Source organism: Brachybacterium sp. GCM10030252, assembly GCF_042666535.1.
In the GTDB taxonomy this organism is placed as follows: domain Bacteria; phylum Actinomycetota; class Actinomycetes; order Actinomycetales; family Dermabacteraceae; genus Brachybacterium.
The window spans coordinates 110,715-166,717 of the sequence record NZ_JBHTDM010000003.1; the positions used below are offsets into that span (position 1 = coordinate 110,715).

50 protein-coding genes, 1 tRNA gene and 1 pseudogene (2 of these 52 cut by a window edge) are annotated in these 56,003 nt (G+C 70.9%); 34 read left to right on the plus strand and 18 right to left on the minus strand.

The features are described from left to right. Nucleotides 1-235 carry the 5' end (the start) of a 5'-methylthioadenosine/S-adenosylhomocysteine nucleosidase gene (mtnN, locus tag ACFQRJ_RS00530; protein WP_377015923.1) on the minus strand. It extends 497 nt beyond the left edge of the window, so 235 of the gene's 732 nt are visible here — the first part of the coding sequence; the start codon lies at nt 233-235; its stop codon lies beyond the left edge, outside the window. A gap of 124 nt (nt 236-359) precedes the next feature. On the opposite strand from mtnN, the gene ACFQRJ_RS00535 reads away from it, so the two are divergent. After that, nucleotides 360-1,259, plus strand: a complete 900-nt coding sequence (locus ACFQRJ_RS00535) for an alpha/beta hydrolase fold domain-containing protein (protein WP_377015925.1) — start codon at nt 360-362, stop codon at nt 1,257-1,259. A gap of 133 nt (nt 1,260-1,392) precedes the next feature. Here ACFQRJ_RS00535 and ACFQRJ_RS00540 read toward each other — a convergent pair whose 3' ends face one another. Continuing rightward, nucleotides 1,393-2,100 (minus strand): lysoplasmalogenase family protein, encoded by a 708-nt coding sequence (locus ACFQRJ_RS00540; RefSeq protein ID WP_377015927.1) that lies wholly within the window; start codon nt 2,098-2,100, stop codon nt 1,393-1,395. 281 nt (nt 2,101-2,381) lie between these two features. Continuing rightward, nucleotides 2,382-4,166: an arginine--tRNA ligase gene (gene argS / locus ACFQRJ_RS00545; protein WP_377015929.1), complete on the minus strand. Its 1,785-nt coding sequence runs from the start codon at nt 4,164-4,166 to the stop codon at nt 2,382-2,384. Between the two features lie 68 nt (nt 4,167-4,234). On the opposite strand from argS, the gene ACFQRJ_RS00550 reads away from it, so the two are divergent. The 9 genes from ACFQRJ_RS00550 to ACFQRJ_RS00590 all read left to right on the plus strand — a co-directional run bounded on the left by ACFQRJ_RS00550 (nt 4,235) and on the right by ACFQRJ_RS00590 (nt 13,225). Next, the gene (locus tag ACFQRJ_RS00550; RefSeq protein WP_377015931.1) at nt 4,235-4,654 is read left to right on the plus strand and encodes a YccF domain-containing protein; all 420 of its coding nucleotides are present in this window, start codon (nt 4,235-4,237) and stop codon (nt 4,652-4,654) included. 8 nt (nt 4,655-4,662) lie between these two features. Next, nucleotides 4,663-5,748 carry an alpha/beta hydrolase gene (locus ACFQRJ_RS00555; RefSeq protein WP_377015933.1) on the plus strand — a complete coding sequence of 362 codons (1,086 nt, stop codon included), beginning with the start codon at nt 4,663-4,665 and terminating at the stop codon, nt 5,746-5,748. Continuing rightward, nucleotides 5,745-7,325, plus strand: coding sequence for an alcohol acetyltransferase (locus ACFQRJ_RS00560; RefSeq protein ID WP_377015935.1), 1,581 nt, complete (start codon nt 5,745-5,747; stop codon nt 7,323-7,325). Before ACFQRJ_RS00555 ends, ACFQRJ_RS00560 begins: the two co-directional genes overlap by 4 nt. Further along, the gene (locus ACFQRJ_RS00565) at nt 7,322-8,077 is read left to right on the plus strand and encodes a DUF6320 domain-containing protein (protein WP_377015937.1); all 756 of its coding nucleotides are present in this window, start codon (nt 7,322-7,324) and stop codon (nt 8,075-8,077) included. Before ACFQRJ_RS00560 ends, ACFQRJ_RS00565 begins: the two co-directional genes overlap by 4 nt. Before the next feature lie 164 nt (nt 8,078-8,241). After that, on the plus strand, nt 8,242-10,098 hold the full coding sequence (locus tag ACFQRJ_RS00570; protein WP_377015939.1) for a hypothetical protein: 1,857 nt from the start codon (nt 8,242-8,244) through the stop codon (nt 10,096-10,098). A gap of 94 nt (nt 10,099-10,192) precedes the next feature. Beyond that, on the plus strand, nt 10,193-11,491 hold the full coding sequence (locus ACFQRJ_RS00575) for a uracil-xanthine permease family protein (RefSeq protein ID WP_377015941.1): 1,299 nt from the start codon (nt 10,193-10,195) through the stop codon (nt 11,489-11,491). 56 nt (nt 11,492-11,547) lie between these two features. Continuing rightward, on the plus strand, nt 11,548-12,081 hold the full coding sequence (locus ACFQRJ_RS00580; protein ID WP_377015943.1) for an AAA family ATPase: 534 nt from the start codon (nt 11,548-11,550) through the stop codon (nt 12,079-12,081). Nucleotides 12,082-12,114: 33 nt separating this feature from the next. Then, nucleotides 12,115-12,651, plus strand: coding sequence for a transglutaminase domain-containing protein (locus ACFQRJ_RS00585; RefSeq protein WP_377015945.1), 537 nt, complete (start codon nt 12,115-12,117; stop codon nt 12,649-12,651). 37 nt (nt 12,652-12,688) lie between these two features. Continuing rightward, complete coding sequence (locus tag ACFQRJ_RS00590; RefSeq protein WP_377015947.1) at nt 12,689-13,225, plus strand: ATPase; 537 nt, start codon at nt 12,689-12,691, stop codon at nt 13,223-13,225. A gap of 119 nt (nt 13,226-13,344) precedes the next feature. Here the strand turns inward: ACFQRJ_RS00590 and ACFQRJ_RS00595 are convergent, their stop codons facing one another. The 3 genes from ACFQRJ_RS00595 to ACFQRJ_RS00605 form a co-directional block, all read right to left on the minus strand. Then, nucleotides 13,345-13,866 carry a GNAT family N-acetyltransferase gene (locus ACFQRJ_RS00595; protein ID WP_377015949.1) on the minus strand — a complete coding sequence of 174 codons (522 nt, stop codon included), beginning with the start codon at nt 13,864-13,866 and terminating at the stop codon, nt 13,345-13,347. Nucleotides 13,867-13,996: 130 nt separating this feature from the next. After that, nucleotides 13,997-15,007 (minus strand): Gfo/Idh/MocA family protein, encoded by a 1,011-nt coding sequence (locus ACFQRJ_RS00600; RefSeq protein ID WP_377015951.1) that lies wholly within the window; start codon nt 15,005-15,007, stop codon nt 13,997-13,999. A gap of 70 nt (nt 15,008-15,077) precedes the next feature. Beyond that, nucleotides 15,078-16,052, minus strand: coding sequence for a Gfo/Idh/MocA family protein (locus ACFQRJ_RS00605; protein WP_377015953.1), 975 nt, complete (start codon nt 16,050-16,052; stop codon nt 15,078-15,080). Between the two features lie 256 nt (nt 16,053-16,308). On the opposite strand from ACFQRJ_RS00605, the gene ACFQRJ_RS00610 reads away from it, so the two are divergent. Then, nucleotides 16,309-16,821 carry a hypothetical protein gene (locus ACFQRJ_RS00610; RefSeq protein WP_377015955.1) on the plus strand — a complete coding sequence of 171 codons (513 nt, stop codon included), beginning with the start codon at nt 16,309-16,311 and terminating at the stop codon, nt 16,819-16,821. 151 nt (nt 16,822-16,972) lie between these two features. Beyond that, entirely contained in the window at nt 16,973-18,682 is a 1,710-nt protein-coding gene (locus tag ACFQRJ_RS00615; protein WP_377015957.1) for an NAD-dependent epimerase/dehydratase family protein, read from the plus strand. Nucleotides 18,683-18,695: 13 nt separating this feature from the next. On the opposite strand, the gene ACFQRJ_RS00620 is transcribed toward ACFQRJ_RS00615, so the two are convergent. Beyond that, the gene (locus tag ACFQRJ_RS00620; RefSeq protein ID WP_377015959.1) at nt 18,696-21,560 is read right to left on the minus strand and encodes an FAD-binding and (Fe-S)-binding domain-containing protein; all 2,865 of its coding nucleotides are present in this window, start codon (nt 21,558-21,560) and stop codon (nt 18,696-18,698) included. Between the two features lie 386 nt (nt 21,561-21,946). Between ACFQRJ_RS00620 and ACFQRJ_RS00625 the strand changes: the two genes are divergently transcribed. From ACFQRJ_RS00625 to ACFQRJ_RS00635, 3 genes are all read left to right on the plus strand, one after another. Beyond that, nucleotides 21,947-22,777 (plus strand): DUF5926 family protein, encoded by an 831-nt coding sequence (locus tag ACFQRJ_RS00625; RefSeq protein ID WP_377015961.1) that lies wholly within the window; start codon nt 21,947-21,949, stop codon nt 22,775-22,777. Further along, entirely contained in the window at nt 22,774-24,498 is a 1,725-nt protein-coding gene (locus tag ACFQRJ_RS00630) for a glycosyltransferase (protein WP_377015963.1), read from the plus strand. Before ACFQRJ_RS00625 ends, ACFQRJ_RS00630 begins: the two co-directional genes overlap by 4 nt. Nucleotides 24,499-24,688: 190 nt before the next feature. Continuing rightward, nucleotides 24,689-25,594, plus strand: coding sequence for a phosphotransferase (locus ACFQRJ_RS00635; protein WP_377015965.1), 906 nt, complete (start codon nt 24,689-24,691; stop codon nt 25,592-25,594). On the opposite strand, the gene ACFQRJ_RS00640 is transcribed toward ACFQRJ_RS00635, so the two are convergent. Further along, entirely contained in the window at nt 25,572-27,626 is a 2,055-nt protein-coding gene (locus tag ACFQRJ_RS00640) for a hypothetical protein (RefSeq protein WP_377015967.1), read from the minus strand. The two genes, ACFQRJ_RS00635 and ACFQRJ_RS00640, sit on opposite strands and share 23 nt — an antisense overlap. 270 nt (nt 27,627-27,896) lie before the next feature. On the opposite strand from ACFQRJ_RS00640, the gene ACFQRJ_RS00645 reads away from it, so the two are divergent. From ACFQRJ_RS00645 to pheA, 3 genes are all read left to right on the plus strand, one after another. Then, nucleotides 27,897-28,337, plus strand: coding sequence for a GntR family transcriptional regulator (locus ACFQRJ_RS00645; protein ID WP_377015968.1), 441 nt, complete (start codon nt 27,897-27,899; stop codon nt 28,335-28,337). Further along, nucleotides 28,334-28,855 (plus strand): GNAT family N-acetyltransferase, encoded by a 522-nt coding sequence (locus ACFQRJ_RS00650; RefSeq protein ID WP_377015970.1) that lies wholly within the window; start codon nt 28,334-28,336, stop codon nt 28,853-28,855. Before ACFQRJ_RS00645 ends, ACFQRJ_RS00650 begins: the two co-directional genes overlap by 4 nt. A 93-nt stretch (nt 28,856-28,948) precedes the next feature. Continuing rightward, nucleotides 28,949-29,923, plus strand: a complete 975-nt coding sequence (gene pheA, locus ACFQRJ_RS00655) for a prephenate dehydratase (RefSeq protein WP_377015972.1) — start codon at nt 28,949-28,951, stop codon at nt 29,921-29,923. A gap of 18 nt (nt 29,924-29,941) precedes the next feature. On the opposite strand, the gene ACFQRJ_RS00660 is transcribed toward pheA, so the two are convergent. Further along, on the minus strand, nt 29,942-31,162 hold the full coding sequence (locus ACFQRJ_RS00660; RefSeq protein WP_377015974.1) for a diacylglycerol/lipid kinase family protein: 1,221 nt from the start codon (nt 31,160-31,162) through the stop codon (nt 29,942-29,944). Nucleotides 31,163-31,221: 59 nt separating this feature from the next. Between ACFQRJ_RS00660 and serS the strand changes: the two genes are divergently transcribed. From serS to ACFQRJ_RS00680, 4 genes are all read left to right on the plus strand, one after another. Then, a complete protein-coding gene (serS, locus tag ACFQRJ_RS00665) occupies nt 31,222-32,484 on the plus strand; it encodes a serine--tRNA ligase (RefSeq protein ID WP_377015976.1) in 1,263 nt (420 codons plus the stop codon). 141 nt (nt 32,485-32,625) lie between these two features. Beyond that, nucleotides 32,626-33,492: an HAD family hydrolase gene (locus tag ACFQRJ_RS00670; protein ID WP_377015978.1), complete on the plus strand. Its 867-nt coding sequence runs from the start codon at nt 32,626-32,628 to the stop codon at nt 33,490-33,492. Between the two features lie 96 nt (nt 33,493-33,588). Further along, nucleotides 33,589-34,950: a TrkH family potassium uptake protein gene (locus ACFQRJ_RS00675; protein ID WP_377015980.1), complete on the plus strand. Its 1,362-nt coding sequence runs from the start codon at nt 33,589-33,591 to the stop codon at nt 34,948-34,950. Next, the gene (locus tag ACFQRJ_RS00680; protein ID WP_377015982.1) at nt 34,943-35,641 is read left to right on the plus strand and encodes a potassium channel family protein; all 699 of its coding nucleotides are present in this window, start codon (nt 34,943-34,945) and stop codon (nt 35,639-35,641) included. Before ACFQRJ_RS00675 ends, ACFQRJ_RS00680 begins: the two co-directional genes overlap by 8 nt. Before the next feature lie 75 nt (nt 35,642-35,716). Here the strand turns inward: ACFQRJ_RS00680 and ACFQRJ_RS00685 are convergent, their stop codons facing one another. The 3 genes from ACFQRJ_RS00685 to ACFQRJ_RS00695 form a co-directional block, all read right to left on the minus strand. After that, entirely contained in the window at nt 35,717-36,664 is a 948-nt protein-coding gene (locus ACFQRJ_RS00685) for an NAD(P)H-quinone oxidoreductase (protein WP_377015984.1), read from the minus strand. Between the two features lie 2 nt (nt 36,665-36,666). Beyond that, nucleotides 36,667-37,644, minus strand: a complete 978-nt coding sequence (locus ACFQRJ_RS00690; protein WP_377015986.1) for an MDR family oxidoreductase — start codon at nt 37,642-37,644, stop codon at nt 36,667-36,669. 150 nt (nt 37,645-37,794) lie between these two features. Then, complete coding sequence (locus tag ACFQRJ_RS00695) at nt 37,795-38,202, minus strand: VOC family protein (protein WP_377015988.1); 408 nt, start codon at nt 38,200-38,202, stop codon at nt 37,795-37,797. Nucleotides 38,203-38,481: 279 nt separating this feature from the next. Here ACFQRJ_RS00695 and ACFQRJ_RS00700 point away from each other — a divergent pair. From ACFQRJ_RS00700 to ptsP, 4 genes and pseudogenes are all read left to right on the plus strand, one after another. Continuing rightward, nucleotides 38,482-38,572, plus strand: a tRNA-Ser gene (locus ACFQRJ_RS00700). A 48-nt stretch (nt 38,573-38,620) separates the two neighbouring features. Continuing rightward, nucleotides 38,621-39,598 carry an Ldh family oxidoreductase gene (locus tag ACFQRJ_RS00705; protein ID WP_377015990.1) on the plus strand — a complete coding sequence of 326 codons (978 nt, stop codon included), beginning with the start codon at nt 38,621-38,623 and terminating at the stop codon, nt 39,596-39,598. Nucleotides 39,599-39,716: 118 nt separating this feature from the next. Then, nucleotides 39,717-40,715 (plus strand): annotated as a pseudogene (locus tag ACFQRJ_RS00710) (proline racemase family protein). Nucleotides 40,716-40,853: 138 nt separating this feature from the next. Beyond that, entirely contained in the window at nt 40,854-42,572 is a 1,719-nt protein-coding gene (gene ptsP, locus ACFQRJ_RS00715; RefSeq protein WP_377015992.1) for a phosphoenolpyruvate--protein phosphotransferase, read from the plus strand. A 337-nt stretch (nt 42,573-42,909) separates the two neighbouring features. Here ptsP and ACFQRJ_RS00720 read toward each other — a convergent pair whose 3' ends face one another. The 3 genes from ACFQRJ_RS00720 to ACFQRJ_RS00730 form a co-directional block, all read right to left on the minus strand. Further along, nucleotides 42,910-43,182, minus strand: coding sequence for an HPr family phosphocarrier protein (locus tag ACFQRJ_RS00720; protein ID WP_377015994.1), 273 nt, complete (start codon nt 43,180-43,182; stop codon nt 42,910-42,912). Between the two features lie 97 nt (nt 43,183-43,279). After that, nucleotides 43,280-44,422 (minus strand): mannitol-1-phosphate 5-dehydrogenase, encoded by a 1,143-nt coding sequence (locus ACFQRJ_RS00725; RefSeq protein ID WP_377015996.1) that lies wholly within the window; start codon nt 44,420-44,422, stop codon nt 43,280-43,282. Between the two features lie 7 nt (nt 44,423-44,429). Beyond that, nucleotides 44,430-46,505, minus strand: coding sequence for a PTS sugar transporter subunit IIA (locus ACFQRJ_RS00730; protein WP_377015998.1), 2,076 nt, complete (start codon nt 46,503-46,505; stop codon nt 44,430-44,432). Between the two features lie 271 nt (nt 46,506-46,776). On the opposite strand from ACFQRJ_RS00730, the gene ACFQRJ_RS00735 reads away from it, so the two are divergent. Then, nucleotides 46,777-47,109, plus strand: a complete 333-nt coding sequence (locus ACFQRJ_RS00735; protein ID WP_377016371.1) for an ArsR/SmtB family transcription factor — start codon at nt 46,777-46,779, stop codon at nt 47,107-47,109. Then, the gene (locus ACFQRJ_RS00740) at nt 47,100-47,780 is read left to right on the plus strand and encodes a cation transporter (RefSeq protein ID WP_377015999.1); all 681 of its coding nucleotides are present in this window, start codon (nt 47,100-47,102) and stop codon (nt 47,778-47,780) included. Before ACFQRJ_RS00735 ends, ACFQRJ_RS00740 begins: the two co-directional genes overlap by 10 nt. A gap of 14 nt (nt 47,781-47,794) precedes the next feature. Here ACFQRJ_RS00740 and ACFQRJ_RS00745 read toward each other — a convergent pair whose 3' ends face one another. Continuing rightward, a complete protein-coding gene (locus ACFQRJ_RS00745) occupies nt 47,795-48,106 on the minus strand; it encodes a putative quinol monooxygenase (RefSeq protein WP_377016001.1) in 312 nt (103 codons plus the stop codon). Nucleotides 48,107-48,350: 244 nt separating this feature from the next. Between ACFQRJ_RS00745 and ACFQRJ_RS00750 the strand changes: the two genes are divergently transcribed. Next, entirely contained in the window at nt 48,351-49,301 is a 951-nt protein-coding gene (locus ACFQRJ_RS00750; protein WP_377016003.1) for an ion transporter, read from the plus strand. A 61-nt stretch (nt 49,302-49,362) separates the two neighbouring features. On the opposite strand, the gene ACFQRJ_RS00755 is transcribed toward ACFQRJ_RS00750, so the two are convergent. Further along, on the minus strand, nt 49,363-50,307 hold the full coding sequence (locus ACFQRJ_RS00755; RefSeq protein ID WP_377016005.1) for a helix-turn-helix domain-containing protein: 945 nt from the start codon (nt 50,305-50,307) through the stop codon (nt 49,363-49,365). A gap of 91 nt (nt 50,308-50,398) precedes the next feature. On the opposite strand from ACFQRJ_RS00755, the gene ACFQRJ_RS00760 reads away from it, so the two are divergent. The 4 genes from ACFQRJ_RS00760 to ACFQRJ_RS00775 are packed head-to-tail and all read left to right on the plus strand — an operon-like array spanning nt 50,399 to nt 55,064. Further along, complete coding sequence (locus ACFQRJ_RS00760; RefSeq protein WP_377016007.1) at nt 50,399-51,895, plus strand: alpha-glucosidase/alpha-galactosidase; 1,497 nt, start codon at nt 50,399-50,401, stop codon at nt 51,893-51,895. Between the two features lie 46 nt (nt 51,896-51,941). Then, nucleotides 51,942-53,225, plus strand: a complete 1,284-nt coding sequence (locus tag ACFQRJ_RS00765; RefSeq protein ID WP_377016009.1) for an ABC transporter substrate-binding protein — start codon at nt 51,942-51,944, stop codon at nt 53,223-53,225. Beyond that, on the plus strand, nt 53,209-54,174 hold the full coding sequence (locus ACFQRJ_RS00770) for a carbohydrate ABC transporter permease (RefSeq protein ID WP_377016011.1): 966 nt from the start codon (nt 53,209-53,211) through the stop codon (nt 54,172-54,174). The genes ACFQRJ_RS00765 and ACFQRJ_RS00770 overlap by 17 nt, the downstream gene beginning before the upstream one ends. A gap of 5 nt (nt 54,175-54,179) precedes the next feature. Continuing rightward, complete coding sequence (locus ACFQRJ_RS00775; RefSeq protein WP_377016013.1) at nt 54,180-55,064, plus strand: carbohydrate ABC transporter permease; 885 nt, start codon at nt 54,180-54,182, stop codon at nt 55,062-55,064. Nucleotides 55,065-55,097: 33 nt separating this feature from the next. On the opposite strand, the gene ACFQRJ_RS00780 is transcribed toward ACFQRJ_RS00775, so the two are convergent. Beyond that, nucleotides 55,098-55,607, minus strand: coding sequence for a MarR family winged helix-turn-helix transcriptional regulator (locus tag ACFQRJ_RS00780; protein WP_377016015.1), 510 nt, complete (start codon nt 55,605-55,607; stop codon nt 55,098-55,100). 254 nt (nt 55,608-55,861) lie between these two features. On the opposite strand from ACFQRJ_RS00780, the gene ACFQRJ_RS00785 reads away from it, so the two are divergent. Beyond that, nucleotides 55,862-56,003, plus strand: partial view of an EamA family transporter gene (locus tag ACFQRJ_RS00785; RefSeq protein ID WP_377016017.1) — the 5' end (the start) only. It continues 704 nt past the right edge of the window; the window shows 142 of its 846 coding nt (coding positions 1-142); its start codon is at nt 55,862-55,864; the stop codon falls past the right edge of the window.

The window sequence follows — 56,003 nt, forward strand, 5'->3', positions numbered from 1 at the left end:
GCCGGTGGGAGAGGATCCCCCAGGTCGCGGCGGCGGTTGCGGCCGCGACGCCGATGCCCGTGGTCACCACCACGGTGTCCAGACCCTCCAGCGTGCCGCGCACCGCAGCGACGCCCCCGGTGAACGGTGTCGGCAGCTCGCGGGGCCCGGCGAGGCGGGCCGTGACGGGACTCGCCTCCTCCGGCATGGCCGTGAGCACCAGCAGCGGCCCGGTCGGATCACAGGAGGTCGTCATGACGGCAGGTTACCCGGCTGCCGGCCGGCACCCGCACCGGGCGCGGGAGCGGGGCTGCGGCCCGTTCGTTAGGCTGGCACCATCCGCAGCGAGGCGACCTCCGGGTCGCAGGTAGGAGGCAGTCATGGGTCGCGTCCGAGATGCAGTGGTGACAGGAGTCCGCGCGGTGCGTCGCATCCCGATCCCGTCGACGGTGTCCCATCAGGCGCTGCGGGAGGCCCGCCGCCCCCAGCCCCCGGCCCCGGTGCAGAAGGCCCACGCCGTCGAGAACGAGATGATCGGGCGCACGCGCACCGTGTGGCTCGACGGGCATCGCGCCGACAAGGGCATCATCGTCTTCCTCCACGGCGGCGGCTACGTCTCCGGTCCCTTCGTCAGCGACTGGGCGTGGCTCTCCCGCCAGGTCGACGACCACGGCTGCGCCGGGCTGATGGTCGACTACCGCAACGCCCCGGACCACCAGCACCCGGTCGCCCTCGATGACGCCGAGGCCGTGCTCACCTCTCTGGTCTCCGACGGTCGGCTCGCCGGGCAGCCGTGGGTGCTGGCCGGTCAGCACGCCGGCGGGGGACTGGCCTTCGCGATCGCCCGGCGTCTGCGCGAGCGCAGCGAGATCCCGGCACCGGCCGCGCTCGTGGCGATGTCCCCGTGGCTGGACCTCGAGCTGACCAACGCCGGCATCACCGAGACCGACCAGGTCGACCCCGTCCATGAGCGTCGCCTGCTGCGCGATGCCGCGCGACGCTATGCCGGCCGCGCCCGGCTGGATGACCCGGATCTCTCACCGATCAACGCGAGCCTGGAGGGTCTCCCGCCGGTCCACCTCAGCGTGGGCATGCGCGACCTGTTCCTCTCCGACGTGCGCGTGGCCCGGCTGCAGCTGGAGGAGAACGGGCTGGACCTGTCCTACCGCGAGATCAGCGGTCGCCTGGGGCTGCAGCTGATCCCGCGCCGGGGTGAGGACATCGAACGTCTCCACCGTGAGCAATCCGACCTCATCGGCAGGGCGCTCGGCTCCGCCTGAGCCCGCGCTCCGGTTCTGGGCGAGCATCCGGCCGTCCGCCGGTGCCGGCCGGCCCAAGCGCCGGTCGGCCGCTCGAGGCCTGGGCCCCTCGAGGCACTCGTGCCCCTTGACGAGCTCGGCCCCTCGGGGCCGGTCAGCTCTCGACGATGACGAGAGCCGCACCCGCCTGGCGGGGGCTCCAGCGGCGCGTCGGCACCGCCTGGATGATGCCCGCGATCAGCAGGGCGTGGCCGACCATGTAGGTCGCCATCACCCACACCGCGCTGTAGGCGATCGCCGCGCCCGGCAGGAACCAGTCCATCGCCAGCAGCGAGCTGGAGAGCATGAACAACGTGCCTCCGGTCCAGGTCAGCCCGTTGCCACCGGCGGACAGGAAAGCCATCGTCACCAGGGCCAGCCCGTAGACGGCCACCACGGGCAGCATGGGGCCGGCGCCATCCGCGCATGCGACGAACAACCCGATCATGACGCCGCCGTAGGGGATCGCCAGGGCGATGCGCAGGGTGTCCTTGGTGCGATTCCACATCGGGGCCAGCGCCACGGCGTAGCAGACCAGGGCCAGCAGGAAGCAGCCCACCGAGATCTGCTGGACCGCCTGCGGCGCCAGCTGGCTGAGACTGTCGCCCACCCAGGCGAACACCAGCCCGATCACCATCATCGTGGTGCTGCGCGTGCGATGCGGGATCGCTGTCAGCAGCACTGCGATCAGCAGCGGCGCGAGTATCGACTGCGTGCTGCGCCGCAGGAGCTCGGAGTCCGCCAGCAGGGCGAGGAGGTGCACCCCCGCGGTCAGGGCATACGCCACCCACAGCACGAGGTGGGCGGTTCGGATCGGCGGCACTGTTCCAGGTTAGAAACCCGGGAGGCTCCGGACCAGGAATATGACGAACGGTAGGGGCACGTTTAGGTAACGTCCTGACGCATTCGGGGCACAGGCCGACGGGGACGCCGTTTTCGAGCCGGGGACCCGCCCCGACCTGCACCGGAACCGGATGGAATTGCTGTCGGGTGTCCGGAAAGTATGTGCTCGTGGACGCGGTTTTCTCGCTCCGTGGATGCCGCGGCCACCGAAGCGCCGAGCCCCGCCCCCGCTGCACTCGGGAGCGGGAGGCGCGCCGCGGTTCACATCTGCTGGGGCGCGTTGACTCCGAGCGCTTCGAGGCCCTCGACGAGGACGCGCTCGGTCAGCCGCGCGAGCGCGAGCCGGCCGGCACGGATCTCGTCGTCGGGCTCCGGGAGGATGGGCGAGGCGTCGTAGAAGGACGTGAACGCCTGGGCGAGGGAGAAGAGGTACCCGCACAGCCGGTGCGGCTCGTACTCCGCGCCGACCTGGGCCAGGGTCTGCCCGAAGTCCAGCAGCTGCAGGGCCAGGGCCCGCTCCGCGTCGTTCTCGACGTGCGGCTTCGCGCCGCCGGTCACGCCCTGGGCCTCGGCCTTGCGGCTGATCGAGCGGATCCGCGCCACCGCGTACTGCAGGTACGGCGCCGTGTTGCCGGTCAGGGCGAGCATCCGGTCGAGGTCGAAGGTGTAGTCCGAATCGTGCGCCGTCGAGAGGTCCGCGTACTTGACCCCGCCGATGCCGATGTCGTGGGCGATCCGGCCCCGCTCGTCCTCGGGGAGGTCCGGGCGCAGCTCGTCGATGACGGTGCGGGCGGTGGCCACGGCCTCCTCGAGCAGTGCCATCAGGCGCAGCGAGGAGCCGGAGCGCGTGCGCAGGATCTTCCCGTCGCTGCCGAGCACGGACCCGATCTTGACGTGAGTCGCCTCGACGCTCTCGGGCAGCCAGCCGGCCTCGCGCGCGGCGGTGAAGACCATCTGGAAGTGCAGCTCCTGGGCGGAGCCGACGACGTAGGCGATACGGTCCGCACCCAGGTCGCGCACGCGGTGGCGGACCGCGGCGAGATCCGTGGTGGCGTAGCCGTAGCCGCCGTCGGACTTGCGGATGATCAGCGGCAGCGGCTGCTCGTCGCGGCCGGTGAAGCCGGCGGGGAACACGCACAGCGCGCCGTCGGAGATCCGGGCGATCCCGTCGTTCTCGAGGTCCTTGCAGACGATCTCGAGCTGCGGGTTGTACGTGGACTCCCCGGCGAGGTGCTCGTCTCGCAGGGTCACGTCGAGCATGTCGTAGATGCGATGGAAGTACTGCTTGGACAGTTCCACCAGATGCGTCCAGATCCGCAGGGACTCCTCGTCACCGGACTGCAGGGTGGCCACCCGGCGGCGGGCACGGGCGGCGAAGTTCTCCCCGTCGGCCGCAGCAGCCCCGGAGGCGCCGGTCGAGGTCTCCGCCTCGGCGGCGTCGAACTTGGCGCGGGCCGCCTGGTAGAAGGCGTTGGGGTCGGTGGTCAGCAGGCCGGCCTCGGCACTGTCCTCGCCGACGTCCAGCAGGTGCTCGATGAGCATGCCGAAGGGGGTGCCCCAGTCGCCGATGTGGTTCTGGCGGACGACGGTGTGGCCCTGCTTCTCCAGCGTGCGGGCGATGCTGTCACCGACCACCGTGGTGCGCAGGTGACCGACGTGCATCTCCTTGGCGACGTTCGGCGCCGAGTAGTCGACCACGACCGTCTGCGGCTGCTCGGGGGAGGGGATGCCGAGGCGGTCGTCGGTGGCGAGCTCCGCGGCCTGGGCGCCGATCCACTCCGTGCGCAGGCGGATGTTCAGGAAGCCCGGCCCGGCGATCTCGGGGGTCTCGGCGATGTCCTCGAGGTCCACGGCGGCGAGGATCTCGGTCGCGATGTCGCGCGGCTTCTTCCCCAGGCGCTTGGCCAGGCCCATCGCGGCGTTGCACTGGAAGTCCGCGAACTGGGAGGGACGGATGATCGGGTCCGCGTCGGCGTACTCGGGCCCGAAGGCGGCGGCGAAGGCGGACTGGAAACGCTCGGTCAGCGCGATCTCGGGAGCAGGCATGCGACCAGGGTAGCGGCGGTGAGGTCATCCCCCTGGTCGCGATGACGTCCGGTGCCTAGGCTGACGCCATGCGCACCCTCATCACCCTGATCCTGAACCTCATCTGGCTCCTGACCGCCGGCTGGTCCCTCTTCCTCGGCTACGTGCTGGCCGGGGTCCTCGCCTGCATCTTCATCGTCACCATCCCCTTCGGCCTGGCCTCGTTCCGCATCGCGGGCTTCGTCATCTGGCCGTTCGGACGTGAGGTGATCGACACCCGTCGCGGCGGCGCCGCGAGCGCGATCGGCAACGTGATCTGGTTCGTCATCGCCGGCTGGTGGCTGGCGATCGGCCACGTGCTGACCGCCGTGGCCCAGGCCATCACCATCATCGGCATCCCCCTGGCGTGGGCGAACATCAAGCTGATCCCGGTGACCTGCTTCCCCTTCGGCAAGGAGATCGTCGACTCGGAGTCGGCCCGGGCCGCCATGCTGCCCACCACGCGCTGACCGCCGCCGTGAATCCTCTGTTCCGGGCGGTGCTGCGCCTGTTCGCCGCGCCCCGGCTCGACATGCGCGAGGACTACCAGTGCGTGCGACGGATCCAGCGCCGGCTGGCCTCACTGCCCGGGCCGCGGTACCGCACCGCCTGGGAGACGCTCTCGGGCAACTCTGCTGACACCGGCGGCAGCGGCGATCAGGTGCCGGTACGGGTCTTCCCGCCGAAGGAGAAGCTGCACGAGGACGTGCTGCTGTTCTTCCACGGCGGCGGCTGGGTCACCGGCGACATCGAGAGCTACACCCCGGCGTGCGCCACCATGGCGGACCTCACCGGCTGCGTGGTGGCCTCCGTGGACTACCGGCTCGCCCCGGAGGACCCGTTCCCAGCGGGCCTGGAGGACTGCTACCGCCTCGCCCATCAGCTGCTGGAGGACCCTGGCCGGCTTGGGCTGGAGGACGCCGACCGGATCGTGCTGGTGGGGGATTCCGCCGGCGGCAACCTGGCCGCCGCCGTCTCGCTGCTGTTGCGAGAGAGGGGCCATCGTGGCGCGAAACGGCAGATCCTGCTGTATCCGGTGACGCACTGGGATCACGACCCCGAGACCTCGCCCTTCGCCTCGGTGCGCCGTCACGGTGAGGACTACCGGCTGACGAACACCGAGGTCCAGGACTACATGGAGCTCTACGTCCCCGATCCCGACCAGCGCCGCCACCGGCTCGTCTCGCCGCTGATGGCCGAGGACCTCAGCGGCCAGCCGGCCACACTGCTGATCACCGCCGAGCGGGACCTGCTGTGCGACGAGGGCGAGGCCTACGGGCGCGCCCTGCAGGAGGCCGGGAACACCGTGCGCCTCCACCGCGTGGACGGGGCGCTGCACGGCTTCATCACCCTGCCTCGCTTCTCCCGTTCCCTGCGCGAGGCCTATGAGGTGATCAACGACTTCCTGCGCGAGCATCCGGCCGACGGGGACGCGCCGGCCGGGGACGCGCCCGCCACCGGCTCCACCGACGGGGACGCGCCCGCCACCGGTTCCGCCGACGCGAGCGCGACCGCGGACGGTCCTGCCGCGGCGGACCCCGTCGGCCCGGAGGACCCGCGGTGAGCCGCAAGGCGTGGGTGCGGCTGGACAACGCCTCGAACATCTTCCTCGCCGCCCGCAGCGAGATCGATCCCAAGGTGTTCCGCATGAGCGCCGAACTCGATCACGACGTGGACCCGCAGCTGCTGCAGGACGCGCTGGATCTGACCTACGACCGCTACCGGCTGTACCACGCGGTGCTGCGGCGCGGCGTGTTCTGGTACTACCTCCAGGACAGCGACCTGCGGCCGGTGGTCTCCGCGGACGACCAGCCCACCTGCGCCCCCATCTACCAGGCCGACCGGCGCACCCTGCTGTTCCGGGTGGTCCACCATCACCGGCGAATCGTCCTGGAGGTCTTCCATGCCCTCTCCGACGGCACCGGCGCCCTGTGGTTCCTCTCCGACTTGGTCGCGGCGTACGTCCGCCTGCGCCACCGCGCTCAGGAGCGCTCCGCCGACGAAGCAGCTGCGGCCGGAGGAGACTCCGTGACAGGTGAACCCGCCGAGGGCGGTCGAAGCCCGGCTCCGGCCCAGGCCGCCGCTGTCGGCCGGGGCGTTCCCGAGCCGGCGCAGGAGCTGACCACCGACTCGTTCGCGCACTACTTCCGCCGACGCCGGCGCCACCACGGCAGCAGGGGCGAGAGCCCGGTCTCCGGCACCGGGAGCGCATCCAGCTCGCGGTCCGACGCCGGTTCCGGCAGCCCGCCCGGCTCCCGGTCCGCCTTCAGCCGGGCGGCGGCGCCGGCTGCGCTGACCGTCGCCGACATGGCACGGCGAGCACCCCGCGCGGCCTGGGAGCGAGGCCGCGCACGAGAACCACGGAAGCGGATCCACCGGGTCCGTGGCACCCGGACGCCGGACAACCGCACCCGCGCGGTCGAGCTGACCATGCCCGCCACACAGGTGCTCGAGCTCGCTCGCGCCGAGAACGTCTCGCTGACGGTGTACCTGACGGCCGTGTTCTTCGAATCCGTGCGCCGGGCCTCGGGCGGTCTCGGCAGGGCCCGCACCCTGGCGGCGTCGGTGCCGGTGAACCTCCGCCAGTTCTTCCCCTCCACCTCGGCGCGGAACTTCTTCGCCACCATCCGGGTCGAGCACACCTACGGCGAGGGGGCCGACGATCTCGGCGCGATCTGCCGGCAGCTGGAGGGCCAGTTCGCCGCGCAAGCCACTCCCGAGGCCCTCGAGGAGAAGCTGCGAGGCTTCATCCGGTTCGAACGCACGCCCGCACTGAGAGCCGTGCCGCGGCCGCTCAAGGACGCCATCCTGCGGGCGGTGAACTGGGGCAGCAATCGCGGTCTCACCGTCGCCGTCTCGAACCTGGGGCGCGTGAGCCTGCCCGAGCCGGCGGAGTCGGAGGTGCGACGGATGCTGTTCCACGTCTCGGCCGTCCGGCCGCAGTTCTGCGCCATGTCCCACGCCGGCCTGCTCACGCTCAGCTTCACCTCGCCCTTCGTCGAGACCGGCCACATCCGCGAGTTCGCCCGGCTGCTCACGAGCGCCGGGGTCGACGTGACCGTCGCCGCGGCGCGGGTGACCGAGGGCGAGCTCTCGGAGGCGGAGCAGAGCGGAGCCGACCTCGCGGAGGCCGCATCATGACGCGGTGCCCCGAATGCCGGATCCACATCGAGGGCGCATGGGACCGGTGCCCGCTGTGTGCGGCGCCCGTCGTCGCCGATGCACCCGTCGGCACCGGAGCGTCCGCCGGTGCCGGTGCCGGTGCCGGTGCCGGTGCCGACGCCGGGGGCGGTGCCGACGCCGTCACGCGCGCGCCGGACAGCCCGTTTCCCGCCGTGCCCCTGCGGTTCTCCCGCCGGCGTGTGCTCCGGGCGCTGTTCCTCACCTCGATCGCCGTCATCATCGCCTCGTTCCTCGCGCAGCTGCTGTTCAGCGCGGAGCTGGGCCGCATGGGAGTGCTGCGTTCGGTGTGGCTGGGCATCAGCGCCATGTGGCTCGTGGTGCTGACGGCGGTGCGCACCCGGCGCAATCTGGCCAAGAGCACCGTGTACTTCGTGGTGCTGGTCGCCCTGGTCTGCGTGTACTGGGACTACCTCACCGGGTGGCACGGCTGGTCGGTGACCTTCGCGGTCCCGATCGTCTGCGCCTCCTCCATCCTCGCGCTGCTGATCACCGTCCGGCTGATGCGGATCGCCGTCGGCGAGCACATCGTCTACAGCGGCCTGACGGTGCTGCTGGGCCTGGCCCCGATCGGGTTCCTCGCCTTCGGGTGGGTGACCACCCCGCTGCCCTCGGCCATCTGCGGCGCGCTGAGCGTGGTCGCCCTGGTGCTGCTCCAGCTCGCCCGCGGGCCGGACGTGCGCCACGAGCTCGCCAAGCGGCTGCACCTGTAGCGCGGTCGCAGCGCGTGCCCCGGGGAGCGGCGCCGGATATGTGTGCTTCGTGACCCGCGGCGCGCCGCGGACGGGTTCGGCCTCTGCGTCCCTAAGATCGAAAGGTCTGTGCGGGCCGGTCAGGGGGCCGCCCCAGCGCACCGGGAACCAGGAGAGCAGGTCAGATGAGCAGGAATCGACGGGGTGAGGAGAACCAGGACGCGGATTGGATCTTCGCGTCGGACGACCCCGGAACCCTGCCCACCGACCGGCTGCCCGACCGCGCGGAGTTCGACCGCTACGCGGCTCCGCTGCTCGCCCAGCGCCACGGCCGTCAGGCCCAGCCGCCGAGCGAGCACGAGACCGTGGACCTCAGCGATCTCGACGCCGAGCAGCTGCGCCGTGCGGGCGCCGAGCCCGACGCGAAGACCGGGGCCATCCCGGCGCTCGATGAGGAGGCCGAATCGGACGGCGTGACCGCGGACGCGGCGACCGGCCCGGCCACGGCCGGCCCGGAAGCGGCCGGTTCGGAGACGACGGGACAGAACGCCGCGGGCCGGGCAGGTGGAGCCGTCCCGGCAGGCAGTGCCGGGGCAGAACCCGCCACCGCTCCGCTGCGGCCTCCGCGCGATGTCTCCTACGCCCGCTCCGGCACCACGCCGAACGCCGAGCACGACGACGTCCCGCCCAACGGGTTCGTGCTGCCGAACCGCTTCAAGGATCTCGGCATCTTCGACGCGCTGCGGGACATACTCGCCCTGATCTGCATGGCCTCGTCCATGACCACGACCTTCACGGTCGCCCACAACTCGCTGGTGGAAGGCGTCGGCAAGGCCGCGATCGGGATCGGCCTGATCGCGCTGGTCGCCGTGCACCTGCTGCGCTGGATCCCGCAGGAACCACCGCTGGGGGCGGTTCGGATGGTGCGGGTGATCGGCCTGCTGCCCGCCCTGCTCGCCGCCGTCGGCGTCGTGCTCGCCGATCTGGTGCTCTCCCTGCCGGTGCTGTTCGCCTCCCTGCCCGAGGGCCCGCCCGTCGGCATCGGGATCGGGGTGCCGCTGCTGCTGCTCGGCGCCGTGATCGGTATCGAGCCCCGCGCCCACGAGGGCTACCTCCCCCAGGCCAGAGCCCGCCGCGCCGCCCGGATCCTGCTGGTCGCAGTGGGCCTGGCCGCCGCCGCGGCCCTGCTGCTCGCGCTGGTGATGATCATCGGCCGCATCGTCACCACCGGCTGGGCCTACTCCCTGATGACCTTCGCCGATGCCATGATCTCCGCGCTGCTGATGGGCATCGTGCTCGCCTCGGCGCTGCTGCGCGAACGCTCCTGGTTCGTGTTCTCCACTGCCGCGGCAGGCGGCCTGGTGATCGCCGCGCTCGCCGACAACACCCTCCAGCTGCAGTTCGCCGCGCCGCTCAGCGTCGCCACCGGCTTCGTGTACCTGCCGTTCCTGTTCACCGCGTTCGGGCTGATGATCTCCCGCTCGTTCGTGCGCACCATGCCGATCTCCTTCCAGCGCGCCGACTGGCTGGTCTACACCGTGCGAGCGTTCGAGTTCAGCGCGATCATGCACGTCGCCGCCGTCGCCTGGCACCTGATGGCCGCGATCGCCGCCACGGCGGGGCAGGGTCGCGGCGGGCCCGTGCTGCACCTGATCGACGCCGGCGTCTGCGTCTGCTTCGTCGCCGTCTCCCTGTTCGCCCGCACCGCCCTGCTGGCACGGCCGGCGGTCATCGCCCGCGCCAGCGGCGTGATCGCGGGCCTCGTCCTCGTCGTGGTCGGCTTCCTCGCCATCATCGTCAACTCCCTGGCGATGGGCGCCGGTGCAGGCCTGGTCACCGGCGGCACGGCCCTTGCCATCGGTATCGCCGCCGCGCTCATGCTCACCGTGCCCGCCCCGGTGCGCGACGAGTTCGGCGCGCCGGACATCGCCCAGATGTTCGCCGACTTCCGCAGCCGCGACACCGGAAGCACCTCGCTGCTCAGCCAGGTGCCGGACGTCGGCGAGGAGACGGCCCGCAAGAAGTCCTTCCCCGGTCACTGACCGCCGGCCGCACCCGGCCCCGATCCCCGTCGGCAGAGACCTGCCGGCCGCGCCCCTCGGCCGTCCGGCCGTCCGTCCTCACCCCGGGAGAAGCATGTTCCGCTGGACCCTGCACGGCAACGGCCGCACCATCGCGCCCGACGCCATCGTCACCCCCGAGCAGCGCCTCGCCTGGCCGCTGACCATCGGCATCGGCGCCCAGCATGTGGTCGCCATGTTCGGTGCGACCTTCTTGGTGCCGCTGCTGACCGGGTTCCCGCCCTCGACCACGCTGCTGTTCAGCGGCATCGGCACGCTGCTGTTCCTGGTCATCACCCGCAACAAGGTGCCCAGCTACCTCGGCTCCTCCTTCGCCTTCATCGCGCCCATCACCGCCTCCACGGCAGCGGACTCCATGGGCGCCGCGCTGGGCGGGGTGATGATCACCGGGCTGCTGCTGGCCGCGCTGGGGCTGCTGGTCTCCCGGGTCGGAACCGGCTGGATCAGCACGCTGATGCCCCCGGTGGTGATGGGCTCCATCGTGGCCCTGATCGGCTTCAACCTCGCCCCGACGGCGTACGAGAACTTCCAGGAATCGGCCGTGACCGCGACCATCACCCTGTTCGCGGTGGTGCTGTGCACCGCCGTGTTCAAGGGCTTGCTGGGCCGGGTGTCCGTCCTGGTCGGCGTGCTCGTCGGCTACGTGGTCGCGGTGCTGCGCGGCGAGGTCGACTTCGCTCCGGTGCGCGAGGCGGCCTGGATCGGCCTGCCCGAGTTCCACCACCCCGAGTTCAACCTGGGCCTGCTGCCGATGTTCCTGCCGGTGGTCCTGGTGCTGCTGGCCGAGAACGTCGGCCACGTGACCAGCGTGGGCCTGATGACCCACCGCAACCTCGATCACATGGTGGGCCGCACGCTGGCCTCCGACGGGCTGGCCACCGCCCTCTCCGCCGGGTTCGGCGGCTCGCCGACGACCACCTACGGCGAGAACATCGGCGTCATGAGCGCCACCCGCGTGTACTCCACCGCCGCGTACTGGGTGGCGGGCGTCGTCGCCATCGGGCTGTCGCTGTCGCCGAAGATCGGTGCCGCCATCTTCACCATCCCGCCGGGCGTGCTCGGCGGGGTCACCTTCGTGCTGTACGGGCTGATCGGCATCGTCGGCGTGCGCATGTGGGTCGACGGCAAGGTCGACTTCTCCCAGCCCAAGAACCAGTTCACCGCGGGCGTCGCGCTCGTGGTGGGCATCGCCAACGTCACCTGGGCCATCGAGGGCATTGAGCTGACCGGCATCGCCCTGGGCACCCTGGCCGCGCTGATCATCTACCACGCCATGAACCAGCTCGGCCGCGCGCGGGGCACCGACGCCGAGCACGTCGGCCCGCAGGTGGCTGAGGCCGGGCGGCAGGACTGACGCGTTCGGCGCACCGGGAGGACCCGATGAACACACCGGCCGACGGAGTGCCTGAGATGTCTCAGGATTCGCCGACGCCGACAGAGGCGCCGGTGCTGGTGATCCTGCGCGGGAACTCCGCCTCGGGGAAATCGACCAGCGCCCACCGCGTCCAGCGCTCCCTGCCGCGGGGACGGGTCGCCGTGATCGGGCAGGATCACGTGCGCCGGGAGATGTTGTGGGAGCACGAGCATCCACACGCCGACACCGCCGCGATTCTGCCGGCGATCGCGCGGCACTGCCTGGCGATGGGCCGGATCACGATCGTCGAGGGGATCCTCGACCGCGAACGGTACGGCGCCATGCTCGAACAGCTGCTCGCCGGGCACGACGGGCACGACCTGGTCTACTACCTCCAGGTGAGCCTGGAGAAGACCCTGCGTCGCCACGCCGTCAAGCCGATCGCCGGAGAGGTGAGCCCCGACGAGGTCGCCTCCTGGTACCGCCCCGCAGACCAGCTCGGAGTGGCGGGGGAGCAGACCCTGGGGGAGGAGCTCAGCGAGGACGAGCTGGTCGCGCGGATCCTCGCCGACCTCGCGGCACGGAATTGACCCGCCGTGAGACGTGACCCCGTGGAGGATGGCGTGACGATCCCCCGGCTCGTCGAACTGTACGAGAGCGTGCGTGGGCTGCCGTACGACACGGTCGCTGCGTTCGACGCCGCCGGACTGCGTGCGCAGGGACGGGGCAACTGCGTGGCGAAGGCCGCACTGCTGGCCGAGGAGCTGAGCAACGTCGGCATGCAGTGCCGAATGGTGTGCTGGGAGTACGAGCTGCCGGTCCTCGTGGACGTTCAGCGCGAGCTTCGATTCTTCTCGGACATCCACACGGCGGTCGAGGTGCACGTCGACGATCGCTGGGCCCTGGTCGATGCCACGCACGATCCGGCGCTGGCATCCCTCGGGCTCACGGTGGGGTCGTGGGATGGCGCGTCAGCGACGGAGCCCGCTTATCGGCCCGTCGGCCCCGTCATCCCTCACGATCGGCAGGGCCGGACTCCGGCCCTGGACGAGGCCGCGACGCGGATCGGCCACCAGGTGGAGCGCACCGATCCCGAGCTGGTCTCCCGGTACCAGGAAGATCTGAACCGGCTGTTCGAAAAGGCCAGGTCCTCTCCGTAACCGAGGTCGTGATAGGCAGGTGAGGGACGATTGCGCCATGTCGCATTCAGAGCTGCTTGTCATCGGCGGCGCGTCCGGGGTCGGGAAGTCGTCGGCGGCCTTCGCGCTCCACGACCTCCTCACGGCGCAGGACGTCTCCCACGCCGTGGTGGAGGGCGATGCGCTCGACCTCGCCCACCCGGCTCCGTGGCGCACGGGGCTGGCCTTTCGAAATCTGTCGGCGATCTGGGCGAACTATCGGGCGCTCGGTCACCGGCGGCTGATCTACACCAACACCGTCTCGGTACTCAAGGCGGAAGCGATCGCGGAGGCCATGGGGGATCGGCCGCGTACGAGAGCAGTACTGCTGCAGGCCACGCCGCGCACTGTCCGGGAGCGGCTCGAGACGCGCGAGCACGGCGAGAGCCTGGACGTGCACGTGGCCAGGAGTCGGGAGGCGGCGGAGCGGCTCGACGCCGAGGCCGCCCCGGCCGTGCACCGGCTCAACACGGAGGGCCGGACGCCCCACGAGGTCGCGGTGCAGATCAGCGTGGTGCTCGACTGGGCAGGACCGGCCGGGCGGGGTAGCTCCTGAGTGGCCGGACAGGCAGCAGAAACCGGCGGCACGGTGAGACCGGCCGGGCGCCCAGCCGGGTCCCGGGGCGTAGAGAGCTTTGTCGGGGTAGTCCGGCCGGTCCAAGCGGACAGACGCGCCTACTCGGCCGCATGCGATCGAGACGTGATCCAATAACGGCGCGTCACACGTCCGCCTGGTCCCTCGCGGAGATCCTCGAGCTGTCCGCCGCAACGCTCTATGAGCGCGGATGATGCAGCATTCGAGGCGTCGCAGGTGACCAGCACGTGGCGCACACCGTGAGCCGCCAGGCGGCCTACAGCAGCGCGCAGGATCTGCTGGCCGTAGCCCTTGCCTCGGAACTCCGGCCCCACGGCATACCCGACGTGTCCGCCGACCTCCAAGAGGGCCGCGTTGAGTCTGTAGCGGATGGAGACTCTGCCTATGGCGGTACCGGGTACTTCGGCGACCAGAAACTCCGCAGGGACTCGGCCTGGCCCCCAATCAGCGGCATCCCGCGCGTACTCAGCGAGGATGTCCTCCCACGCCCCGTCGGCCATCAGGAAGTCGAACCCCTCACGCGAGAGCTGACTGTGCAGGTGACGAAGTGCTGCCTCGTCGTCGAGTCGTGGGGGTCGTAGCTCTACCTGCACGAGCCTCATCCTAGGATCCCGGTCGCACGACCGCGCCGGGAATCGAGCCACTGTTGCGCCCACCTCGGTGCCTGGCCACAGCAGACCGGCCGGCCCCGACGAATCGGGACCGGCCGGCGCTGTCGAACGTTGCCGCGGTTCAGACCACCGGGACGTCGACCGCCTCGCCGGTACGTGCGCTCTCGTAGGCGGCGAGGATGATGCCGAGCACCGCGATGCCCTCGGCCTCGGTGTTCAGCGGGCGACGGCCCGTCTCGAGGCACTCGACGAAGTCGGCGATCTCGGCGGCGAAGGTGTTGACGGCCTCGTGCTCGAAGACCTGCTCCTCGTCCTCGCCGCGGATCTTGACCCGCAGCGTAGTGCCGTCCGAGCTCAGCGAGCCCTTCTCGCCGACGACGCTGAAGCGGTCGGTGCCCGGCGCGGCGTCGTAGGCCCAGGAGGTCACCAGCTGGCCCACGCTGCCGTTGTCGAAGCGCACCAGGATCTGCGCGGAGTCCTCGCCCTCCATGAACTTCAGGCGGTGGGTCGACATCATGGCGAAGGCCTTGACCGGCTTGGCGCCCGCGAAGTGCATCAGCAGGTAGGTGGGATGGTAGCCGGTGTCGATGTACTCGCCGCCGCCGCTGGTGGCGGCCTTGGCGCGCCATCCCATCGTGGAGGGATCGAAGTTGTTGAAGAACGAGTCGGTGGTGCGCACCTCGTACACGTCGCCGAGGGCGCCGGAGTCGATGACCTCCTTGGCCTTGGCCACGGCCGGCATGAACAGCTGGTTGTGCGCGCACATCAGCGTCACGCCCGCCTTCTCGACGGCGGCGCGCACCTCGGCGGCCTCGTCGGCGCTGAGGCACAGCGGCTTCTCGCACAGGATGTGCTTGCCGGCCTCGGCGGCGGCCACGATGGCCGCCTTGTGCAGGTGGTGGGGCAGGCAGATGTCGACGGCGTCGACCTCCGGGTCCTTCACCAGCTCGGTGAAGTCGGTGTAGGCGCGGGCGCCGGTCTCCTCGACGCGCTTGGCGAGGGTCTCGGGTACGGCGTCGGCGATCGCGGTGATCTTCACGCGCTCGGGGATCGTCGCGTAGCCGGCGATGTGGGCGTTGGCGATGCCGCCGGCTCCGATGAGGCCGATGCGGACGGGCAGGGAGATGGTCATGGTGTTCCTTGTCTGCAGAATATGGAGCCGCGCGGCATCCGGGGCCGCGCGGCGTGCGGGGTAGTGCGGCTCAGGCGCGGGCGTCGTCGTTCGCAGCGGCCACCAGTGCCGTCAGGGCACGTGCCCGGCGGAGGTTCTCCTCCATCGTGGCCTCGGTGCGGATCGACTCCACCCACTGGGCGAAGGGGATCGGGTCGTCGGCGGGCACATCGACCGTCGACCAGCCCTCACTGGAGCCCAGTCGCATCACGGCGTTGCCCTCGTCGTCGTTCTCGAAGCCGTACAGCACCGAGCCCTCGGTGCCGTGGACCTCGATGGTGAACGGGCTGGCCGGGGTGACGAACCCGGTCTCGATGACGCCGATGGCGCCGTCGGGGGTGGAGACGGTGACCGAGGAGTTGTCCTCGACCCCACGACCGGTCTGGTCGGTGTAGGTCGAGCGCACGGTGGAGATCTCCTCGCCCAGGATCAGCTGGGTGAGGTAGACGGGGTGGGCGCCGAGGTCGGAGAAGGCACCGCCGAGCGCCTCGGAGGCGTCGTAGAACCGGGCCGGCAGCCAGTCGGCGGTCGAGCCGTTGTGGGCCAGGCGCACCCGCGAGTACGTCAGGCGCCCCAGGGTGCCCTCGTCGAGGATCGTGCGCAGGGCGACGGTGTAGCCATGGGTGAGCCGCGGCAGGGACACGGTGATCCGCACCCCGGCCTCCTGGGCGGCGCTGATCAGCTGGTCGCAGCCCTCGACGGTGGGGGCCAGCAGCTTCTCGGTGAAGATGTGCTTGCCGGCGGCGATCACCTTGGTCATCAGCTCGACGTGGTCGCTGGTGGCGGCGGTGACGGTGACGCCGTCGAGGTCGTCGCGGGCCAGGAGAGCGTCCAGGTCCGTGGTGGCCTCGACGCCGAGCTTCCCGGCGAGTTCACGGCCGCGGTCGGCGTCGTCGTCCCAGACGGCGACGAGCTCGGTCTCGGGGTGATCGAGGGCGGCGCGGCCGTATTCCTCGGCGTGGACGTGCCATGCGCTGAGCACGGCGATCCGCAGGGGAGTGGTCATGTGGTTCTGCTCCTGGATGGGGAGGGTGCCCTGTCCGGCGCGGACGAGACAGCACGCGGGCATCCGCTCGACGCGTCCATGGCCCCGGGCGAGACGGTGATGTGGGCCGCTGGAGGGACCACTCTGTCGTATGACACGTTACTCACACCGATGGCGTAATTCAATGAGCTACCGGACCTGGCGGGCCCTATAGGTCTCGTCGTCCCTGGCCGATACGATGGACAGATCTCAGAAGTCCTTGTGCGCAGGAGTCACAGTGGCGGGTTCAGAGGCGACATCCGGATCTTCGGGGCTGAGCGCCCGGTGGCGGCGCGCGCTCGGCGCCGGCGCCGCGATCGCGCTGATGCTCTGCGGATGCGGCTCCGGCTCTGCCACCCCCGTGCCGATCGACCAGGCCCGCGCGATGAGCGAGGAGATGCTCCCGCCGCTGCAGGACGCACTGCTCACCGGCCCCGATGCGCAGTGGACCGATGGCCGGGAGCAGGCCACGACCGACGTACGGGGCACCTGCCGATGGACCCCCGGCGACGCCACTGCGGAGACCGCGATCCCGCAGGAGAAGTCGACGTGGATGGAGCGCCGCGACGCCGTCAACGACGTCCTGGAGGACCACGGCTTCGACGCCGTCTGGGAGCCGATGCAGAAGAACGGCACGTACGGCTTCTCCACCAGCCGCGAGGACGGTGCGGGCATCGCGCTGTATGCCACCAAGGGCGGCACCGTGATCCGGCTGTTCAACGTTCCCGTGGCCGACGGTGCCTGCGAGTAGGTAGGTCCCCGGGCGCGGCGGGTCGGGGAACCGAGCGGTCAGAGCCGATCCCGGCGCTTCACCTGCGCACGCCGGATGCGTAGGTTGGGACCTCCAGCAGGACCCGCCCGCCCGTCACGCCGAGTGCGTGACGCTCACGAGGGAGAGATCCATGAGAGTCGCTGTCGTCGGTGCCACCGGGAACGTCGGAACGGCCGTGCTGGCCGCGCTGCAGCAGCGACCGGAGGTGACCTCCGTCCTCGGCATCGCCCGGCGCCTGCCCGACCAGGACCTGGCCCCCTACTCCTTTGCCGACTGGGCCTCGATCGACATCGCCGCCGCCGTCGACCCGGACCAGGCCGTCTCCGAGCTGACCGGCGCGTTCCGGGGCGCGGACGCCGTCATCCACCTCGCGTGGCTGATCCAGCCCAACACCCGCCGCGAGCTGCTGCGCCGCGTGAACGTGGACGGCACCGAGAACGTCGCCCGCGCCGCCGCCGAGGCCGGCGTGCCGAGGCTCGTGGTGGCCTCGTCCGTCGGCGCCTACTCGCCCTCGCCCGGCAACGAGGTGCGCGAGGAGACCTGGGGCACCGAGGGCATCCGCTCCTCCCACTACAGCGTCGACAAGGCCGCCCAGGAGCGCGTGCTCGACGAGTTCGAGCACGCCCACCCGGAGATAGCCGTGTCCCGGCTGCGCCCGGCGCTGATCTTCCAGTCCGACGCCGCCTCCCAGATCCAGCGCTACTTCCTGGGCACCTGGATGCCCATCCAGGCGCTGCGCGCGGGACGCCCGCCGGTGCTGCCGCTCCCGGCGGGGATGCGGATCCAGGCCGTCCACGCGGCCGACGTCGCCGCCGCCTACGCAGCTGCCGCGGTCACCGGGGCGCGCGGGGCCTTCAACATCTGCGCCGACGACCTGCTGGGCATGCAGGAGCTGGCCGACATCGTCGACCACGGCCGCTTCCTCCAGGTCCCCCACTCGGTGGTGCGCGCCGCGTTCACCGCCGGCCATCGCGCCCGGTTGCTCGCCGCCGACGAGGGCTGGTTCGACATGGGTATGAACGTGCCGGTCATGAGCAACGAACGGGCGAAGGCGGAACTGGGCTGGGCGCCCCGCCACACCGCCGCCGAGGCGGTCGAGGAACTGCTGGAGGGGATGATCGCCGGCCACGGTGCCGGCTCGGTGCCGATGCGGCCGCGCGATGTCCGCCGCACCCAGCTCCCCGTCGATCAGGTGCCGGCCGTGGCCGGTGCCGGGGCCCGCGCCGATGGACCGAGCGGCCGCGTGGGCGAGACGGCACCCGGGGGAGCGACCCGGCATCTGCCCGTCGAGCCCCGCCCGCAGATCTCCGAGAAGGTCACGCAGGACCTGCTGAACCTCTACCTCTCCGACCATCTCACCGGCGCCTCGGCCGGCGTGGAACGCATCGAGCGGATGGCGGCGGCGTTCGTGGACACTCCGGTGTTCGCGCCGCTGTCCAGCGTCGGCCAGGAGATCCGGGCGGAGCGGCAGTTCCTCGAGGAGCTCATCCATGATCTCGGTTTCCGGCAGCTGCCGCACCGGCAGGCCGTGGCCTGGCTCGGCGAGCGGGCCGGGCGGCTGAAGAACAACGGGCGCCTCGCCACGCGCTCACCGATGACGATGGTGCTGGAGACCGAACTGATGCGCAGCGCCGTGATCGGCAAACGGGGCGGCTGGCAGACCCTCCAGGACAACGCCGAACTGCTGGGCCTGGACCCAGAGGTCTTCGCCCGGCTCGCCGAGAACGCGCTGCGGCAGGCCGAGATCCTCGACCAGGTCCACGCCTACGCGCGCCGCCGGGCCTTCCGCCGGGATCTGGAGACCCATACTCCCCAGGAGACGGGCGCCCCGCAGGACTGACGGGACCCGGGCGTCACGCCGTGACGGCGGCCAGCAGCTCCAGGACGTGGCGATACGCCTTGCCGGTCGCCGCCTGCATGCCCAGCTCGCAGGTGCGGTTGGCCGAGACGTACCAGTCCGTCTCCTGCCGGGCGACCTCGGCCGCCTCGGCGGCGGTGGCCGAGGCGGTCAGCTCCGGATGCAGCATGCCGCGGTCCCCCGCGTAGGCGCAGCACCCCCACTCCACCGGCACCACGACCTCCTCGGCGCAGGCCTCGGCGATCGCGACCAGATCGTCGCTCGCGCCCAGATGGGTGGTCGAGCACGTGGGATGCACGGTCACCGAGCGCGCCGGCTCGCGGATCTCGAGGCGGTCCAGCAGGTGGCGGCGCACGTAGGTGATCGCGTCGATGACCTCGATGCCGGTGCCTTCCACGGCCTCCACGATGCCCTCGGTGCAGCTCGCCGCATCGACGATCACCGGCAGCTCGCCGCCATCGGTGGCCTCCCGCAGGGCGCTGCGCACCCGCTCGCGCATCTGCTCCTTCGCCGCCGTCATGCCCTTGGATGAGAACGGGGTGCCGCAGCACAGGGAGGCGGCGTCGTCCGGAACGGCGAACCGGACTCCCGCGCGCTGGGCGAGGAGGGTCAGCGACGCCGGGACGCCGGTCGTGCTCCCGCTCCCGCTCCCGCTCCCGCAACCGCAGCCTCCGCCACACCTGCCGCGGGACTCCTCGGCGGCGCCGAACATGGTGTGCACGCAGGCCGGGAGGTAGACGACACTGACGTCGGCCCCGGTGCGACCCCGGCTGCCGGCACGGCGCACCGACCCGCCACGGCGCGGCAGCTCCGGGCGGTACTCGGGCACCGTCTCCGCACCGAGCAGAGCCCGGCCGACGTCGGTCGCCGCCCGGGGCAGCGCCGCGGGCATCACGCCGGCGGCGGTCATCGCGGCCGAGGCCCCACGGGTGACCGTGGCCCACCGTGAGGACGCGGCCTTCCAGGCCGTGGCCGCCGGTGTCTCCGCGGATTCCGCGCGCAGCCGCCGCACCAGGTCACCGGTGTTGATGTCGACCGGGCAGGCGGTCACGCACATCCCGTCGGCCGCGCAGGTCTGATCGCCCTGGTACTCGTAGGCCTCGCGGATCGCCGCCGCGGTGGCGAGGTCGCCGCGCTGCTCGGCGAGGTTCGCGTCCCGTCGCAGCACGATCCGCTGGCGCGGCGTGAGGGTGAGGTCCTTGCTGGGGCAGACCGGCTCGCAGTAGCCGCACTCCACACAGCGATCGGCCTCCTCCTCGATGCCGATGACGGGCTTGAGATCGCGCATGTGGGCCGACGGGTCATCGGTGAGCAGGACACCCGGATTGAGGATCCCGGCGGGGTCGACGAGCTGCTTGATCTCCCGCATCACCTGGTACAGCTCCGGGCCGTACTGGCGCTCGACGAACGGGGCCATGACCCGGCCCGTGCCGTGCTCGGCCTTGAGGTTGCCGCCGTGATCGAGCACCAGCTCGGCCATGTCCTCCGTGAACGCCTCCAGTCGGTCCTGGGACTGGCCGAGCCGCTCGTTGAGCAGGAAGTGGATGTTGCCGTCCTTGGCGTGCCCGAAGATCACCGACTCGGTATAGCCGTGGCGTTCGAACAGGGACTGCAGGCCGCGGCAGGTCTCATCCAGCTCAGGAACCGGGACCACCACGTCCTCCAGCAGCGCGGTCGAGCCCTCCGGTCGGGCGCCGGCGATCGCGGCATAGAGCCCCTTGCGGCTGGTCCACATCGCCGCCCGACGGGAGGCGTCGGTGGTCATCTCCAGCGGCGTCGACAGCCCGAGGCCGCCGGCCAGCGCGGTCGCCTCGGAGGCCTTGTGCTCCAGCTCGGCGGGGTCGTCGCTGCGATGTTCGACCAGCAGTGCGGCATGGTCGGCGACCTCCAGTCCCCGGATCTCCTGAGGAGCTCCGGCGAGGTTCTGGGCGACGGTCAGGGAGCGGGCGTCCATCAGCTCCGCGGTCGCGAACCCGGCGCCGACCACCTCCGGCAGCGCCGCCGTGGCCGCCTGCAGCGACGGCAGCACCATGAGCCCCGTGGTGATGTGCTTCTGGATCGCCACCGTGCGGAACACCGCGGAGGACACGAAGGCGAGGGTCCCCTCGGAGCCGACGATCAGGTGGGCGAGGACCTGGGCAGGCTCCTCGAAGTCCAGCAGTGCGTTGATGCCGTAGCCCATCGTGTTCTTCAGGGCGAACCGCTCCTGGATGACCCGCGTGGCCTCGGCGTCGTCGCGTACCCGACGGCTCAGGCGGACCAGGCCCTCGTGCAGCTCCGGCTCGTCCTCGCGCAGCCGGGCGTCGGCATCCGGGGCGGCGGTGTCGACCACGGTGCCGCTGGGCAGCACGAACCGCAGCGATTCAAGGGTGCGATAGGAGTTCTCGCTGATCCCCGCGGCCATCCCCGACGAATTGTTGGCGATCACCCCGCCGATCGTGCAGGCGATCTCCGAGGCCGGGTCCGGGCCCAGCCGGCGTCCGTGGCGGGCGAGGTGCGCGTTGACCTGCCGCAGCGTCGACCCGGGGCCGACGCGTACGCGCTCGCCGCCGTCGAGGACCTCCACGGACCGGAAGTTCCGGCGCACGTCGGCCAGGACCGCGTCGGACTGCGCCTGCCCGGACAGACTGGTGCCGCCGGAGCGGAAGGTGACCGGCCGACGGGTTCGCGTGGCCTGCCGGAGCAGCGCGACGACCTGGGCCTCGTCGGCCGGAGAGGCGACGGCCTCGGGCAGCAGCAGGTAATGCGAGGCGTCATGGGAGAGCTTGTGGCGGGCGACGACATCGGTGTCGAGCGTGGGCGCGCCGTCGGCGTCGGGCGATGGTGCGCGGCCGGTGTCGCGCGATGGTGCGAGCGTCATCGCCTCACGGTATATCCGCGACCGGCGGAGCGGCAGTCGCCATCTCGTCTGGCGCGAAAACCTGCTTGTGGCCCCGCCGTGCCGCGCAGGTGCCCGTTCGTGAGCCTCAGCGGGACACCAGGCGCAGGCCGGCGCGCGTGGCTGTCCATGAAGGGGACGCCATCCGAAGATGCCATGCCATATGCACGGCATCCTCGATGAGCGTCCCACGGATGGTCAGCACCCGACGCCGCCACGATGAGGACCGGGCGCGGACACGATGAGAACCCGATGCCGCCACGATGAGAACCCGACGCGGACACGAGAGGAACCGGGCGCGAGCCCGACTCCCGATCCGCACCCCGCACCTCCCCGAGAGCGTGCCCCGGGATCGGTAGACTCGCCCCATGAATTCCGCCGCGCACGATGACCTGGTCCGCCGTCCCTTCGAGGGGCTGCCGAACGAACGAGACCTGGTCGCCATGCGCCAGCTGATCCCGGCGGCGACCATGAGGGCGAAGACCACCGCCGAGTACGGCTCGGCCGACGTGGAACTGGCGACCATCCTGCCCATGGCCTGGCCCGCGGTGCGTCGCACGGACGGCACCGTCACCGTCGGCGTCCAGGCCGGCTACCCCGGCGGGGACCTCTCGCGCGGCATCGGCCAGGCCATCAAGCTCGCCCTCGCCCTCGAGCCCGGCAACCCGATCACCACCGTCACCCTCGACGACGAGGCGCCGCGTCTGCAGGAGATCCTCGACCTGGACGGTGACTTCGCCATCACCGTGCACGAGACCTTCGACTTCTGGCTCGATCCCAACGCCGAGCGCACCAGCGAGATCGATCAGTCCATCAAGCAGGCCAACGAGTCGATCATGCCCACCGCACCGATCGGCGGGCTGCCCCACGCGTACTGGGTCGACGCCGGACCCAAGGAGCACGTGCGCTGGGTGCTCGACGCCGATGAGGACCGCGTGATCGATGCTGTCACCCGCCTGCACGCCCGCCGCGAATCGGCCATCGGTGAGGGCACCAAGTACGTCGGCTCCTTCCGCGCAGAGGGCATGTCGATCCCGGTGTGGGACCTGCCCAAGGGGCACGGGGTCGAGCCCGTCGAGGAGATCGCTGCGGACTTCCGCGCTCGCTTCGAGGAGGCCCTGAACACCGACGAACCGCTGACGGCGCTCGAGCGCCGGGCCCGCGGCGGAATCGTGGCCCGGCAGGTGACGCTGCGATGAGCGCCGCGGGGCCGCTGACGGCGAACCGCCCCGAGCGGGTGGCCGTCGTGATCCCCGCCAAGAACGAGGCGGAGCGGATCGAGGCGACCATCGAGGCCGCCCGCGCCATCGTCGGGGTCGACCTGGTGGTGACCGTCGACGACGGCTCCACCGACGCCACCTCCGCCGTCGCCATGGGGGCCGACGCGCTGGTGGTGCGGCACAAGACCAACCGCGGCAAGGCGGCCGCCATGGCCACCGGTGCGCAGATGGTCGCCATCCGCGAGCATGCCGAACGCGCCGACGGCGGCGAGGATTTCTCCGAGGAGCTGCACGCCGAGCCGCGCGCTCCCGGCCACACCGGGCCGTTGCCCGTCATCGGAGCCGACGTCGCCCCGCGTGCCCTGCTGTTCCTGGACGCCGACATGGAGGGCTCCGCCACCGCGGCCCAGCCGCTGGTCGACGCGGTGCTCGGCGAGGGCGTCGACATGGCCGTCGCCCTGCTGCCCCCGCAGGACGGCGCGGCCGGCATGGGCATCGTCGTGCGCACCGCCCGCAACGGCATCCGTCGCGCTACCGGCTGGGAGGCCACTCAGCCGCTGTCCGGGACCCGCTGCATCACCCGCGAGACCTGGGAGGCCTGCCAGCCGCTCGCTCCGGGCTGGGGCGTGGAGACGTCGCTGACCATCGACGCGCTGTCCGCAGGATTCTGGGTCAAGGAGATCGAGGCGGACCTCCACCACCGTTCGACCGGCCGTGACCTGCGCGGTCAGCTGCACCGCGCCGCCCAGCTGCGGGACGTGCTGCGCGCCCTGGCCCGCAAGCGCCGCGGCGTGTTCGACGCCGACGAAGCCGGCGCGCCGTCCGAGGACGACCTCGACGGCGACGTCATCGCGCCCTCGCCGGCCGCCGCCACCGTCGCCGAGCGCGAGGAGCCGGACGGCCCCGCGGCGACGACTGCCCAGGAGTCTGCCGATGCCGCGCCGACGGCCGCCGAGGAGCCTGTCGACGCAGTGCCGACCTCCGCCCAGGAGTCTGCCGATGCCGCGCCGACCTCCGCCCAGGACGGCGATGTCGACGAACCGTCCGCGGACCAGATCACGCCTGCGCGCACTGCCGACGGGCACACGGCCGACGCCTTCGCCGCCGGTCCGGGCGAGCCCGCACAGGCCGTGCCCGAGGCCGACGAGCCGGAGGCCGACGCCTGGGCCATCCCGCCGGAGCCCGCGACCGCTGACGTACCGGCGGCTCCCGAGGCCCCGGCACCGGCTGAGGATTCCGTGTCCACCGAGCAGCCGGCGGTCACCGACGGGTCGGCGACGGCGACGGGCGAGTTGCCCGCGAACGCCGAGCAGCGGGCACGAGGCCGCCGCGCGAGGCGTCGTCGGGACGATTACTCCGTGCTCCCGGTCGAGGGCGAGTTCTCCGACGCCGAGACTCGCGCACTCGGAGACGTCGACGTCGAGGCCCTGGGACGCAGGCTGCGCGCCCTGCCGGTGACCGGGCCCTTCGCCTCCGACGACGCCGTCTACCTCGCCGGGGTCGATCTCGACGCACTCGCCGAGAAGCTGCAGGCCGCACCGGTCGAGGGCGAATTCAGCCCGGAGCACGCGGTCATCATCGCCTCCCACCTCAGTGCCCCCGAACCGGAGCTGCCGCCCTCGATCCGGCCGCCGCTGAGCCCCGACGAGTACACCTCGCTGGTCGTCCACGCCGCGGTCGACGCGGAGAACGCCGACTGACCCAGCCACTCGCGCGCCACGAGCCGCGATCGAGTCGATACCGCTGCAGTTGCCGCTGGTCGAGACCGCTGCAGTTGCCGCTATGGGGACCGAATAACGGCACCTACAGCGGTCTCGACAGCAGAGATCGAGCCGAGGGGCGCGAAAAACTCCTCGCGGTGAGGCCGGAGCGTCGGTAGTTTCGCGACCGATGACCGCCTCCCGTGCCTCCGCATCCTCGCCTGTTCCGCTCCGCGCGGTACAGCGGGCCATCGCCGAGCAGTTCCCCCGGCTCGCCGACCTCGAGGTCCGGGCGCTGGAGACGGACGGGACCGACAACGCGATCGTCGCCGTCGGCCCCGAGATCATCGCGCGCATCCCGCGGCGGCCGGGCGACCCCGCCGAGCTCCACGCCCTGCTGCGACGCGAAGCGGCAGCACAAGCGGAGTTCGCGGAGATCAGCCCGGTGCCCGCGCCGCGCCCGCTCGGCATCGGGACGCCTGGTAGCGGCCTCGACCGGCCATGGTCCCTGCAGACGCGGGTCCCCGGGGCCGTCGCCACACCGAGCGTGCTCGCCGATTCGATGCGGTTCGCAGAGGACCTCGCAGACCTCGTGGCCGCACTCCGCGCTGCCGAGACCCGGGGCCGACGGTTCCAGGGACCGGGCCGCGGAGGATCGCTCACCGATCACGACGACTGGGTGCGCGAGTGCCTCGATCGCAGCGTCGGCCTGCTCGACGTGCCGCTGCTGCGCCAGGTCTGGTCCCAGCTGCGCACCACTGCGGAGACCGGCCGCGTGACCATGAGCCATCGGGACCTCATCCCCGGAAACCTTCTGGTCTCACGCGGCCGGCTGGCCGGGGTGATCGACACCGGTGGCTTCGCGGCAGCCGACAGCGCCCTGGATCTGATCGTGGGAATCCACCTGCTGGATCAACCCGCTCGCGACGCGTTCCGGGAACGACTGGAGATCGACGATCTGGAATGGCGGCGCGCTCTCGCGTGGGCCTTCGAGCAGGCCATCGGCCTGGTCTGGTACTACCGGGAGACGGTGCCCGCGATGAGCTCCCTGGGCCGCAGCACGCTGGAACGCGTCATCGAGGAGTGGCAGCGGTGACGTCTCCGCCGACGGGTTCGTCCCGTTCCGACGGCAGCGTCGGATCCGGCAGCACCGCCGGGAGATAGGCGATCCAGATCCCCAGGATCGCGGCGACCAGGACAGGGCCGGTGTCGTTGACGGCGTACCCGAGCCAGGTGCCGGCCACCAGCGCCACGCGCACCGCATACGAGGCGGGGTGGAGCGTGTCGAGCTCGGCGAGGCGGCGCCAGCCGATCCGGCGCGGCATGAGGATCGCCACGGACGCGATCACGGCGAGGATCATCAGGATCGCGAGGGACCAGTACCCGGTGGTCATCCCGATGTTCTGTGCGAGTTTGCGCAGGACCACGGAGAACAGCTCGCCGCTGATCAGCTCGTCGATGAACCGTCCCAGGTGGGTGCGCTCCTCCGCGGGCCGCAGCCAGTCCAGGAACGAGACTCCCAGCACCGCCACGACACTGCCGGCGCCGAGCGCGAGCACGTGCCACAGCCGTGGCCGGGTCCCGGAGACCAGCAGCGCCAGCAGTCCGAAGGTCGGGATCGTCGTCAGCATGGAGCCGAAGTCCGCGCCCATCGAGGGGGCCACGCACACCACCGCGACCACTGCGCCGACGGCGAGCGTCCACACCACCCGGGCCCGGGACGTGGCCACCACCGCGAACAGGCATAGCAGGGCCATCATCGCCGCGGCCAGCACCATCCCGAACAGGTGATTCGAGAGCCCGTAGAAGCGGCCCCCGGAGATCGGCTGCGCCCCGAGCGGGGAGCCGAGCTGGAACCGCGACCCCGTCGCGGACTCCCCGAGGATCAGCAGCGCGACCAGGGCCGCAGAGACCCCGGCGGGTCCCAGCCGGTGGCGGCGCCAGGGGCCGGCCAGTGAGATCGCCGCCAGGATGGCGCTGCCGGCCCAGATCACTCCGGTCAGCGCGAGCGCGTCGTTCTCGGCCCGCCACCAGGGCACCGCCGAGGCGAACAGGGCCACCGCGAGCGCCAAGGGGGTGATGGCCAGCAGGGCGCGGCCGACGGCGGCCACCCGCGGGCGTCGTGCGAATCCGGGGACGAGCACGAGCACCAGGCCGATCACGCCGAGGGCGAACCACGAGCCGAGCGCCGGCATGGTCGCGGCATCGACCTCGGCCGCGGCCAGGGAGCGGTCCAGGGCGAGCTGCTGGGGGTCACCGTGGTCGATTCCGCGGAAGGGCTGACCGGGGATGTTCCCGTCGGGCTCCGCGTCGTAGGAGGCCAGGATCGTGGGCAGCACGTCGGTCAGCACCACCACGCCGTTCTGCTTGGTGGCCCCGCTGGTCAGCGCCTGGCCGGGGAAGGCCGAATCGAGGGCGACCTGCAGGCCGACGGTCCGGGAGGCGACCGCGCCGGTCTTCTCCATCTCGTCGGGGTCCGGCGGATCGGTCGCAGCGACCGAGACCAGCAGGGTGCGGGGGAGGGCCTCGGCATCGCAGCCGCCGGCGGCCTCGAGGACGCGGCCGACGGTCTCATCCAGCGCGGCCAGGTCCTGCGCGCGGTCCGGATTGTCATGGTCGGGCACCGACCCGGCGTCGACCTGAATGATCGCATCGCCCGCGAGGGCGTCGGCGACGGCGGTGGTCTGCTGCGCGGATATCTCGCCGGAGACCTCGCGATCGCTGGCGTCGACCTCGACGGTCTCGACCGGCAGCTGCTGCCACTGGTCGGTGGGCGGGGTCGGGATGCCCGCAGTGCGCGGTGCCTTCTCCGCGAGGCCCCGGTAGCCGGTGTGCAGAGTCTCCAAGCCCTGGCGCTCGGTGGAGACCACCGTGGACGAGGTCGTGTTCATCGCACCGGCACCGGAGCGGTCCGCCAAGCACTGCAGGTTCGGGGTCGCCTCGGCGGAGATGTCCTCCCAGCCCAGCCCCGCGGTGGTGATGACCAGCCGCACCGGATCCTCGGGTCCGTCGGCCTGCGCCGGCGGCGTCGTGCCCAGCAGCAGGGCGCCGAACAGCGCGGCCAGCACCGCGCCCGGCAGGACGCGCAGGCGACGAGCGGGCAGGGAGAGAACCGGGAGGTGAGGCACGACAACGATGCTACGGGCCCCGGCCGCCCGGAAGCCCGACCCATACAGGGCCTCCACGGATCTCTCACCGCGCCCGCGTCGTCCGTGTCCGCGAAGGGGACGTCTCTCGCAGGTGGACCGCTATATGCAGGGAGGCTTCGACTGGCCTCCCCTTCGTGGCCTTGGCAGGGCGGCCTCGGGTGGCGTCTCTTTTGTGGCCTTGGGCAGCGTTGCGCGACGGGCGGGCGTCGCTGAGCTGGAGAAGCGCCGACGAGCCATATCGTGGTCGCCATGACGAACCCGACCCCGCCGTACGAACAGGTCCGCCGCGAGATCATCGGCCAGGTCCGCAGCGGTGAGCTGACGCCGGGGGACCGGCTGCCCGCGATCCGCGCCTATGCCGGCGAGCTCGGTCTGGCCCCGGGCACGGTGGCACGCGCCTACAGGCTGCTCGAAGAGGCCGAGATCATCGTGACCAGGCGCGGGGCAGGCACCACCGTCGCCCCCGGTGCGGTGGCCGCGAGCGAGGCGTACGCCGCGGCCGTGGCGCGTGAGGGCGGGGGAGAGGCGGACCCGGCGCTGGTGGCGCTGTTCCGCGGCGTCGTCTCCGATGCCCGCGAGGACGGCCACACCGACATGGCGATCCTGGCCGCGGTGCGCGAAGTACTGGCCGGGACGGAGGAGCCCGCCGAGCAGTCCGAGCGCGTCGAGCGGGCCGAACAGCACTCGTGAGCATCCGGCTCGAACCGCTGGGACCGCAGCACGCCCCGGCGATCCTCGAGGGCCAGGACGAGGCCATCGCCCGCGAGATCTCGGGATGCCGGTGGGACGCCGAGTCGCTCTCGACGTTCCTGGCCCGCTGCGCCCGGTGGCGCGAGGACGGGCCGATCCGTGAGTATGCGGCGCTTCCCGCTGAGTCCGGCCGAGTCGCCGACGGAACCTCGACGCTGATCGGCGGCGCGGGTCTGAACACGAGGGCCCCCGGGCTCACGCGGAACCAGGCCACCATGACGTACTGGCTCCTCGCCGCTCACCGGGGCCAGGGAGACGGCCACGCACTGGCCTCGGCGGTGGTCGAGGTCGCCCGCACCGACCCCAAGATCCACCAACTCGTCCTGCTGATCGCCCCGGCCAATGCGGCCTCGCTCGCTGTGGCCCACCACCTCGGGGCGACGGCGACCGGTCACCACGAACCCCACCCGGCCGACGCGACGCGCACCGTGGAGCGGTGGACGATCGAGCTGCGCTGACCGCTCCCCGTTGCTGCCCCGTCACCCCGATGTGTCCGGGGAACCGGACGCACTGACCCGCACCGGCCGCGCAGCGCATTACCCTTGGCTCTCATGCGGTACGGCTTCCTCGGTCCCGAGACCACGTTCACCCACCAGGCACTCCTGCAGGCCCTCGCCGAGGCGCCCGAGGAGTTCGCCGGCGACGCCGAGATCGTGCCGTTCGCCTCCGTCGCGACCGCCACCACCGACCTCATCGGTGGGGACATCGACGCGCTCATGGCGCCGATCGAGAACTCCGTGGAGGGCGGGGTCTCGGGCACCCTCGACGTGCTCGCCGCCACCGACTCGATCACCATCGTCGCCGAGCAGATCGTCCAGATCACCTTCGTGCTCGCCGCCCGCGAGACCACCGCGCTGAGCGACCTCGACGTCGTCGCCTCCCACCCGCACGCGCAGGCGCAGGTCCAGGGCTGGCTGCGCGAGAACGTCCCCGAAGCCGACATCGCCGCCGCCTCTTCGACAGCCGCCGCCGCCCAGGACCTGGCCGCGCTGAGCGCCGAGGACGCCCGGGGCCGCGCCGCCGTGTGCTCGCCACTGGCAGCGAAGCACTTCGGCCTGGAGATCCTCGCCGAGGGCATCGAGGACTACGAGGGTGCCCAGACGCGCTTCGTGCTCGTCACCCGCGAGGGCAGGATCCCGGCACGCACCGGCGCCGACAAGACGTCGCTGGTTCTGCACCTGCCGCACAACCGCTCCGGCGCGCTGCTGGAGACGCTGGAGATGTTCAGCGCCAACGGCGTGAACCTCTCCCGCATCGAGTCGCGCCCCATCGGCGACTTCCTGGGCCGGTACTCCTTCTCGATCGACGTGGAGGGGCACATCGAGGACCGCCGCGTCGCCGCCGCGCTGCGTGCCTTGCACCGGATCTGTCCGGTCGTCCACTACCTGGGCTCCTACCCGCGGGTCGACGGGGTGCGCCCCGACGCGCCCGCCGAATTCGCCGACGAGGCCTATGACGAGGCCCGCGACTGGGTCGAGAAGCTGACCGGCATGGTCACGCCGGCTTCGTCGTCGTCCGGTGGCTGACGATCACTCCTCCCGCACTCACTCCCGCGTCGGGTCAGGGCTGACCGGCACGCGCAGCAGCAGCGCGCCGGGGTCGATGCGGCCGATGAGGTGGCTCGCCTCCACGTCGGTGTCACCGTCGAGCTGGACCGGCTGCGCCTTGGTCGTCGCCACCCGCACCTCGGTGGCCGAGTAGCGATCCATCGAGGCCAGGCGCGGCCGGGGGGAGAGCTTGGGGTTGACGACCTGGGTGAGGACCTGGCTGAACCCGGCTGCGCCCTTCCATCCGGCCACCACGATCTCGAGCCTGCCGTTGTCCACGGTCGCATCGGGCATCAGCACGAAGCCGCCCGGGAGCTTGCCGACATTGCCCAGCAGCACGGTCCGGGCCTTGTGCGCATGCCGCGTGCCGTCGGGGAAGTCGACCACCACGTCGATGGAGCGGCCCAGGATGGTGCGCACCCCGCCGAAGACATAGGCGAGCCAGCCCAGGCGCTTCTTCATCGAGTCATCGGTGTGACCAATCATCTCGGCGTCGGCCCCGAACCCGGCGATGACCAGGAAGATCTGCTCGGCGGCTGCCGCGGCTTCGGTCACGCTGCCACCGGTGCGCAGCCAGCCCACGTCGATCCGACGGTCATGGCCGGTCAGGGCCGCGGTCATCGCCGCAGCGGGATCATCCAGCGGCACGTCCACGTTGCGGGCCAGCAGGTTGCCGGTACCGGCCGGGATGATGCCCATGCGGGTGTCCGTGTCGGCGAGGACCGAGGCCACCATGCGCACCGTGCCGTCCCCTCCCGCGGCGACCACCAGATCGGCGCCCTCGGTGCGGGCCTGGCGGGCCTGGCCCCGGCCCGGATCCTCCACAGTCGTCTCGTAGAAGGCGACCTCGGCGCCCTCGAGGTCCTCCACCACCTCGCGCACGCGCGTGCGGAACGCCTCCGCATCCGAGAACTTCGAGGGGTTCACGACGACCGCGACCTTCCGCAGCCGGTCCGCCGGGGCGTGGTCCCCGGCGTCCTCGTCGTCGGAGGCCCCAGTGCGATCCGCCTCGGTACCGGCCGCCGACCCGTCGGCCCGTCTCCGGCCTCGCGCCCCCCGCGCCACCCGGCCGCCAGGCTGCTCCTCGGCCGCGGCGCGCAGGGCGGCGATCTCGCGACGGTGCCGGCCGAGATGCCGCAGTACGACGACCAGCAGCACGACCGCCACGACCATGATGACGACCGAGGCGATGCTGAGCGCGAGGAGAGTGTGGTCCATGCGCTCAGGGTACTGACGCCGGCGCACGACTACCACGTCGCCGCAGGTACCCTGGTGCAATGATCGATCTGCGGCTGCTGCGCGAGAACCCCGATGCCGTCCGCGACGCCCAGAGGGCGCGCCGGCGCGACACGGCCACCGTCGATGCCGTGCTCGAGGCGGATTCCCGCTGGCGCGAGACCACCGCCGCGTACGAGTCCGCCCGCGCCCAGCAGAAGGCCTTCGGCAAGAAGGTCGCCCAGGCCCAGGGCGAGGAGAAGCAGCAGCTGCTGGCCGAGGTCAAGCAGCTCTCCACCGACGTCAAGCGCCTCGAGGCGGAGACCGCCGAGGCCATCGCCGCGCGGGATAAGGCGCTGCGCGAGATCCCGAACCTCGCCGAGGGCGCCCCCGAAGGACTCGAGGAGGACTTCGAGCTGCGCGAGACCGTCGGCGAGGTTCCCACCTTCGAGCACCCGGTCAAGGACCACCTGGAGATCGGCGAGGGCCTGAAGGCGATCGACATGGCCCGCGGTGCGAAGGTCTCCGGGGCCCGCTTCTACTTCCTCACCGGCGTCGGCGCCCAGCTGGAGCTGGCGATCCTGAACTCCGCGATCGACCAGGCCACCAAGGCCGGATTCACTCCGATGATCACCCCGACCCTGGTGCTGCCGGAGTCGATGGAGGGCACCGGCTTCCTCGGCGAGCACGCCGACGAGGTCTACCACCTGGACAAGGACGACGACCTCTACCTCGTCGGCACCAGCGAGGTGGCCCTGGCCAGCTACCACAAGGACGAGATCCTGGACCTCTCGGACGGTCCGCTGCGCTACGCCGGGTGGAGCGCCTGCTACCGCCGCGAGGCCGGCAGCTACGGCAAGGACACCCGCGGCATCATCCGCGTCCACCAGTTCCACAAGGTCGAGATGTTCTCCTACTGCCGCATCGAGGACTCCTACGAGGAGCACGAACGGCTGCTGGAGTGGGAGCGGGAGATGATGGCGCGGATCGACGTGCCCTACCGGATCATCGACACCGCCGCCGGCGACCTGGGCACCTCCGCGGCCCGCAAGTACGACTGCGAAGCGTGGATGCCCAGCCAGGAGACCTACCGCGAGCTGACCTCGACCTCGAACACCACCCAGTTCCAGGCACGGCGGCTGAACATCCGCGAGCGCACGGAGGACGGGCTGCGCCCCGTCGCCACGCTCAACGGCACTCTGGGTACCACTCGCTTCATCGCAGCGATCCTCGAGAACCACCAGCAGGCCGACGGATCCGTCGTCGTCCCGGAGGGCCTGCGGCCCTACCTCGGCGGCCGCGAGATCTTCGAGGTCCCCGCCTGAGACCGTCCCTGCCCGAGACCACCGAGATGCCTGAACTGAGACGCTGAGATGACCGCGAAGAACACATGGCGCCGAATGCTCGGCAGTCTGCGACACCGGCGGTTCACCCGGACGTCAGATGCTGCTGGGACACTGCCCGACATGGACGCCACCACCGTGACCACCGACCGGGACACCACCCGGGAGCGCCTGGCCGAGCATCTGAAGGATCTCGCCGGCAAGCGCCTGCTGATCGGCCTCGACGTCGACGGCACCCTCGTCGACCACGACGGCACCATGTCCCCGCCCATGCGCCAGGCGCTGCAGCAGGCCGCCGACGAGCAGATCGTCGTCATCGCCACCGGCCGCTCCATCGGCGCGACCCTCCCGATCGTGGAGGCCGCCGGCGTCACCCGCGGCTACGCGGTCTGCTCCAACGGCGCGGTCACCCTCGAGATGGATCCGGAGGCCGACGGGGGCCATCGCGTGATCGACACCCGCACCTTCCAGCCCGGCCATGCGCTGCGCACGCTGCGCGAGGTCGCCCCCGATGCGCACTACGCGGTCGAGAAGGCCGACGGGACCTTCCACTCCACCGCCGGATTCCAGGACGCCAGCTTCGGCGTCGAGGCCATCGAGAGCCCGCTGGACGACCTCATGGAGCTGGAGGCCGTGCGCGTGGTCGTCCACGTGCCCGACCTGACCCCGCAGGAGTTCAGCAAGGTCATCGCCGAATCCGGCGTGCACGGCGTGGAGTACTCGATCGGGTGGACGGCGTGGCTGGACATGGCCGCCCCGGGCGTCTCCAAGGCCAGCGCCCTGGAGGAGGTCCGTTCCCGGCTCGGCGTCGAGCAGGCTCACACGGTGGCCGTCGGGGACGGCTTCAACGATACCGAGATGCTGACCTGGGCCCGCGTGGGCATCGCCATGGGCCAGGCCCCGCAGGGCGTGAAGGACACGGCCGACACCGTCACCGAATCGGTCTACGACGACGGCACCGTGCTGGTCCTGGAGTCATTGCGAGCCTGACCATGTCCTGGGCAGATGGTTCCGGTTTCGTCTCGGCCCCACATCGTCCACGACCCCGTGTCGGTGCGTGCGCGCAACAGGCGTAGCATTCCGCGCGTGCTGTTGACCAGAACCGCACGGACCCCGGTTGCGGACCGGCGCCCGCGCCCCGCTCGCACCGTCCTGCTGGCATTCGCCGGCGCCGGGATCTCCGGGACCCTCCTGCTGCTGCATCCGGGCGCGACCACGGGCCCCGGTGGTGCCACGGTGATGGAGGGTCTGTTCACCGCGGTCTCCGCGCTGTGCGTGACCGGCCTGATCGTGGTGGACACTCCGGTCTACTGGAGCGGCTTCGGGCAGGGAGTGATCCTCGCGCTGATCCAGATCGGCGGCTTCGGCGTGATGACCTTCGCCTCCGTGATCGGCATCGCGGTGATCCGCAAGCTCTCCCTGCGTTCGAAGCTCACCGCAGCTTCCGAGGTCAAGAGCTTCGGCATCGAGGACGTCCGCTCGCTCGTGATGAGCGTCGTACGGCTCTCCCTGCTCATCGAGGCGGTCGCCTCCCTCATCCTGACCCTGCGCTTCGCCCTCGCCTATGACGAGACCTGGGGACGTGCACTGTGGCTCGGAATCTTCCACGGCGTCTCCGCTTTCAACAACGCCGGGTTCGCCCTGTTCAGCGACAGCCTCATGCCGTTCGCCGGGGACCCGGTGATCCTGCTGACCGCGAGCACCGCCACCATCCTGGGCGGGATGGGGTTCCCGGTCCTGATGCAGCTCGGCAAGCAGCTGGGCACCCCCCGTCTGTGGACGATGAACACCCGCATCGTCGTCGCCGCGACGCCGCTGCTGCTGGTGCTGGGCACGCTGTACATCACGGCGCTGGAATGGGCGAACCCCGAAACCCTCGGAGGGATGCCCCCGCACCTGCGGGTGCTCAACGGCTTCGCGATGTCGGCCCAGACCCGCACCGCCGGGTTCAACAGCATCGACACCAGCGCCATGGACCCGGCCACCTGGCTGGGCATCGACATGCTCATGTTCATCGGCGGTGGCCCGGCGGGCACCGCCGGCGGCATCAAGGTCACCACCTTCGCCGTCGTGTTCTTCCTGATGCTGGGTGAGCTGAGGGGCGCCGGCGCCGTGACGGTGTTCGGCAAACGGCTCTCCCGCGCGGTCCACCGCCAGGCGATCACGGTGATCGTGCTGGCGCTGGGACTGGTCGCGGTCGCCACCATCGTGCTCATGGTGCTCACCGACTTCACCCTCGACGAGATCCTGTTCGAGGTGTTCTCCGCCTTCGGCACGGTGGGGCTGTCCACCGGCATCACCGCCGACCTGCCCCGGTCGGCTCAGCTCGTGCTCGTCGCGCTGATGTTCATCGGCCGGCTGGGCCCCATCACCGCTGCCTCCGCGCTCGCTCTGAGGCCGCGGCAGCTCCTCTACGACCTCCCCAAGGAAAGGCCGATCATTGGCTAGGCACAGACTCTTCGGCGGAACCGATCCGGCCCGCGTCGCCTCGGAGAATGCGGTGGCCGTCATCGGCCTCGGCCGCTTCGGGCAGTCCCTCGCGGTCGAGCTCATGGAGGACGGCGCCGAGGTCCTCGGGATCGAGGCCCACGAGCACATCGTCCAGTCCCTCAACGGGCAGCTGACCCACGTCGTCGCCGCCGACGCCACCAACGAGCAGGTGCTGCGGCAGCTCTCGGTCAACGAGTTCGATCGGGTGGTCGTGGCCATCGGCAGCGACATCCAGGCCAGCATCCTGGTCACCTCGCTGCTGCTGCGCTTCTCCATCCCGCACATCTGGGCGAAGGCCGTCAGCGATGCGCACGGGCTCATCCTCGAACAGCTCGGCATCCCGCACGTGGTCTATCCCGAGAAGGACATGGGGCGCCGCGTGGCCCACATCGTGCGCGGCAGCATGCAGGACTTCATCGAGATCGACGCCGACTTCGCGATGGTCAAGACCGAGGTGCACCCCTCCTTCGCAGGCTCCCGGCTCGGGGACTGCCACATCCGACGCAAATACGGAGTGACGGTGACCAGCGTGAAGCATGCGGGGGAGCAGTGGCAGCCCACGACGGCGGACACGGTGCTCAAGCTCGGCGACACCATCCTGGTCACCGGCCCCACCCGGCAGGCGGAGAAGTTCAGCCGGATCGGCTGAGGTCGGCGCAGGTCGACGCTGGCCGACGGGGGCGGACCTGGCCTGACGCTAGCCGGCCGCTCGTCCTCGGAGGAGTCAGGCGTCCCGAGCCGCGACCTGGAGTATCACCTTGCCCAGATGGCCGCCCTCGCGGAGCACGTTCTGTGCCGCCGCGGCCTCTTCCAGCTCGAACGTGGCGTGGATCGGGACGCTCACGGTGCCGTCGGCCAGCATCGGCCACACCAGCTCCCGGGTGCGCTGGAGGATCTCCCGCTTGGACTCCGTCGGCCGTGAGCGCAGAGTGGTGCCGATGACGCGGGCCCGCTTGCCCATGAGCATCCCCACCGGCAGCTCGCCGCTGGCGCCGCCGAGGGTGCCGATGATGATCAGCCGGCCGTGCTCGCGCAGCATGGTCACGTTGTCGGCGAGTGCCGGACCACCGACGATGTCGAGGATGACGTCGGCCCCGCCGGCCTCCCGCGCCGCGTCGGGCACGTCCGTGGTGTGTCGGTTCCAGGCGTGATCGGCACCCAGCTCCCGCACCTGCGTGATCGCCTCGTCGGAGCCGACCGTGGTCATCACGCGCGCCCCGAGCTGGCGGGCGATCTGTATCGCCACGGTGCCGATGCCACCGGTGCCGCCGTGGATCAGCACCGTCTGCCCGTCGGCCAGGCCGCCCTCGAGCACGAGGTTGGAGACGACGGTCGCGCACACCTCGACCACGCCCGCTGCGTCGGTCAGATCCATGTTCTCGGGAGCGGGCAGCAGCTGGCCCTCGGGGACCGCGACCACCTCGGCGTAGCCGCCGCCGGCCAACAGCGCCACCACGGCCTCGCCGGTGTCCCGGCGGCGGCCGGAGACCTCGAGGCCGGGCAGCTCGGAGGCACCAGGAGGCGGCGGGTACTTCCCGGCGGTCTGGGCGACGTCGGCGCGGTTCACGCCGGCGGCGACCACGTCGATGAGCACCTCGCCGGGGGCGGCCACGGGTTCGGGGAGCTCGGCGAGCTCGAGCCGGTGGTCCTCGGTGATCGTCATCGCGCGCATGCTCACAGCTCCGTATCCACGACGGTGCGCCCGCGGACCTCACCGGCGAGGATCCGCTGGGCGTAGGGGATGGTCTCGGACAGTCCGATGCTCGTGGTCATCGAGTCGAGGATCTCCGGATCCAGTTCCTGGGCCAGGGCGTCCCACGCCCGCTCACGCATCGCGCGCGGCGCATCGACGGAGTTCACGCCCGCGAGGGTGACGCCCCGCAGGATGAAGGGCAGCACGCTGGCGGGCAGGTCCGGCCCCTGGGCGAGTCCGTAGGCCGCGACGGTGCCGCCCCAGGCGGTCTGCGCCAGGACGTTGGCCAGCGTCGTGCTGCCGACCGCGTCGATCGCGCCCGCCCAGCGCTGCGACTGCACGGGCCGGCCGGGTTTCTCGCTGAGCTCGCGCCGGTCGACGACGTCGGCCGCCCCGAGCTCGCGCAGGTACTCGCTGTTCTCCGCGCCGCGCCCGGTAGAGGCGACCACACGGTACCCGCGAGCGGCGAGCAGGGCGATCGCGACGGATCCGGCGCCGCCGGAGGCGCCCGTGACCAGGATGTCCCCGTGGTCGGGAGAGATCCCGGTGTCCTCCAGGCGCAGCACGGAGAGCATCGCCGTGAATCCGGCGGTGCCGATCGCGGCGGCGCGCTCTGCGGAGAGGTCCGCGGGCAGCCGCACCAGCGCGTCGGGACGCACCCGCGCGCGGGTCGCGAAGCCGCCGTGTCGGGACTCGCCGATGCCGTCACCATTGAGGATCACGAGGTCCCCGGCGGAGTACTCCTCGACTTCGGAAGCGGTCACCCGGCCCACGATGTCGATGCCGGGGATCAGCGGGAAGGTGCGGGCGATGCCCTTGCCGGCGATCGCCATCCCGTCCTTGTAGTTGTAGCTGGAGAACAGCACGTCGAGCTCGACGGGGCCCTCGAGCAGCGACTCGTCAGCCTCCTCGTCCAGCCGGGCGTCGGCGCCCTCGGCCTCGATCAGTACGGCACGCATGGCGCGTTCCTCTCCCTCGGCGACAGGTCCCCTCAGCCTATTCGCGATCGCGGGCGTGTGGATCGGGGCAGCCCGACGTCCCGCCGGTGGTCCCTGCTCCCTGGAGATGCGGGGCCCCGGTTCTGCCTCGAGGGACTCGGCGCCGCCACGTCAGGTGCTCGGGGGGTGCTCCGCGATGCAGAAGAGGTTCCCGTCGGGATCAGCAAGGGTCGTCCACTGGACGTGAGGGAACTCGTCGAGAACATGCCATCGGACGGTGGCACCGAGCGTGACAGCCCGCGCCACCTCGGTATCTCGCCGCCCCCACGGCACTGTCAGATCGAGGTGCGCGGCCTGTCGCTCCGGGCGAGCACCATTCATCGGCTGGAGGAATAGACCGAAGCCGTTCTCTCCCGCAGGAGCGATGTACACGCTCTCGCCACCCGGATGAGACTCGCCCCCGGTGATCTGCGACCAGAAGTTGGCAAGCCGATGAGGGTCCGATGCTTCGAGGTTGTATGCGCCCAGCGTTATCGATGGATATGTCATAACCCTGATCGTCTCAGGGCGCGAGGACATCTCCTGTCCGCAGACCGTGCCCGACACAGCCATCCGGTCGGCACCGGCGAGCGGGCACCGGACTGCGGTGGCGCGTCGTGTCGCTCTCGAACCGTGGAATGCAGGCCCGCGGCCATGTTGCCGTCGTCGTCCGTTCCGACTGTGTGGGGGAGGGGCCGTCAGTCGCGTATCCTCGTCTGCGCCGCCCCTGAAGGGTCAATCACGCAGATCGTGTCCAGCTCGCCTCCCGTCGTGGGATGTCGGCGCACGGTTCCGGCTCTGACCGCGAGGGCGCGGCCGGGAGGGTTGTCAGAGCGGCCGAATGAGATGGTCTTGAAAACCATTGTGCGGTAACCCCGTACCGCGGGTTCGAATCCCGCACCCTCCGCCACGGATCGACCGCGAGCTGGCTGGTCACGCTCCGATATCCTGATCGGATATGACCTCGCCAGTAGCCTCCCGTCAGGTGTCCCTCGCCGACCTCGAACCGCTCTGTGCCCGCGCGGTCCGTACTGCCGGGGGCTCGCTGGAGATGGCCGCCACCCTCGCGACAGCGACCGTCGAGGCCGAGCGGCGCGGGAAGAGCGCTGTGGGCGCGGCGCATCTGGTCGATTATCTCGATGCTCTCCGCGACGGGCGGCTGCACGGGGGTGCCCGCCCCCGGGTGGAGCGTCCGCGTGCGGCTGCGGTGCGAGTCGATGCGGATCGGGGCACCGCTCAGCTCGCCTACGACCACGGTGCCAGGCACCTCGTGGAGGCGGCGCGCCGCTGCGGTGTCGCGGTGCTGTCGATGCACAGCGCCTTCCCGGCCGGCGAGCTCGCCTTCTACGCCTCCCGCACCGCCCAGCAGGGGCTGGTCGCTCTGGTCTGCGGCAACTCGCCGGCGCTGATGGCCGCCTACGGATCCCGCCAGGCTGTCACCGGGACCAATCCGCTCGCCTTCGCTCTGCCTCACAGCTCGGGCCCGAGGGTCTTCGACCAGGCGAGCAGCGCGACCGCGTGGGTAAGGGTCCGCGAGGCGGCACAGCGCGGGGAACCGATCCCGCCCGGGTGGGGTCTGGGGCCCGACGGAGAGCCGACGACCGACGCGAGCGCCGCCCTCGCCGGGGCGCTGCTGCCGTTCGGCGGTGCGAAGGGCGCCAACATCGCCATGATGATCGAGATGCTGGCGACGATGTCCGGCGGCACCTTCTCCCTGGACGCCGCCCCGTTCGACTCCGGTAGCACGTCCCCGAGCCTCGGGCTGTTCATCGCCGCCATCGACCCGACGGCGTTCGAGCCGCGGTACGAGGAGCGCATCGAGGAGCATCTGACTCGGCTGGCCGCGGAACACGGCGTCGACGTCGGCCGCCGCAAGGCGCCGCTGACCGAGATCGACCTGCCCGAGGATGTCTACCAGAGGCTCGCTGCCGTATGACGGTCGCCGCACGGTCGACGCCGTGCCCCTCCGGACCCTCCCGCCCGACATGGCAGGAGCCCGGGACCCTCGGTGATTCGGCCCCCTGCACCAGCCCGCACGAGAGAAGAGACCGACCATGAGGACCACGCGAATACTTCACACGATCGACGCGCATGTCGGCGGCCTTCCGGTGCGCGTGGTCACCGGCGGTGTCGGCCCGTTTCCCGGAGCGAGCATGTAGGAGCGACGCCGGTGGTTCATCGCGAACTCCGACGAGTTGCGCACGTTGCTGCTGTGCGAGCCGCGTGGGCACGCCTCGATGTCGGGGGCGATCCTGCAGCCGCCAACACGCGATGATGCGGATTGGGGCGTGCTGTTCATCGAGGTCACCGGGGTGCTGCCGATGTGCGGGGCGGGAACCATCGGTGTCGCGACCGTCTTGGTCGATACGGGCATGGTCGCGGTGACCGAACCCGTCACCACCGTGCGGCTGGACACCCCGATCGGGCTCATCACCGCCGAGGTCCAGGTGCGCGAAGGCAAGGCCGAATCCGTCACCATCGCCAATGCTCCCTCCTACGTCTACGCCGAGGACCGTGGCCTGGACGTGCCCGGTCACGGCGTCGTGCCCTGTGACGTGGCCTTCGGCGGCAACTTCTACGCTTTCGTCGACCTCGAGGCGCTCGGGCTCTCGCTCGAGGACGACGAGCCGGGGCGGGTGATCTCCGCCGGGATGGCGGTGATGAGCGCCGTCGACGAGCAGATTCCCATCCACCATCCCGAGCACGGGCCGACCCCCTGCCACCACGTGGTGCTGCTCGCCCCCGGTTCCGATGCCCGCAGGACGCGGCACGCCCTGGTCATCCACCCGGGGTGGATCGATCGCTCGCCCGGCGGCACCGGCACGAGCGCCCGGATGGCCATCCTCCACGCCCGGGGCGAGCTGGGCCTGAACGCCGACTACGTCTCCGAGTCGTTCATCGGCACCGAATTCACGGGTCGGCTCGTCGGCCGTACGACCGCGTACGGGCGCGATGCCGTGCTGCCCGCCATCACCGGCAAAGGTTGGATCGTCGCGACGTCCCAGATGCTGCTGGATCCTGCCGACCCGTTCCCTGCGGGCTTCGCGGTCTGAGCGCGGCCGTGCCGCCACCGGCCCGACGCGTAGCATGAGCGTGTCGTCGTTCGAGGTCGCGCGGGCACTCTCGGCGTGACGGGGGTGCCTGCCGCCCCTTGCGACACCTCACCAGGACCCCCGAAGGAGAAGTCAGCGATGGCCCAGTACACAGGTGTTGCCGTCAGCCCCGGCCGCGTGGTCGGCACCGTCCGCTCGATGGCCCCGCCGGTCGCGGAGCCGCCCGCGAACGAGAAGCTGCCCGAGGGCGCGGACCCCTCCGCCGAGGCCGCCCGCATCCCCGAGGCGGCCGCCGCCGTGCAGGCCGCGCTGACCCGGCTGGCCGAGCGCGCCTCGGGCGACGGCAAGCAGATCCTCGAGGCCACCGCCCAGATGGCCGCCGATCCGTCCCTGTCCCAGACCGCCCAGGGCTTCGTGATCTCCGGCGGCAAGTCCCCGGCCCGCGCCGTGTGGGAGGCCGGTGACCAGGTGGCCACCATGCTCGAGGGCCTCGGCGGTTATATGGCCGAGCGCGCCACGGACGTGCGCGACGTGCGGGCCCGCATCGTCGCCGAGCTGCGCGGCGAACAGGCTCCCGGCATCCCCGACGCCGAGGAGCCGTTCGTGCTGACCGCTGTCGACCTCGCCCCGGCCGACACCGCGACCCTCGACCCCGAGCGCGTCCTGGCCCTGATCACCTCGGACGGCGGTCCGCAGTCCCACACCGCGATCCTCGCCCGCCAGCTCGGCCTGCCGGCGATCGTCGCCGCCCAGGGCATCCACGACATCGCCGACGGCACCGAGGTGTTCGTCGACGCCGGATTCGGCACCATCACCGACGACGTCACCGACGAGCACCACCGCTTCGCCGCCGCCTGGAGCGAGCTGCAGAAGAACCCGCTGACCTACGAAGGCGGCGGGGCAGTGCTGACCGATGGCACCCGCGTCCAGCTGCTGGCCAACATCGGCGGCGCCGCCGACGCCGAGAAGGCCGCCGCCGCCAACGCCGACGGCGTCGGCCTGTTCCGCACCGAGTTCCTGTTCCTGGACCGCGAGGACGAGCCCTCCGTCGCCGAGCAGACCGGCGCCTACGCCGAGGCCTTCGCCCACCTGCCCGGCAAGAAGGTCGTGGTGCGCACGATCGATGCGGGCGCCGACAAGCCGCTGCCCTTCCTCACCGAGGCCGACGAGCCGAACCCGGCCCTGGGCGTGCGCGCCTACCGCACCTCCTGGACGAAGCGCTCCGTGCTGACCAATCAGCTCGACGCGATCGCCGCCGCGGCGAAGGAGACAGACGCGAAGCCCTGGGTGATGGCGCCCATGATCGCTACGGTCACCGAGACCGAGGACTTCGCGGCCCTGTGCGCCGAGCGCGGCCTGAGCCCGGCCGGGATCATGGTCGAGACGCCGTCGGCCGCGATCACCGCGGACCGCCATCTGGGCGCCTGCGACTTCGTCTCGATCGGCACCAACGACCTCACCCAGTACACGATGGCGGCGGACCGTCAGCTGGGGTCCCTCGCGCATCTGAACAACCCGTGGCAGCCTGCGGTCCTGTCCCTGGTCAAGGCCACCTGCGACGGGGCACGCGCCGCCGGAGGGGACCCGGACGCCTTCGGGGAGAGCGCGAACAAGCCCGTCGGTGTCTGCGGCGAGGCCGCCGGCGACCCGGGGCTGGCCGTGGTGCTCGTGGGCCTGGGCGTCAACAGCCTGTCGATGACCCCGCGCTCCCTGCCGGCCGTCGCCAGAGTGCTCTCGACGGTGGACCTGGCTCAGGCCAAGGAGCTGGCCGCGAAGGCGGTGGCCGCCCGCACCGCCGAGGAGGCCCAGCACGCTGTCCGTGCCGGCCTGCCGGTCCTCGGCGAGCTGGGGCTGTGACGGGCTGAGACCCAGCGCCCGGGCGCGAACTCCAGCCTCCCGGGCTTCGACAAAAATTGGCCGTCAGCGTCGAGTCACCCCCGATACAGGCGGTGCTCCTGCGCTGACGGCCAATTTGTTGTGGTGGTGCCGGTGCCGGTGCCGGTCGCGGCCTACCGGGCCTGCCTGCCTGGCCGGGGCCTACCGGGCCTGCTTGCCTGCCTACCTGCCTACCGGGCCTGCCTGCCTGGCCGGGGCCTACCGGGCCTGCTTGCCTGCCTACCTGCCTACCGGGCCTGCCTGCCTGGCCGGGGCCGACCGGGTCTGGCGGCAGGCCCAGCCCGCCGTGGACCGCGCCTCACTCCTGGGCGTCGAGGTCCTTCTCGAGCAGATCCGCCAGCGCGTTGACCGACTCCTCGGCACCCTCGCCCTCGGCGCGCAGCGTGACCTCGTCGCCCTGCGCAGCACCCAGGGTCATCAGCATCAGCATGCTGGAGGCCTGCACGGCATTGCCGCCGACCTTCTCGATGGTCACGGTCGCAGGCTGTTCGCCGGCGGCCTGCGCGAAGATCCCTGCGGGACGTGCGTGGAGCCCGGAGGCGCTGGCGATCGTGACGGTGCGCTCTGCCATGTTCTCTGCCTTTCGATGGGCCGCCGCGGGGTCGCGACGGTCTCTCGGCGCGAGGTCCCGCGCCGGTGCGTATGGGTGCGGTGTGGAATATATCCGCTCAGAGCGCGGACTGCCGGGCCGCGATGGCGTCCCGTACCTGTGCGAACAGCGGATGCGACTCCTCGAGTCCCGTGATCGCGGTGGCGGCGCTCTCGGGACCCTGGGAGCGGAGGATCTCCTGCAGCCGGTCGGCCTCGTCGTCTCCGTCCGGTGTGAAGGCGAGGGCGGCGGAGAACGAGGCCAGGAGCCCATCGGTGCCCAGGCCCAGCTCGGCGAGCTCCGCGGCCGGGCCGATGATCCGTTCGTGCCGGGAGAGTTTGCGCAGCGGCGCTCGTCCCACCCGCTCGACGGGGTCCGGCAGGTGCGGGTTGGCGAAGCGGTTCATGGCTTTGGCCGCGTACTCGGCCTGCGTGTCCTCGTCGAAACCGTGCTTGGCCACCAGCAGTGCGGAGGTCTCGGAGAGCACGGCCTTGACGCGGCCGTGGACCCGGCTGTCGGAGACGGCATCGGCGATCCTCGCGTGCCCCGCCGCCCAGCCGTGCCAGGCGGCGGTGGCGTGGCCGGTGTTGACGGTGAAGAGCTTGCGCTCGATATAGGGGCCCAGATCCTCGACCCAGGTGATGCCGGGGACGTCCGGCTCGTGGCCATCGAAGGGACGGCGGTCCACCGCCCACTCATGGAAGTCCTCGACGATCACGTCCAGGCCCGTCCCCGCGGGCTGGACCGGGACGATCCGGTCCACGGCCGTGTTCGCGAACAGAGCCTTGTCCTCGAGATCCTCACCCTGGTAGCCGGCGCGGATCTCCTGCTCCAGCAGATCGGTGGCGTTCAGCGCGTTCTCGCACGCCATCACCGCGACCCGGGGTGCCCCGTCCGGGCGGGCCGCGATACCGGCGGCGATCGCCGGGGCGACGAAGCGCAGGATGTGCGCGCCCACGGCCGTGGTGACGACGTCGGCCGAGGCGATCTCCGCCGCCAGCGCGTCGGCATCCTTCGTGGAGTCGATCGCTCGGAACCCGTCGACCACGGTCTCGTCCGGGCTCTGGCCGACGGTGCGGACCGTGTATGAATCCGCCTCCTGCAGCGAAGCGATGAGCTCGTCGGCGACGTCGGCGAAGACCACCTCGTACCCTGCCTCGTGCAGCAGCAGTCCCACGAACCCGCGGCCGATGTTCCCTGCTCCGAAATGCACTGCCTTCATGGTCGGTTCACTCCTCGTCGTCGCTGAAGATGGCCAGGATCTCCTCGGCCGTGGTGGCCTCTTCCAGGCGGGTGACCTGGGCGGGGTCGGAGAAGGTCATGGCGACCTTCTGGAGCAGGGTGAGGTGCTCGTCGCCGACCCCGGCGATCCCGATGACGAACTTCGTCTCGTTGCCGTTCCAGTCGATGCCGCCGGGGTAGCGCACGAACGACATGGCCGAGCGCTTGATGGTGGACTTCGCCTCGTTGGTGCCGTGGGGGATGGCCAGGCCGTTGCCCATGAACGTCGAGACCGATGCCTCCCGGTCATGCATTGCGGCGATGTATCCCTCGTCCACGGCCCCTGCGGTGACCAGCAGGCCACCGGCCTCGTCGATGCCGGAGGCGGAGTCCGTCGCGCTGCCGGAGAGGACGATGCTGGCGGGGGAGAGGATCTCCGGTTCGGCGGCATGGGCGTCAGGGGCGACATCGGATGCGTCCGTCTCCGGGGCCGAGGCTGCCGCAGTGCCGCTCTCAGGCGCGGCATCGGGGTTGTTGCGCTGCTCGACCAACTCGACCACCTCGTCGTAGCGCGGGGAGTTCATGAACTGGTCGACGCTGACGTGCACGGCGGAGCCGGTGCGCTGGCGAGCGCGGTCGGTCAGCTCCTTCTGGGTGACCACCACGTCCCATTCGTCGGACAGGCTGGAGATCGCCTTGTTGGTGACCTCCACGTCGTCGAAGCCGGCGGCACGCACCTTCTTGCGCAGCACGGTCGCGCCCATGGCGGAGGAGCCCATGCCGGCGTCGCAGGCGAAGACGATCCGCTGGATGGGACCCGTGTGGCCGGAGGCGTCGGTTGCGCCTGCGACGGCGGCGGTCCCCGCTCCGGCACCGGTGAGGGCGCCCGAGACCGAGGACTTCTTGCCCTTCATCTGCTCCATCTTCGCGGTGGCGCCGGCGATGTCGCCATCGTCCTGCTTGCCGATGCGCAGCAGCAGCGCCGAGAGCACGAAGCTCACGACCGCTGCGGCGAGCACCGCCAGGGCGACGCCGAGATACGAATCGCGCGCGGCGACGCCGAAGATCGCGATGATCGAGCCCGGGGCGGCGGGGGCGATGAGACCGGTGCTGAAGGCGACGTTGACCGCCACGCCTGCCATGCCGCCGCCGATCGCGGCGAGGATCAGGGCGGGCTTCATGAGCACATAGGGGAAGTAGATCTCGTGGATGCCGCCGAAGAACTGGATGATGGCGGCGCCGGGAGCGGAGGCGCGGGCGGCCCCGCGGCCGAAGAAGGTGTAGGCCAGCAGGATGCCGACGCCCGGGCCGGGGTTCGCCTCCAGCAGGAACAGGACGGACTTCCCGTTCTGTCCGACTTCGCTGAGGCCCAGCGGGGTGAGGACGCCGTGATTGATGGCGTTGTTGAGGAAGAAGACCTTGGCGGGTTCGATGAGGATCGAGACCAGCGGCAGCAGGTGGGCGTTGACCAGGGACTCCACGCCGGCTGAGAGCAGGTTCATCAGGCCGTTGACCAGCGGGGCGAGGCCGAAGAAGCCGGCGACCAGCAGGAGGAAGCCGACGATGCCGGCGGAGAACATGTTCACGAGCATCTCGAAGCCCGCGGGGATGCGCTCCTGCCACAGCTGGTCGAGCTTCTTCATCACCCATGCGGCCAGCGGCGCCATGATCATGGCGCCGATGAACATGTGCACCTGACCCAGGGCCTGGAACTCGGACTCAGGGTTGCCACCCGCGAGCCACTGCTCCAGCGCGCGGGCGTTCTCCTGGTCGATCAGCCAATCCGAGCCGGCGATGACGCCCATGGTGGCGATGACGCCGACCACGGCACCGCGCGCCTCGTAGATCATCCGGCCACCGGTGTTGGCGATCAGCAGCGGCAGCAGGTAGTGGATCATCGGGCCGACGACGCTGGCCAGCGGCTCGTTCGGCGTCCAGCCCTCGGGGATGAAGAACGCGGTGAGGATGCCCCAGGCGATCAGGGCGGGGATGTTCGGCATCACCATGTTCGACAGGGAGGTGCCGACCTTCTGCAGGGCCACGCGCGGGGAGAAACTGCGGGGCGCCTCGGTAGCTGTGGTCATCACATGTCCTCGTAGACAGCGGTGGCGACGCGGCGTCGCCACGGTGGGACGTGCGGCGCGCCGGTCGGCGTGCCGGGCGGCAGGGGTGCCCGAGGCGGAGCGATGATCCGCGGGGAATCACGGGAGGGAACCTGCCGGTGCCGTCGAGTCTATGCCGTCCATCGCCCCTGGACGCACCGCCTCACCGGCACGTTCCGCGGCGCCGGGCACGAGCGGCCGCGAGACGAGCAGAACCTCACAGTACAGAGAGTCGTGTATTGTCTCTCGCGTGATCGAGACCGCTGACCGCACCCACACCGCCTCGCTGGCCCGGCTGGGATATGCGCTGGCCGACGACACCCGCGCCCGCATCCTGCTGGCGCTGCGGGAGGCCCCGGCCCTGCCCAGTGACCTGGCCGACGCCCTGGGCGTCTCCCGCCAGGTGATGTCGAACCAGCTCGCGTGCCTGCGCGGATGCGGGCTCGTCGAGCGGGAGCGCGAGGGCCGACGGGTCTGGTACCGGCTCGCCGATCCCCGCCTGGCCGGCGCGCTCAGCGAGATGCTGCGTGCGTGCCTCGCCCTGGACCCCGAGTGCTGCACGGGAGAGGAGTGCCGATGCCTGTGACCACGACCGGCCCGGATGCCGCGCGCCGCGCCGTCCTGCAGCGCCGGATCCGCTGGATCGTCGCGGCGACGATCACCTACAACGTCATCGAGGCCGTCGTGGCCCTGACCGCCGGGCGGATCGCCTCGTCGGCCGCCTTGGTGGGGTTCGGGCTCGACTCGATCGTCGAGGTGCTCTCCGCCGCGGCCGTGGCGTGGCAGTTCGCCGGGCCCGATCCTGACAAGCGTGAACAGGTGGCGCTGCGCGTGATCGCCGTGTCCTTCTTCGCGCTGGCCGCGTTCGTGACGGTCGATGCGACCAGGTCACTGCTGAGTGCGGACGCGGCGGAGCATTCGAGCGTCGGCATCGCACTCGCCGCGGTCAGCGTGATCATCATGCCGGCCTTCTCCTGGTTCGAGCGCCGCACCGGCATGGAGCTGGGCTCACCGTCGGCCGTCTCCGACTCCAAGCAGACCCTGATCTGCGCGTACCTCTCGGCGGCGGTGCTGATCGGGCTGGTGCTCAACAGCGTGCTGGGCTGGGGGTGGGCCGACGCGGTCGCCGCGTTCGTGATCGCCGCCTTCGCCGTGCGCGAGGGGCTGGAAGCCTGGCGCGGTGACGCGTGCAAGCAGCCGATTGCGGCGCTGACCGGGGAGATCGAGCCGCACGAGGACCCGCACGACTGCTGCTGAGGAAGGGTCCGGCCTCAGAGCCGGCCCTGGGTCTCCGTGCCGGCGGCGATCGGGGTCATGCGGGTCACCAGCGTCGGCTTCTCGATGAGGTCGGCGATGTCCTCGTTCAGCAGCGTCACGGCCTCTCCGCCGGCGTGCGTGCCGAGATCCTCCGCGCTCGTCCACTTCTCGATCATGGTGATCGTGCCGTCCTCGGCGTCGTGGATGGCGTAGAGCTCGCAGCCCTTCTCCTCGTGCACGGCGGCGATCCCGCGCTGCATGGCGTCGGCGAGATCCTGCTTCCTGTCGGGCTTGGGGTAGAACACGGCGGTGACGACGACGGTCATGAGGGCTCCTTCGGCCGATGGCGGATCGTGGCGGCGAACCTATCAGCCGGTGTGCTGGGAGCGTTCGCCCTGACGAGCATGCGGACGAGGCGCTGCGACGGGCCGGAGGCACCCAGGACATGCCGGACCTCGCCCAGTACCCTGACGCGGTGAATGCTCCTCGCGGGTGACGGTGAGCCCCGGGGGACGACGAACCGGGCGGGGCCGTGTCGAGGCCTCCCAGCAGGAGGGGTCGGAACAGGTGATGACGTCATCAGAGTCATCGGGGGTCGGATGGCGCGAACGTGTCGACGGCTTCGTCGAGCACGCGTCCGTGCAGCGTCTGGTCGTCGGTGTCATCCTCGCCAACGCGGCGATCCTCGGCCTGCAGACCACGCCCTGGGGGCACGGCCGCGGCGACGCCCTGCTCACGGTGCTGGACTCGGTGTGCCTGACGGTGTTCGTCATCGAGCTCGCCCTGAAGCTCGTCGCCAAGGGTGGGCGCTTCTTCCGCTCCGGCTGGAACGTCTTCGACCTGATCGTGGTCGCGATCGCGCTGATCCCGGAATCCGGCGGGCTCTCGGTGCTGCGCACGCTGCGGGTGCTGCGTCTGATCTCGCTCGTGAAGCGGCTGCGCTTCGTCATCGAGGCGCTGGCCGGCGCCATCCCGGGCCTCGCCTCGATCGGTGCGCTGCTGGGGCTGATCTTCTACATCGGCTCGGTGATGGCCACCTCCATGTTCGGCCAGACCCACCCGCAGTGGTTCGGCAGCATGGGCGATTCCGCGTACACCCTCTTCCAGGTGCTCACGCTGGAGAGCTGGTCGATGGGGATCGTGCGCCCGGTGATGGAGACCCATCCGTGGGCATGGGCCTTCTTCATCCCGTTCATCCTGCTGGCCGCCTTCACGGTGCTGAACCTGTTCGTCGCCGTCATCGTCGATTCCATGCAGCATCTGCGCGACAACCCCGAGGCCTGGCCCGAGCAGGTCGCCGCGCACGAGTCGGGCCCCGCACCGGCACACGAGGCGGGCACGGCGCCGGCGCGTGAGGAGAGCGTCGCCGCGCATGAGGAGCGCCCCGCACCGGCGCATCACGAGCTGACCGAGCTGCGAGCTCAGGTCTCGACGCTGCAGGCGGATCTCACGGACGCCCTGGAGATGCTGCGCGAGGTGCGCGAGGAGCAGCGGTCCGCCAGCAGCCTGGAGGAGAGCTGAGGGCGCGACTCACTGCACATGACGGAGGCGCCGACGGCTCCGCGCGCGAAGCCGTCGCGGCCTATCCCGCGAGGCGGCGGTATTCCCGCGGCGGCATCCCGCAGGCGGCGGTGACGTGCGCGTAGTAGCTGCTGAGTGAACCGAACCCGGAGGCCGCGGCGATCTGGGCCGACGTCATCGACGTGGTCAGCAGCAGCCGCTGCGCCTCCGCGACCCGGCACATGGTCACGTAGTCCCCGAGCGTCACCCCCACCGCGCGGCGGAAGACCGTCATCGCATGCGAGGGCGTCAGATGCACCGCCGCGGCGATCTCGCCCACGGTCAGCTCCTCCCGGAAGGAGGCGACCACGAACTGCGCCATCTCCATGACGTGCCGGGCACGAGGCGACGGCGCGGGCTCAGACGGCGCGGGCTCAGACGGTGCGGCCTCATCGGCCGCGTCTGCCAGGCCGTGGCGACTGCTGTGGCCCGTCGGATCGCGGTCGGCGTGTTCCTGCTCGGCGGCACCCTGGCCGGCATGCCCCGGCGTGGCGGCGCCGGAGCGCACGACCCGGCGGATCATCGCCTGGATCTCGAGCAGGGCGAGCTCCGCCTGCTCCGGGTCGCGGTACTCCTCGAGCCAGGTGGAGACCATCTGCTCCAGCCGGCGGCCCAGGGCCCCCGCCTCGATCACCAGCGGCTCCATACGGGCCAGCTCGGCGAACTCCTGCTGGGGGAGGTTCCACGACAGCGCCGTGGACAGCGGCACGTGCACCCAGCACACGTCACCCGGGCACGACCCGACCAGGCCGTGCGGCTGCGCGGCCCAGAACATCGCGATGTGCCCCGCCGGGACGACCAGCTGGCGGCCGGAGATCAGATACCGCAGCTGTCCGCTGAGGACCACATTGAGCTCGATGTCGTTGTGGCGGTGCATGGATTCCATGCGCGGCGGGGTGCCGCGTCGGCACCACAGGGCCGGTTCCTGCGTGATGACCGGATCGGGCGTGAATGACTGCGTCGTCATGGCCGCACTGTACGCCCGGGATCGAAGGATCCTGGAAGTTCCGCGCAGGATGACGCGAGAACTCCGGGAGCCCACTGCCTAGCGTGAACGCATGACTTCGACAGTGCCGTCCTCCGCGCCCGCCCCCTCATCCGCTTCCTCCACGTCGCCGGCCGCGCAGCCCGCGACCGCCCCGTCGGCCGACCGGACGTTCCTGCCCGCCCCGAAGATCACGATCATCGGTGCCGGTGGCTTCGTGTTCCCCTTCCGCCTGATCGGGGACATCCTCAGCTTCCCGGCGCTGCGCGAGGCGACGCTGTGCCTGATGGACATCAACCCCGACAAACTCGGTCCGGTCGCCCGCGCCGCCCGCGAACTCGTCGATCACCACGGCTTCCCGACCACCATCGAGGAGACCACCGACCGTCGCGCCGCCCTGGAGGGGGCCGACATCGTCATCATCACCTTCCAGGTGGGCGGCGTGGAGTCCTACCGGCACGACGTCGAGATCCCGCGGAAGTACGGCATCGACCAGACCGTCGGCGACACCGTCGGCCCCGGCGGTGTGTTCCGCTTCCTGCGATCCGTGCCCGCCTATGAGGCGATCGCCGCCGACGCCCTCGAGGTGTGCCCGCAGGCGACGTTCATCAACTACGCCAACCCGATGGCGATGGCGACGGCGTTCCTGAACTCCAAGGGGCTGCGTACCGTCGGCCTCTGCCACAGCGTCCAGGGCACCACCCGCATGCTGGCGCGCACCCTCGAGGTGCCCTACGAGGAGATCTCCTACCGCTGCGCCGGCATCAACCATCAGGCCTGGATCCTCGAGTTCATGCACGGCCAGGAGGACCTCTACCCGAGGCTGCGCGAGGTGATGGCAGCGCGACACCAGCGCGGCCGCGCCGCCGCCGAGCTCGCCGGAGACGACGGCGACCACAGCGAGGCCGCCGAGACCGCCAGCACCTACGAGGGCGGCAACGAGCAGGTCCGCACCGCGATCATGGAGGCCTTCGGCTACTTCCAGACCGAATCCAGCCACCACGCCTCCGAATACCTGCCCTACTTCCGCAAGAATCCCGAGCTGACCGAGGAGTTCATCCCCGAGCGCTGGGACTACTACGAGATCTGCGCCGCCCATGACGACCAGGGCGACATCGACGGCCAGCTCACCAAGCTCAAGGCCGAGCTCGCCCCCTCTCTCGAGTACGGCGCCCAGATCATCAACTCGATCGTCACCGGCACGCCGAGCGTCATCCACGGCAACGTGCCCAACCACGGCGCACTGATCGAGAACCTCCCCGCCGATACCTGCGTCGAGGTGCCCTGCCTGGTCGATGCGCGCGGGGTCCAGCCCACCGCGATCGGGCAGCTGCCCCCGCAGCTCGCCGCGGTCAACCGCACCAACGTCAATGTGCAGACCCTCGCGGTGCGCGCCGCCCTGGACGGCGACGTCGAGCACGTCCACCACGCCGTGGCGCTGGACCCGCTGACCGCCGCGCAGGTCACCCTCGACCAGGCCCGCGCGATGACCGAGGAGCTGCTGGCCGCGCATGAAGAGCTGTTGCCGGAGCCGCTGCGCCGAGGGGCAGGGGAGCACGGGGTGAGGTGAGCGCCCGCCGCACGTGAGGGTCCGCGACTCAAAGGAGAGTGACAGCGTGAACAGAATCCGACCCGGTCGGCGCCAGATCCTGGCGGTCGCCGGCATCTCCATGGCCGGTGCGCTCGCCGCCTGCGGCGGCGGCGACACCGGTACGCAGCACCTGCGGCTGTCGTCCTGGAACATTCCCACCGATCTGGAGACGTACCAGAGCATCGCCGACCGCTTCGTCGCGGACCATCCGGGCACCTCGGTGGCGGTGGAGGTGACCACCGGTGCCTTCCACCAGTGGTTCATCACGCGCCTGGCCGCAGATCTGGCCCCGGACATCATCCGGATCACCCCGCAGCAGATCGGCCGGTACGCCGCCAACGGCAGCCTGGTCGATCTCTCCGGTGCGATCCCGGCCGACTACCGCGAGGACTGGTCGGACCCGTTCTGGGCCATCGGGGAGCGGGAGAACGGCATCTTCGGGATCTTCCAGCACACCGACAACTTCATCACCTTCTATGACCGGGACGTCATGGACCAGATCGGCGTGCAGCCCCCGACCGCACTGGAGGACGCCTGGAACTGGGACGAGTTCCTCGAGATCGCGGCCGAGGTGAAGCAGGTGACCGGCAGCTATGCCTTCGGCTACGGCTGGAGCGGATCGGAGACGGCGTACCGCTGGATGCCGCTGATCTATCAGAACGGCGGTGCCTTCCTCGGAGAGGACGGGCTCACCCCGTCCATGGACACCGAGGAAGCCATCGGCGCCCTCGAGTTCGGCAGGCGCTGGTACGCCGACGGGCTCGTCAGCCCCAGCAACATGAGCAAATCCGGGGGTGGGCCGGTCGCCCACGACCTCTTCAGCACCGGGCAGATCGGCATGGTGCTCACCAACCCGGAGGCCATCGCCCCCTTCGACGAGGCGAAACCGGGCCAGTGGGGGACCGCCCCGATGATCAGGAACGTCGGGGAGGCCTCGGACCTCGGCGGCAACGCGCTCGCCGTGACGCGGTCCTCGAAGAACCCGGAGCTCGCCGCCGAGCTGGTGGCGTACATGACCAGCCGGGAGAACATCCGCGAGTTCTGCCACGAAGGCAACTGGATCCCCTCGCGGACCTCACTGGATGCGGCCTCGATCGACTACGCCGACCACTCCGAGGTCATGCAGCGGTTCATCGACCAGGGCACCACCATCCCGCTGTCCATGGTCAAGGCGCAGTCCGGAGAGTTCTTCAGCTCTCTGAACACCGTGTTCGCCGACTACCTGGACCTGTGTCTGCTCGGCGAGCTCACGCCGCAGGAGACCTCCGCACAGATGATGGAGGCGATGCGCAGTGTCACATCCCGCTGACTCCACGATCGACACCGCGGTCGAACCGTCTGCCGTGACCGCCCCCGGGCCTGCGGCGGAGCGGCCCCGGCCCGACCGGGGCCGCCGGCGGGGCCGCCTGGCCCCCTATGTGTTCGTCGGCCCGGCGGCGCTGCTGTTCGCCGCCTTCTCGTTGATCCCGATCATCATCGCGATCACGTTGAGCTTCCAGGACACCCAGACCCTCGGCGATGGCGAATGGGTCGGCGTGGACAACTTCGCCCAGATGGGTTCGGACGCCCTGTTCCGCACAGCCCTGGTGAACACCGTGATCTTCACCGTCGGCACCGTGCCCACGGCGATGATCATCGGACTGGCGCTCGCCATCGCGCTGAATCGGCCGCTCGTCGGCAGGGGAGTGCTGCGCGCGATGTTCTTCGTGCCGATGGTCGCGGCCGGAGTGGTCGTGGGCGTCGTGATGTCGTGGATCTTCAACACCGATTACGGCGTCGCCAACAACTTCCTGGAGCTGCTGGGCCTGGGCAGGATGCCCTGGCTGACCTCACCCAGCATGGCCATGTTCACGCTGATCATCGTGGTGGTGTGGACCCGTATCGGGTTCTGCATGGTGATCTACCTCGGTGCGCTGCAGTCCATCCCCCGAGAGGTCAAGGAGGCAGCCTCGATCGACGGCGCGGGCAAGTGGGCGCGGCTGCGATCGGTCACGATCCCGATGCTCACGCCGACCACGTCGATCCTGCTGATCCTCAACGTCGTGTTCTCCCTGCAGGCCTTCGACATCATCTACGTGATGACCGGGGGAGGGCCCGGCTTCTCCACCACCGTGCTGATTCAGTACGTGTTCCGTTCTGCGTTCCAGGACGCCCGGATGGGCTACGCCGCGGCGCTGGGCCTCGTCCTGGTCGCGATCCTGCTGATCTTCACGCTGCTGCGCCAGCGAGCCACCAAGCGAGCGGAGAGCTTCCTATGAGCACGATGACCACGCCGAGACCCCGTGCCGTCTCGCCGGGGGAGGGTGACCGGTCCGGGCTGAGGAGCACCCGCCCGCGGCGGCACTGGCTGCTGTTCGCAGCCCTCGCGATCCTCGCCGCGCTCATGGTCTTCCCGCTGTACTGGATGGTGGTCTCCGCACTGACCCCGGGGGGCCAGTCCCAGAGCGCCGAGTTCTACCTCTGGCCCGATCAACCCACACTGTCGAACTACACCGAGGTGTTCTCGACCCAGCCGGTGTGGAGGTGGATCGGCAACTCCCTGCTGATCTCGTGCGTGACCACGGCGCTCTCGGTCGTCGTCTCGCTGGGGGCCGGGTATGCCCTGGCCAAGTTCCGCTTCACCGGCAAGGGAATCCTCTATGCCGCGTTCATGGTGACCATCATGATCCCGATCCAGGTCACGCTCGTGCCGTCCTTCCTGGTCGTCGCCCGGCTGGGACTGGTCGACTCGCCGTGGGCGGTCATCCTGCCCACCGCCTTCGACGTGGTCGGGATCTTCATCGCCCGCCAGTTCATGCTCGGTGTGCCCGACGCTCTGATCGAGGCGGCCAGGGTCGATGGTGCCGGGGAGTTCCGGGCGTTCTTCTCCGTCGTGCTGCCGACCTCGGGGCCGCTGGTAGGTGTGCTGGTGATCCTCGCGTTCATGACCCGCTGGAACGACTTCCTGTGGCCGATGGTCGTGCTGCAGGGCAACGAGAGCTTCACGGTCCCGGTGGCGCTGTCGACCCTGACGAACAATCCGGCCTTCGCCTCGCCGTGGGGAGCGGTGATGGCGGTCGCGACCATCACGGTGCTGCCGATCCTGGCGGTGTTCCTCGTCTTCCAGCGGCAGTTCGTCCAGGGGATCTCGAGCACCGGGATCAAATGACCGCGGCGCCCACGCTGCCGTCGGCACGGCCGCTCACCGGTGATCGTGCGAGGCGTCGCCGGATCGTTGCAGGAAGGTGGCCAGCAACGAGGCGAGCTGTTCCTGCTCGGCCGGCGAGAGGCCTCGGTCCAGCAGCTCCTGCTCGGTGCGGAGGTGATCGACGACCACCTCATCCACGGTCGACAGCCCGGCCGCGGTCAGAGACACGAGCACCCGTCGGCGGCTGCTGGGGTCCATCGTGCGCTCCAGCATTCCTTTGTCCTCCAGGCGCTGGAGACGATTGGTCATCGCGGCACCGGTGACCATGCTCGACGCCGCAAGTTCGCCGGGTGTGAGCGTGTACGGTGCACCGGCCCGACGCAGCGTGGCGAGCGTATCGAACTCGCCGTTGTTCAGACCGTGCTGGCGAAAGTTCGCGTGCAGCGGACCCGAGACGAGCTCCTGGACACGCGAGATCCGGCCGAAGACGCCCATCGGCCTGACATCGAGGTCGGGTCGCTCGCACTGCCACTGAGCCAGGAAGTCGCTCACTCGATCGTCCACGTCCATCGCCTCCTGAGGTGAGAACTCCGCATCGGCCACCGTCCGAGAAGGACCGGGACCGTAATGTTTCGACGTCCAACTGTTTGACGCCAGGGTAGTGCGCATCTACAGTCGTAAGCGTGAAACAGTTAGACGTCGAAACGACCGGGGCTCCCGGCGCTCGGCCCGCTCCGGCCCCCTCGCCGCAGAACCAGGCCGAAGCCGGCGCCCCGAGCGGACGGCCGAGGACCAGCTCCTCCTCCCCGTCTCCCGCCATGACCTCCCTGCTGACAGCGATCGCACCGATCACGTGGGGCACCACCTACGTCGTCACCACGGAACTGCTGCCGCCCGGCCACCCCGTGTGGTCGGGCGTGCTGCGAGCTCTCCCGGCGGGCCTGGTCGCGCTCGCCATCG

Excerpts from the sequence above, each read along its gene's own strand:
- ACFQRJ_RS00535 (WP_377015925.1), top strand. The coding sequence starts at position 360 with ATGGGTCGCGTCCGAGATGCAGTGGTGACAGGAGTCCGCGCGGTGCGT.
- argS (WP_377015929.1), bottom strand. The coding sequence starts at position 4,166 with ATGCCTGCTCCCGAGATCGCGCTGACCGAGCGTTTCCAGTCCGCCTTC.
- ACFQRJ_RS00550 (WP_377015931.1), top strand. The coding sequence starts at position 4,235 with ATGCGCACCCTCATCACCCTGATCCTGAACCTCATCTGGCTCCTGACC.
- ACFQRJ_RS00565 (WP_377015937.1), top strand. The coding sequence starts at position 7,322 with ATGACGCGGTGCCCCGAATGCCGGATCCACATCGAGGGCGCATGGGAC.
- ACFQRJ_RS00570 (WP_377015939.1), top strand. The coding sequence starts at position 8,242 with ATGAGCAGGAATCGACGGGGTGAGGAGAACCAGGACGCGGATTGGATC.
- ACFQRJ_RS00575 (WP_377015941.1), top strand. The coding sequence starts at position 10,193 with ATGTTCCGCTGGACCCTGCACGGCAACGGCCGCACCATCGCGCCCGAC.
- ACFQRJ_RS00580 (WP_377015943.1), top strand. The coding sequence starts at position 11,548 with ATGTCTCAGGATTCGCCGACGCCGACAGAGGCGCCGGTGCTGGTGATC.
- ACFQRJ_RS00590 (WP_377015947.1), top strand. The coding sequence starts at position 12,689 with ATGTCGCATTCAGAGCTGCTTGTCATCGGCGGCGCGTCCGGGGTCGGG.
- ACFQRJ_RS00595 (WP_377015949.1), bottom strand. The coding sequence starts at position 13,866 with ATGAGGCTCGTGCAGGTAGAGCTACGACCCCCACGACTCGACGACGAG.
- ACFQRJ_RS00600 (WP_377015951.1), bottom strand. The coding sequence starts at position 15,007 with ATGACCATCTCCCTGCCCGTCCGCATCGGCCTCATCGGAGCCGGCGGC.
- ACFQRJ_RS00605 (WP_377015953.1), bottom strand. The coding sequence starts at position 16,052 with ATGACCACTCCCCTGCGGATCGCCGTGCTCAGCGCATGGCACGTCCAC.
- ACFQRJ_RS00615 (WP_377015957.1), top strand. The coding sequence starts at position 16,973 with ATGAGAGTCGCTGTCGTCGGTGCCACCGGGAACGTCGGAACGGCCGTG.
- ACFQRJ_RS00620 (WP_377015959.1), bottom strand. The coding sequence starts at position 21,560 with ATGACGCTCGCACCATCGCGCGACACCGGCCGCGCACCATCGCCCGAC.
- ACFQRJ_RS00625 (WP_377015961.1), top strand. The coding sequence starts at position 21,947 with ATGAATTCCGCCGCGCACGATGACCTGGTCCGCCGTCCCTTCGAGGGG.
- ACFQRJ_RS00630 (WP_377015963.1), top strand. The coding sequence starts at position 22,774 with ATGAGCGCCGCGGGGCCGCTGACGGCGAACCGCCCCGAGCGGGTGGCC.
- ACFQRJ_RS00635 (WP_377015965.1), top strand. The coding sequence starts at position 24,689 with ATGACCGCCTCCCGTGCCTCCGCATCCTCGCCTGTTCCGCTCCGCGCG.
- ACFQRJ_RS00645 (WP_377015968.1), top strand. The coding sequence starts at position 27,897 with ATGACGAACCCGACCCCGCCGTACGAACAGGTCCGCCGCGAGATCATC.
- pheA (WP_377015972.1), top strand. The coding sequence starts at position 28,949 with ATGCGGTACGGCTTCCTCGGTCCCGAGACCACGTTCACCCACCAGGCA.
- ACFQRJ_RS00660 (WP_377015974.1), bottom strand. The coding sequence starts at position 31,162 with ATGGACCACACTCTCCTCGCGCTCAGCATCGCCTCGGTCGTCATCATG.
- serS (WP_377015976.1), top strand. The coding sequence starts at position 31,222 with ATGATCGATCTGCGGCTGCTGCGCGAGAACCCCGATGCCGTCCGCGAC.
- ACFQRJ_RS00670 (WP_377015978.1), top strand. The coding sequence starts at position 32,626 with ATGGACGCCACCACCGTGACCACCGACCGGGACACCACCCGGGAGCGC.
- ACFQRJ_RS00685 (WP_377015984.1), bottom strand. The coding sequence starts at position 36,664 with ATGCGCGCGATGACGATCACCGAGGACCACCGGCTCGAGCTCGCCGAG.
- ACFQRJ_RS00690 (WP_377015986.1), bottom strand. The coding sequence starts at position 37,644 with ATGCGTGCCGTACTGATCGAGGCCGAGGGCGCCGACGCCCGGCTGGAC.
- ACFQRJ_RS00695 (WP_377015988.1), bottom strand. The coding sequence starts at position 38,202 with ATGTCCTCGCGCCCTGAGACGATCAGGGTTATGACATATCCATCGATA.
- ACFQRJ_RS00705 (WP_377015990.1), top strand. The coding sequence starts at position 38,621 with ATGACCTCGCCAGTAGCCTCCCGTCAGGTGTCCCTCGCCGACCTCGAA.
- ptsP (WP_377015992.1), top strand. The coding sequence starts at position 40,854 with ATGGCCCAGTACACAGGTGTTGCCGTCAGCCCCGGCCGCGTGGTCGGC.
- ACFQRJ_RS00720 (WP_377015994.1), bottom strand. The coding sequence starts at position 43,182 with ATGGCAGAGCGCACCGTCACGATCGCCAGCGCCTCCGGGCTCCACGCA.
- ACFQRJ_RS00725 (WP_377015996.1), bottom strand. The coding sequence starts at position 44,422 with ATGAAGGCAGTGCATTTCGGAGCAGGGAACATCGGCCGCGGGTTCGTG.
- ACFQRJ_RS00730 (WP_377015998.1), bottom strand. The coding sequence starts at position 46,505 with ATGACCACAGCTACCGAGGCGCCCCGCAGTTTCTCCCCGCGCGTGGCC.
- ACFQRJ_RS00740 (WP_377015999.1), top strand. The coding sequence starts at position 47,100 with ATGCCTGTGACCACGACCGGCCCGGATGCCGCGCGCCGCGCCGTCCTG.
- ACFQRJ_RS00745 (WP_377016001.1), bottom strand. The coding sequence starts at position 48,106 with ATGACCGTCGTCGTCACCGCCGTGTTCTACCCCAAGCCCGACAGGAAG.
- ACFQRJ_RS00750 (WP_377016003.1), top strand. The coding sequence starts at position 48,351 with ATGACGTCATCAGAGTCATCGGGGGTCGGATGGCGCGAACGTGTCGAC.
- ACFQRJ_RS00755 (WP_377016005.1), bottom strand. The coding sequence starts at position 50,307 with ATGACGACGCAGTCATTCACGCCCGATCCGGTCATCACGCAGGAACCG.
- ACFQRJ_RS00760 (WP_377016007.1), top strand. The coding sequence starts at position 50,399 with ATGACTTCGACAGTGCCGTCCTCCGCGCCCGCCCCCTCATCCGCTTCC.
- ACFQRJ_RS00775 (WP_377016013.1), top strand. The coding sequence starts at position 54,180 with ATGACCACGCCGAGACCCCGTGCCGTCTCGCCGGGGGAGGGTGACCGG.